The organism is Salinisphaera sp. T31B1 (genome assembly GCF_040361275.1).
Taxonomy (GTDB): Bacteria; Pseudomonadota; Gammaproteobacteria; order Nevskiales; family Salinisphaeraceae; genus Salinisphaera.
In genome coordinates this window covers 229,653-287,323 of sequence record NZ_APNH01000004.1, presented here as the reverse complement: position 1 = coordinate 287,323, position 57,671 = coordinate 229,653, and the positions used below count along the sequence as shown (strand labels likewise).

Annotated in this window: 53 protein-coding genes, 1 tRNA gene and 1 pseudogene (2 of these 55 cut by a window edge); 15 read left to right on the top strand and 40 right to left on the bottom strand. The window is 64.2% G+C overall.

The annotated features are described in order from the left end of the window. The 3 genes from T31B1_RS16045 to T31B1_RS16035 form a co-directional block, all read right to left on the bottom strand. A protein-coding gene (locus T31B1_RS16045) for a competence/damage-inducible protein A (protein ID WP_353250536.1) crosses the window boundary here: on the bottom strand, nucleotides 1-705 show its 5' portion. Its footprint begins 63 nt before the window's first position; 705 of the gene's 768 nt are visible here — the first part of the coding sequence; the start codon lies at nucleotides 703-705; the stop codon falls past the left edge of the window. 59 nt (nucleotides 706-764) lie between these two features. After that, a complete protein-coding gene (gene grxD / locus T31B1_RS16040) occupies nucleotides 765-1,091 on the bottom strand; it encodes a Grx4 family monothiol glutaredoxin (RefSeq protein WP_353250535.1) in 327 nt (108 codons plus the stop codon). 89 nt (nucleotides 1,092-1,180) lie between these two features. Continuing rightward, nucleotides 1,181-2,764: a hydantoinase B/oxoprolinase family protein gene (locus T31B1_RS16035; protein WP_353250534.1), complete on the bottom strand. Its 1,584-nt coding sequence runs from the start codon at nucleotides 2,762-2,764 to the stop codon at nucleotides 1,181-1,183. Between the two features lie 424 nt (nucleotides 2,765-3,188). Here T31B1_RS16035 and T31B1_RS16030 point away from each other — a divergent pair, with 424 nt between their 5' ends. From T31B1_RS16030 to argF, 3 genes are all read left to right on the top strand, one after another. Next, complete coding sequence (locus T31B1_RS16030) at nucleotides 3,189-3,794, top strand: superoxide dismutase (RefSeq protein WP_353250533.1); 606 nt, start codon at nucleotides 3,189-3,191, stop codon at nucleotides 3,792-3,794. A gap of 156 nt (nucleotides 3,795-3,950) precedes the next feature. Beyond that, nucleotides 3,951-5,147 carry an acetylornithine transaminase gene (locus tag T31B1_RS16025; protein ID WP_353250532.1) on the top strand — a complete coding sequence of 399 codons (1,197 nt, stop codon included), beginning with the start codon at nucleotides 3,951-3,953 and terminating at the stop codon, nucleotides 5,145-5,147. After that, nucleotides 5,144-6,043, top strand: coding sequence for an ornithine carbamoyltransferase (argF, locus tag T31B1_RS16020; protein WP_353250531.1), 900 nt, complete (start codon nucleotides 5,144-5,146; stop codon nucleotides 6,041-6,043). Before T31B1_RS16025 ends, argF begins: the two co-directional genes overlap by 4 nt. A gap of 22 nt (nucleotides 6,044-6,065) precedes the next feature. Here the strand turns inward: argF and egtD are convergent, their stop codons facing one another. Then, nucleotides 6,066-7,061 (bottom strand): L-histidine N(alpha)-methyltransferase, encoded by a 996-nt coding sequence (gene egtD, locus T31B1_RS16015; RefSeq protein WP_353250530.1) that lies wholly within the window; start codon nucleotides 7,059-7,061, stop codon nucleotides 6,066-6,068. A gap of 73 nt (nucleotides 7,062-7,134) precedes the next feature. On the opposite strand from egtD, the gene egtC reads away from it, so the two are divergent. The 3 genes from egtC (at nucleotide 7,135) to nadC (ending at nucleotide 9,954) form a co-directional block, all read left to right on the top strand. Further along, on the top strand, nucleotides 7,135-7,899 hold the full coding sequence (egtC, locus tag T31B1_RS16010; RefSeq protein WP_353250529.1) for an ergothioneine biosynthesis protein EgtC: 765 nt from the start codon (nucleotides 7,135-7,137) through the stop codon (nucleotides 7,897-7,899). Beyond that, on the top strand, nucleotides 7,896-9,032 hold the full coding sequence (locus T31B1_RS16005) for an SUMF1/EgtB/PvdO family nonheme iron enzyme (RefSeq protein ID WP_353250528.1): 1,137 nt from the start codon (nucleotides 7,896-7,898) through the stop codon (nucleotides 9,030-9,032). The genes egtC and T31B1_RS16005 overlap by 4 nt, the downstream gene beginning before the upstream one ends. Nucleotides 9,033-9,093: 61 nt before the next feature. Next, nucleotides 9,094-9,954 carry a carboxylating nicotinate-nucleotide diphosphorylase gene (gene nadC / locus T31B1_RS16000; protein WP_353250527.1) on the top strand — a complete coding sequence of 287 codons (861 nt, stop codon included), beginning with the start codon at nucleotides 9,094-9,096 and terminating at the stop codon, nucleotides 9,952-9,954. 197 nt (nucleotides 9,955-10,151) lie between these two features. Here the strand turns inward: nadC and metC are convergent, their stop codons facing one another. After that, on the bottom strand, nucleotides 10,152-11,315 hold the full coding sequence (gene metC, locus T31B1_RS15995) for a cystathionine beta-lyase (protein WP_353250526.1): 1,164 nt from the start codon (nucleotides 11,313-11,315) through the stop codon (nucleotides 10,152-10,154). Nucleotides 11,316-11,458: 143 nt separating this feature from the next. Here metC and T31B1_RS15990 point away from each other — a divergent pair, with 143 nt between their 5' ends. Continuing rightward, nucleotides 11,459-12,229: a glycerophosphodiester phosphodiesterase gene (locus T31B1_RS15990; RefSeq protein ID WP_353250525.1), complete on the top strand. Its 771-nt coding sequence runs from the start codon at nucleotides 11,459-11,461 to the stop codon at nucleotides 12,227-12,229. A gap of 32 nt (nucleotides 12,230-12,261) precedes the next feature. On the opposite strand, the gene T31B1_RS15985 is transcribed toward T31B1_RS15990, so the two are convergent. Both T31B1_RS15985 and sppA read right to left on the bottom strand, forming a co-directional pair. After that, entirely contained in the window at nucleotides 12,262-13,236 is a 975-nt protein-coding gene (locus T31B1_RS15985; protein ID WP_353250524.1) for a glutathione S-transferase family protein, read from the bottom strand. Between the two features lie 4 nt (nucleotides 13,237-13,240). Then, on the bottom strand, nucleotides 13,241-15,112 hold the full coding sequence (gene sppA, locus T31B1_RS15980; protein WP_353250523.1) for a signal peptide peptidase SppA: 1,872 nt from the start codon (nucleotides 15,110-15,112) through the stop codon (nucleotides 13,241-13,243). Nucleotides 15,113-15,411: 299 nt separating this feature from the next. Between sppA and trxB the strand changes: the two genes are divergently transcribed. Together trxB and T31B1_RS15970 are read left to right on the top strand one after the other, a co-directional pair. Continuing rightward, nucleotides 15,412-16,440, top strand: a complete 1,029-nt coding sequence (gene trxB / locus T31B1_RS15975) for a thioredoxin-disulfide reductase (protein ID WP_353250522.1) — start codon at nucleotides 15,412-15,414, stop codon at nucleotides 16,438-16,440. An 87-nt stretch (nucleotides 16,441-16,527) separates the two neighbouring features. Next, nucleotides 16,528-17,088, top strand: coding sequence for a C40 family peptidase (locus T31B1_RS15970; RefSeq protein WP_353250521.1), 561 nt, complete (start codon nucleotides 16,528-16,530; stop codon nucleotides 17,086-17,088). Nucleotides 17,089-17,223: 135 nt separating this feature from the next. Here T31B1_RS15970 and rplS read toward each other — a convergent pair whose 3' ends face one another. From rplS to ffh, 5 genes and pseudogenes are all read right to left on the bottom strand, one after another. Further along, entirely contained in the window at nucleotides 17,224-17,571 is a 348-nt protein-coding gene (rplS, locus tag T31B1_RS15965; protein ID WP_353250520.1) for a 50S ribosomal protein L19, read from the bottom strand. A 127-nt stretch (nucleotides 17,572-17,698) separates the two neighbouring features. Further along, entirely contained in the window at nucleotides 17,699-18,451 is a 753-nt protein-coding gene (gene trmD, locus T31B1_RS15960; RefSeq protein WP_353250698.1) for a tRNA (guanosine(37)-N1)-methyltransferase TrmD, read from the bottom strand. Between the two features lie 16 nt (nucleotides 18,452-18,467). Then, a complete protein-coding gene (rimM, locus tag T31B1_RS15955; protein ID WP_353250519.1) occupies nucleotides 18,468-18,992 on the bottom strand; it encodes a ribosome maturation factor RimM in 525 nt (174 codons plus the stop codon). A 171-nt stretch (nucleotides 18,993-19,163) separates the two neighbouring features. Further along, nucleotides 19,164-19,400: pseudogene (rpsP, locus tag T31B1_RS15950) on the bottom strand (30S ribosomal protein S16); the annotation flags it as partial. Between the two features lie 338 nt (nucleotides 19,401-19,738). Then, on the bottom strand, nucleotides 19,739-21,136 hold the full coding sequence (gene ffh / locus T31B1_RS15945; RefSeq protein ID WP_353250518.1) for a signal recognition particle protein: 1,398 nt from the start codon (nucleotides 21,134-21,136) through the stop codon (nucleotides 19,739-19,741). A gap of 180 nt (nucleotides 21,137-21,316) precedes the next feature. Here ffh and T31B1_RS15940 point away from each other — a divergent pair, with 180 nt between their 5' ends. Together T31B1_RS15940 and T31B1_RS15935 are read left to right on the top strand one after the other, a co-directional pair. Next, nucleotides 21,317-22,120 carry a cytochrome C assembly family protein gene (locus T31B1_RS15940; RefSeq protein WP_353250517.1) on the top strand — a complete coding sequence of 268 codons (804 nt, stop codon included), beginning with the start codon at nucleotides 21,317-21,319 and terminating at the stop codon, nucleotides 22,118-22,120. A gap of 66 nt (nucleotides 22,121-22,186) precedes the next feature. Further along, nucleotides 22,187-23,500: an HlyC/CorC family transporter gene (locus tag T31B1_RS15935; protein ID WP_353250516.1), complete on the top strand. Its 1,314-nt coding sequence runs from the start codon at nucleotides 22,187-22,189 to the stop codon at nucleotides 23,498-23,500. Between the two features lie 27 nt (nucleotides 23,501-23,527). Here T31B1_RS15935 and radA read toward each other — a convergent pair whose 3' ends face one another. Then, nucleotides 23,528-24,895, bottom strand: a complete 1,368-nt coding sequence (gene radA / locus T31B1_RS15930) for a DNA repair protein RadA (RefSeq protein WP_353250515.1) — start codon at nucleotides 24,893-24,895, stop codon at nucleotides 23,528-23,530. A 282-nt stretch (nucleotides 24,896-25,177) separates the two neighbouring features. Here radA and T31B1_RS15925 point away from each other — a divergent pair, with 282 nt between their 5' ends. Beyond that, nucleotides 25,178-26,161: an alpha/beta hydrolase gene (locus T31B1_RS15925; protein ID WP_353250514.1), complete on the top strand. Its 984-nt coding sequence runs from the start codon at nucleotides 25,178-25,180 to the stop codon at nucleotides 26,159-26,161. A 38-nt stretch (nucleotides 26,162-26,199) separates the two neighbouring features. On the opposite strand, the gene T31B1_RS15920 is transcribed toward T31B1_RS15925, so the two are convergent. The 12 genes from T31B1_RS15920 to rnr form a co-directional block, all read right to left on the bottom strand. After that, nucleotides 26,200-27,315, bottom strand: coding sequence for a response regulator (locus T31B1_RS15920; protein WP_353250513.1), 1,116 nt, complete (start codon nucleotides 27,313-27,315; stop codon nucleotides 26,200-26,202). Between the two features lie 15 nt (nucleotides 27,316-27,330). Then, nucleotides 27,331-28,506: an ATP-binding protein gene (locus tag T31B1_RS15915; protein WP_353250512.1), complete on the bottom strand. Its 1,176-nt coding sequence runs from the start codon at nucleotides 28,504-28,506 to the stop codon at nucleotides 27,331-27,333. Continuing rightward, a complete protein-coding gene (locus T31B1_RS15910; RefSeq protein ID WP_502951022.1) occupies nucleotides 28,503-31,025 on the bottom strand; it encodes an ATP-binding protein in 2,523 nt (840 codons plus the stop codon). Before T31B1_RS15910 ends, T31B1_RS15915 begins: the two co-directional genes overlap by 4 nt. 95 nt (nucleotides 31,026-31,120) lie before the next feature. Then, on the bottom strand, nucleotides 31,121-32,548 hold the full coding sequence (locus T31B1_RS15905) for a class I SAM-dependent methyltransferase (RefSeq protein ID WP_353250510.1): 1,428 nt from the start codon (nucleotides 32,546-32,548) through the stop codon (nucleotides 31,121-31,123). Between the two features lie 248 nt (nucleotides 32,549-32,796). Further along, nucleotides 32,797-33,864 carry an alanine racemase gene (alr, locus tag T31B1_RS15900; protein ID WP_353250509.1) on the bottom strand — a complete coding sequence of 356 codons (1,068 nt, stop codon included), beginning with the start codon at nucleotides 33,862-33,864 and terminating at the stop codon, nucleotides 32,797-32,799. Then, nucleotides 33,861-35,219: a replicative DNA helicase gene (gene dnaB / locus T31B1_RS15895; protein ID WP_353250508.1), complete on the bottom strand. Its 1,359-nt coding sequence runs from the start codon at nucleotides 35,217-35,219 to the stop codon at nucleotides 33,861-33,863. The genes alr and dnaB overlap by 4 nt, the downstream gene beginning before the upstream one ends. A 106-nt stretch (nucleotides 35,220-35,325) precedes the next feature. Further along, a complete protein-coding gene (gene rplI / locus T31B1_RS15890) occupies nucleotides 35,326-35,937 on the bottom strand; it encodes a 50S ribosomal protein L9 (RefSeq protein WP_353250507.1) in 612 nt (203 codons plus the stop codon). Nucleotides 35,938-35,946: 9 nt separating this feature from the next. Beyond that, entirely contained in the window at nucleotides 35,947-36,177 is a 231-nt protein-coding gene (rpsR, locus tag T31B1_RS15885; RefSeq protein ID WP_006914321.1) for a 30S ribosomal protein S18, read from the bottom strand. Between the two features lie 10 nt (nucleotides 36,178-36,187). After that, nucleotides 36,188-36,541, bottom strand: coding sequence for a 30S ribosomal protein S6 (gene rpsF / locus T31B1_RS15880; RefSeq protein ID WP_353250506.1), 354 nt, complete (start codon nucleotides 36,539-36,541; stop codon nucleotides 36,188-36,190). Between the two features lie 132 nt (nucleotides 36,542-36,673). Beyond that, nucleotides 36,674-37,435 (bottom strand): 23S rRNA (guanosine(2251)-2'-O)-methyltransferase RlmB, encoded by a 762-nt coding sequence (gene rlmB / locus T31B1_RS15875; RefSeq protein ID WP_353250505.1) that lies wholly within the window; start codon nucleotides 37,433-37,435, stop codon nucleotides 36,674-36,676. 90 nt (nucleotides 37,436-37,525) lie between these two features. Then, on the bottom strand, nucleotides 37,526-38,239 hold the full coding sequence (locus tag T31B1_RS15870; protein ID WP_353250504.1) for a YiaD family glycine zipper/OmpA-like lipoprotein: 714 nt from the start codon (nucleotides 38,237-38,239) through the stop codon (nucleotides 37,526-37,528). Then, on the bottom strand, nucleotides 38,236-40,539 hold the full coding sequence (rnr, locus tag T31B1_RS15865) for a ribonuclease R (RefSeq protein ID WP_353250503.1): 2,304 nt from the start codon (nucleotides 40,537-40,539) through the stop codon (nucleotides 38,236-38,238). The genes T31B1_RS15870 and rnr overlap by 4 nt, the downstream gene beginning before the upstream one ends. Before the next feature lie 97 nt (nucleotides 40,540-40,636). Here rnr and T31B1_RS15860 point away from each other — a divergent pair. Then, nucleotides 40,637-40,723 (top strand) — tRNA-Leu (locus T31B1_RS15860). A 98-nt stretch (nucleotides 40,724-40,821) separates the two neighbouring features. Here T31B1_RS15860 and T31B1_RS15855 read toward each other — a convergent pair. From T31B1_RS15855 to mutL, 10 genes are all read right to left on the bottom strand, one after another. Then, nucleotides 40,822-41,121, bottom strand: a complete 300-nt coding sequence (locus tag T31B1_RS15855) for a hypothetical protein (protein ID WP_353250502.1) — start codon at nucleotides 41,119-41,121, stop codon at nucleotides 40,822-40,824. 177 nt (nucleotides 41,122-41,298) lie between these two features. Continuing rightward, nucleotides 41,299-42,594, bottom strand: a complete 1,296-nt coding sequence (locus T31B1_RS15850; RefSeq protein WP_353250501.1) for an adenylosuccinate synthase — start codon at nucleotides 42,592-42,594, stop codon at nucleotides 41,299-41,301. Between the two features lie 74 nt (nucleotides 42,595-42,668). Beyond that, nucleotides 42,669-43,847 (bottom strand): ATP phosphoribosyltransferase regulatory subunit, encoded by a 1,179-nt coding sequence (locus tag T31B1_RS15845; RefSeq protein WP_353250500.1) that lies wholly within the window; start codon nucleotides 43,845-43,847, stop codon nucleotides 42,669-42,671. Nucleotides 43,848-43,868: 21 nt separating this feature from the next. Then, nucleotides 43,869-44,054: a DUF2065 domain-containing protein gene (locus tag T31B1_RS15840; protein ID WP_353250499.1), complete on the bottom strand. Its 186-nt coding sequence runs from the start codon at nucleotides 44,052-44,054 to the stop codon at nucleotides 43,869-43,871. 8 nt (nucleotides 44,055-44,062) lie between these two features. Continuing rightward, nucleotides 44,063-44,953: a protease modulator HflC gene (gene hflC, locus T31B1_RS15835; RefSeq protein WP_353250498.1), complete on the bottom strand. Its 891-nt coding sequence runs from the start codon at nucleotides 44,951-44,953 to the stop codon at nucleotides 44,063-44,065. Further along, nucleotides 44,950-46,305 carry a protease modulator HflK gene (hflK, locus tag T31B1_RS15830; RefSeq protein ID WP_353250497.1) on the bottom strand — a complete coding sequence of 452 codons (1,356 nt, stop codon included), beginning with the start codon at nucleotides 46,303-46,305 and terminating at the stop codon, nucleotides 44,950-44,952. The genes hflC and hflK overlap by 4 nt, the downstream gene beginning before the upstream one ends. 394 nt (nucleotides 46,306-46,699) lie before the next feature. Further along, nucleotides 46,700-48,025 (bottom strand): ribosome rescue GTPase HflX, encoded by a 1,326-nt coding sequence (gene hflX, locus T31B1_RS15825; RefSeq protein ID WP_353250496.1) that lies wholly within the window; start codon nucleotides 48,023-48,025, stop codon nucleotides 46,700-46,702. A gap of 20 nt (nucleotides 48,026-48,045) precedes the next feature. After that, nucleotides 48,046-48,303 carry an RNA chaperone Hfq gene (hfq, locus tag T31B1_RS15820; RefSeq protein ID WP_353250495.1) on the bottom strand — a complete coding sequence of 86 codons (258 nt, stop codon included), beginning with the start codon at nucleotides 48,301-48,303 and terminating at the stop codon, nucleotides 48,046-48,048. Nucleotides 48,304-48,358: 55 nt separating this feature from the next. Beyond that, nucleotides 48,359-49,336 (bottom strand): tRNA (adenosine(37)-N6)-dimethylallyltransferase MiaA, encoded by a 978-nt coding sequence (gene miaA / locus T31B1_RS15815; RefSeq protein WP_353250494.1) that lies wholly within the window; start codon nucleotides 49,334-49,336, stop codon nucleotides 48,359-48,361. Between the two features lie 4 nt (nucleotides 49,337-49,340). Further along, nucleotides 49,341-51,176, bottom strand: a complete 1,836-nt coding sequence (gene mutL / locus T31B1_RS15810) for a DNA mismatch repair endonuclease MutL (protein ID WP_353250493.1) — start codon at nucleotides 51,174-51,176, stop codon at nucleotides 49,341-49,343. A 166-nt stretch (nucleotides 51,177-51,342) separates the two neighbouring features. Here mutL and T31B1_RS15805 point away from each other — a divergent pair, with 166 nt between their 5' ends. Both T31B1_RS15805 and T31B1_RS15800 read left to right on the top strand, forming a co-directional pair. Continuing rightward, on the top strand, nucleotides 51,343-51,795 hold the full coding sequence (locus tag T31B1_RS15805) for a Fur family transcriptional regulator (RefSeq protein WP_353250492.1): 453 nt from the start codon (nucleotides 51,343-51,345) through the stop codon (nucleotides 51,793-51,795). Between the two features lie 60 nt (nucleotides 51,796-51,855). Continuing rightward, the gene (locus T31B1_RS15800) at nucleotides 51,856-53,322 is read left to right on the top strand and encodes a catalase (RefSeq protein ID WP_353250491.1); all 1,467 of its coding nucleotides are present in this window, start codon (nucleotides 51,856-51,858) and stop codon (nucleotides 53,320-53,322) included. A 198-nt stretch (nucleotides 53,323-53,520) separates the two neighbouring features. Here the strand turns inward: T31B1_RS15800 and T31B1_RS15795 are convergent, their stop codons facing one another. From T31B1_RS15795 to T31B1_RS15775, 5 genes are all read right to left on the bottom strand, one after another. After that, nucleotides 53,521-54,609 carry an FAD-dependent oxidoreductase gene (locus T31B1_RS15795; protein WP_353250490.1) on the bottom strand — a complete coding sequence of 363 codons (1,089 nt, stop codon included), beginning with the start codon at nucleotides 54,607-54,609 and terminating at the stop codon, nucleotides 53,521-53,523. After that, nucleotides 54,606-55,427: a TSUP family transporter gene (locus T31B1_RS15790; protein ID WP_353250489.1), complete on the bottom strand. Its 822-nt coding sequence runs from the start codon at nucleotides 55,425-55,427 to the stop codon at nucleotides 54,606-54,608. The genes T31B1_RS15795 and T31B1_RS15790 overlap by 4 nt, the downstream gene beginning before the upstream one ends. A gap of 132 nt (nucleotides 55,428-55,559) precedes the next feature. Beyond that, a complete protein-coding gene (locus T31B1_RS15785; RefSeq protein WP_353250488.1) occupies nucleotides 55,560-57,011 on the bottom strand; it encodes an N-acetylmuramoyl-L-alanine amidase in 1,452 nt (483 codons plus the stop codon). 140 nt (nucleotides 57,012-57,151) lie between these two features. Further along, nucleotides 57,152-57,616, bottom strand: a complete 465-nt coding sequence (gene tsaE, locus T31B1_RS15780) for a tRNA (adenosine(37)-N6)-threonylcarbamoyltransferase complex ATPase subunit type 1 TsaE (RefSeq protein WP_353250487.1) — start codon at nucleotides 57,614-57,616, stop codon at nucleotides 57,152-57,154. Further along, on the bottom strand, nucleotides 57,613-57,671 hold the final stretch of the coding sequence (locus T31B1_RS15775) for an NAD(P)H-hydrate dehydratase (RefSeq protein WP_353250486.1). Its footprint extends 1,447 nt past the window's final position; only the last 59 of its 1,506 coding nucleotides appear in the window; its start codon lies off the right edge, out of view — the gene reads right to left on this strand; the stop codon is at nucleotides 57,613-57,615. Before T31B1_RS15775 ends, tsaE begins: the two co-directional genes overlap by 4 nt.

Sequence of the window (57,671 nt, the reverse complement as noted above, 5' to 3'; positions counted from 1 at the left end):
GAACGCCGCGCGGACTGCGTCCGGTGTGCCACGGACCCCGAATTCGATCGCGCGCCGCCCGCCGGCGTTGGGCAGACAGGCGATACGCACCGACGGATGAGCGTCCATGACCGATTGCATCAGGTCGATCAGCGCGCTTTCGGGAGTATCCAATACCTCAAGCATGAGTTCGATATCACGCTCGGCACGCTGAAGATGCCGATAATATTCATCAAGCACCCAGGCGACCATCGGCCAGGCCATGCGGGGAAACCCGGGCACGAAATGATGATGATGCAATGAAAACCCCGGCACCTGATTGATCGGGTTGGGAATCACGCACGCACCGACCGGCCATTCCACCATGTGGATCCGCTTCGGGTAGGCCTCATCACCGAACTTCGATTCAAGGATCGCCCGACCTTCGGCGTTGAACTCGAGTTCCACGCCGGCCGCCGCGGCCGCGCATTGACGCGTGCGATCATCCGGCGTGGCGCCGATCCCGCCGAAACTGAACACCACATCAGGACCGGCGAGCGTCTCGACGAGCGTACGTTCGAGAAGAGCCGCGTCGTCACCGACCATGCGCGCCCATGACAGTTCCATACCGCGCTCGGACAGCAGATCGATGACGGCCGGCATGTGCTTGTCCACGCGCTTGCCGGACAACAGCTCATCGCCGATCAGCAAGATCCCGATTCGCCGGATAGCCTCGATTTGATCCATAGATTCCGTCATGGCGGTGCCGCGAAGCGTCGGGCATCCGCGCCCGGCCCCCAGCCAGGTCAGCCGTTGGCAGCGCTTTCGAGCATGGTCTTGAGCTCACCCGACTGGAACAGGTCGATGACGATATCCGAACCGCCGACCAGCTCGCCGTTGACGAACAGCTGCGGAATCGTCGGCCAGTTGGAATAGAGCTTGACGCCCTGGCGGTAGATTTCCTCATCGTCGAAGACGTTGACAGCCTTGAAGGGCACGCCACAGGCCTTGAGCGCTTCGGCGCTGCGCGCCGAAAAGCCGCACTGCGGGAAATCCGGTGTGCCTTTCATGTAGAGCACGATGGGATTGCCTTCGACTTCCTGTTTGATGACTTCCATTGCCTTGGCGCTCATGGCGGGTTCCTCGATTCGATGAATTCGGTTGACGGCGGATTATACCGCGCGCTGCAAGTCACCCGATGTTGGGACGATCGTTCAAAAACTCAATCGTCGGCGGGACAGCCATAACCGCCGCCGCCGGCCGATGCCACGGTCAGTCGCTGGCCAGCCGCCACATCCCCCTGGCACTTGGCGTCGAGCGGCACGTCATCCAACCGGTTTTCGCCAAGGCATCCGTTCGCCCCGTGGTCGAGCCCCCACGGCGGATTGTCGCGGCGCTCGGTGAGCAGTGTGTAGCGCGCATCGGCCAGAAACTCGATCTCCCGAATGAGACCGTCGCCGCCCGGATGTCGGCCCGCGCCACCGCTGCCGCGACGGATGGCATATCGACGCATGCGCAACGGAAAATGCCGCTCCAGCACCTCGACCGGCGTGTTCAGGGTATTGGTCATATGTGCCTGAACCGCACTCGCACCGGCACGCTCCGGGCCGCCACCCAGTCCGCCGCCCATCGTCTCGTAGTAATCCCAGGGGCTGGCGTCTGCATGCGAGCCCAGTGCGACGTTGTTCATGCTGCCGTGGCTGGCGGCCGGTATGCGTGTCGGCAGCGCCTGTGCGAGCGCCCCGAGTACTGCATCCACGACACGCTGGCTGGTTTCCACGTTACCCGCGGCCACGGCATGCGGATGTTCGGCGTTGAGCAGCGAGCCCTCCGGCGCGCTGACCCGGATATCCTCGAAGGCTCCGGCACAGGCGGGCATCTGCTCGGGCATCAGACAGCGAAAGACATAGAGCACGCCGGCAGCGGTCACCGATAACGGGCAGTTGACGTTGCCATCGACCTGATCGCTGCTGCCGGCAAAGTCGACCGCGACCTGACCGGAGCGTATGTCGATACGACAGGCAATGGCCAGCTGCCGATTTCCCTGGCCATCGTCGTCAAGATAATCGGTGTACTCGAAGCGGCCATCGGGCAGCTCGGACAGGGCGTGGGCGGCCAGTGCGCGCGCATAGTCGTTGTACTGGCCCAAACGCTGCTCGAACGCCGCAACGGCCGGGGTATCCGAATCGCCAGCGACGAGGGCTTCCAGTCGAGTCAGACCGACACGGTTGGCCGCGATCTGGGCGCTGAAATCCCCGCGTGCGATCGCCGGGTTGCGCAGACGTTCGAGCCATTCGCCAAGCACCTGTTCATCGACACGTCCGTCCACCACCAGCGCAATAGGCGCGATCACCAGGCCCTCTTCCGACAAATCGCTGGACAACGGCATGGAGCCCGGCGAATCGGAACCGATATCGGCATGGTGGGCTCGGTTGGCCACGAATGCGACCAGTGTGCGATCTACAAAAAGCGGCGCGATCAGCGTCACGTCCGGCAGATGGGTGCCGCCCAGATACGGGTCGTTGAGCGCGATCATCTCGCCCTCGTGCCACTCGCGCCCCGCCACGATATCGGCCATGGCATAGGCCATGCTGCCCAGATGTACCGGGATGTGTGCGGCCTGTGCGCACAGCCGTCCGCTGGCGTCGAATACCGCACAGGAGTAATCCAGACGGTCGCGGATATTCGGCGAAAACGCTGCCTGGGCCAGACGCGCGCCCATCTCTTCGCACACCGCGGTGATACGGCTGGCGAAAATGGCGAGCTCGATCGCATCGGCGCGTGGCAAATCCGGTCTATCGTTCATATCCGCAGTCTAGGGCCTGTCGTGACTGCGTGCGAGCCGGGCGCCGAACCGCGGCCGCTCAGGCCATTGCGCCGCGCACCGCAGTATCCTTATTCCCCGACGAGTGGATCTCACGTAACCGGGCGCCGGACAGCCGGCTCGCGCAGCCGCAGCCGCCTCGCGTGTCGTGGCTGCCCGCTGTCGTGGCGTTCGACCACGCCGCGCGGCGCGCATCGCCGTCGGCCAACCGTCGACGATGCGAGGCCGAACGCCGCCTATGAAGGCGTACGACAGGTAATGCCAGAGCCGTCCGATACCGGCGGCCGGTACTGCGCCCTCGCATCGACAAGGCCGCAAATCGGCGGCCGACCTTTGAAAAACGTTGAACAAACCTTATATAACTAGTCGGCGTTGACTCACTCATCTCATGAAAAAGGGATACGACATGGCATTTGAACTGCCCGATCTACCGTACGATTACGACGCACTCGAGCCGTATATCGACGGTCGCACGATGGAAATCCATCACGACAAGCATCACAACGCGTATCTAACCAAATTCAAGAAGGCCATCGAGGGCACCGAACTCGAGGACCAGGATCTGGAGACGATCCTCGCCAAGGCAGGCCAGCACGGTTCGGCCGTTCGCAACCAGGGCGGTGGCTATCTCAACCACATCATCTTCTGGGAAAGCATGTCGCCGTCCGGCGGCGGCAAGCCGACCGGCAAGCTCGGCGAGGCCATCGACGCGAGCTTCGGCTCGTTCGACGAGTTCAAGGAAAAATTCACCGGCGAGGCCACCGGCCTGTTCGGCTCGGGCTTTGTCTGGCTGGTACCGGATGCCGGCAAGCTCAAGATCGTACCCACGCCCAACCAGGACAACCCGGTCATGGACGTGGTGTCCGAGTCCGGCAAGCCCATCATGGGCCTGGACGTCTGGGAGCATGCGTTTTATCTGAAGTATCAGAATCGCAAGCCCGAGTACGTTGATGCCTGGTGGAACGTGGTCAACTGGGACGGCATTTCCAAGAAATTCGAAGCCGCCAGCTAAGCCAGGTCAGCTTGCGCTAGAATGCAGCCCCGTCGCTCTGCGGCGGGGCTGTTTTGTTTTTGGTATACGCGCGCCTCGTTCGTTGCCGAGCAGACCTGCGATCGCCGGCCTGCCGAACACGCAACGATCGCGACCGCGCCCGCCCGGGGTGCCGCCATGGCCAGTTCACACCTGATTCCGACCTACAAGCGCCAGCCGATCGCGTTCGCCCGCGGCGAAGGCGTGTGGCTGTTCGATACCGACGACAACCGTTATCTGGACGCGCTGTCGGGCATCGCGGTGAATGCGTTGGGCCATTGCCATCCGGCGCTGGTGGCCGCCATTACGGATCAGGCTTCACGTCTGCTGCATACGTCGAATCTCTACGAAATCGAAGTCCAGACGCGGCTGGCCGATCTGCTGTGCGAGCGCGCCGCCATGGAAGCGGTGTTCTTCGGCAACAGCGGCAGCGAGGCCAACGAAGCGGCGATCAAGCTCGCCCGCCTGCATGGCCATGCCCGCGGCAGTGACTGCCCGCGTGTCGTGGTCATGGAACACGCGTTCCACGGGCGGACCTTGGCCGCACTCGCGGCCACGGGTAACGTCAACGCGCAACGCGGCTTCGAACCGATGCCTGAGGGCTTCATCCGTGTGCCGTACGGCGATCTGGCGGCTATCGAAGCCCTCGACGATCACCGTATCGCGGCCGTGCTGGTCGAACCGATCCAGGGCGAAGGCGGAGTCCGTGTTCCGCCGGCATCCTTCCTGCCGGACCTGCGCGCGCTCTGCGACCGCCGCGAGTGGTTGCTCATGATCGACGAGGTCCAGACCGGCATAGGGCGTACGGGCCACTGGTTCGCCCATCAAGCCGCCGGCATCACCCCGGACGTGATGTGCCTGGCCAAGGGTCTGGGCGGCGGCCTGCCGATCGGCGCGACCGTGGTGGCCGGCCGCGCGCGCGAGCTGTTCGGGCCGGGCAGTCACGGTTCCACCTTTGGCGGCAATCCACTGGCCTGCCGGGCGGCGCTCGCGGTACTCGAAACCATCGATGACCAGGGCCTGCTCAGCCATGCCCAGGCCATGGGCGAATCCATCCGCAGCCAGATAGAAGCCCGCGTGGGCGAGCTCGGTTGCGTTGTCGACATCCGCGGCGCCGGGCTGATGATCGGTATCGAGCTCGACTCGCCCTGCCCCGAGCTCGTGGATGCCGCTCGCGAGCACGGGGTGCTGCTCAACGTCACGGCCGGCTCGGTAATCCGGCTGTTGCCGCCGCTGATCATCGGCCCGGCCGAGGTCGAACGCCTGGTGGACACGGTCTGCGATCTGATCGAGACCCGTGCCGCTGCCACTTCCACGACACAGAACACTGCATGACCATCCGACATTTCCTCAGTCTCGACGATCTGGGTGCCGAGGGCATCCGTCGCGTGATCGACCGCGCCATCGCGGCCAAGCGCCAGCCCGACGGGCGCACACCGCTGGCCGCCAGAACACTGGCCATGGTCTTCGAAAAGGCCTCCACACGGACGCGTGTCTCGTTCGAAGCCGGCATGACCCAGCTCGGCGGCCACGCGATCTTCCTGTCGCCGGCCGACACCCAGATCGGACGCGGCGAACCCGTCGAGGACACCGCGCGCGTGCTGTCGCGCATGGTCGATGCGGTAATGATTCGCAACCATTCGCACGACACGCTGGAACGCTTTGCCGCGCACGCCAGCGTTCCCGTGATCAACGGCTTGACCGACCGCCTGCACCCTTGCCAGTTGCTGGCCGACCTGCAGACCTATGTCGAACACCGCGGCGATATCGCCGGCAAGACGGTGGCCTGGATCGGTGACGGCAACAACATGTGCCATTCCTATCTGAATGCGGCCCGCCTGCTCGGGTTCACGCTGCGTATCGGGGCACCGGAAGGCTACCTGCCGGATGCGCAGATCCTGGCCGCGGCCGGCGAACATGCCATGGTCTGCGACGACGCGGCATCGGCCGCCGACGGCGCCGATCTCGTGGTCACCGACGTGTGGGCAAGCATGGGCGACGAAGGCGATCGTGAAACACGGCTGGCCGATTTCGCCAACTATCAGGTCAACCGCGCGCTGATGAGCTGGGCTGCCGACGACGCCCTGTTCATGCATTGCCTGCCCGCCCATCGCGGCGAGGAAGTCAGCGCTGAGGTGATCGACGGGCCGGCGAGCGTGGTCTGGGACGAAGCCGAGAATCGCCTGCACGCTCAGAAGGCGCTGCTTTTGGACCTGCTCGAGACCCGTTGAACCGGCGCCGCGCCGGCTGCACTCAGGCGGCGCGGCGAGCGATCAATAGCGAGTAGTCGCCGTCGCCGGCCTCGAAATGCGCATCCAGCTTGAGTCCCGCCCGGGCCAGCAGGCGTTGGATCGAAGCGGGCGTGAACTTGTGGCTGAACTCGGTCACGATCTCCTCGCCTGCGTCGATCGCGATGGTTTCGTCGAGCGCGCCCAGACTGACCCTGTGGCCCCGTTCGGCAACCAGCCGCATTTCGATCCGGGCATGCTCAGCGTCGAAAACCGCCCGATGGCGATAGTCGGCGACCGGGAAATCGGCATCGAGTTCACGATTGAGCACGCTCAGCACGTTGCGATTGAATTCGGCGGTGATCCCCTGGGCATCGTCGTATGCCGCTTCCAGCCGGCCGCGATCCTTGACCCGATCGAGCCCGAGCAACAGTGCATCGTCCCCACGCATCAGCGCGGCGATCTCTTCGAGCATTGCCTGAGCGTCGGCGGGTTCGAAATTACCCAGAGTCCCGCCCAGGAACACGATCAGCCGGCGCCCGGCCTCGGGCAGCGATACACCGGCCAGCCCGCCGGTGTAATCGCCGATCAAGGCATGGACATCGAGCCACGGATAATCGTCGGCGAGCGCGGTGCCCGCGTCGAGCATCATTTGCGCGCTCACATCGAACGGCCAGTAGGTACAGGCGGCGCCCAGCCGGTCGCAGGCATCGAACAGGTGCCGGGTCTTTCGGGAGCTGCCACTGCCCAGTTCGAGCAGATGCTCGGGCCGTGTGGCCTCGATGATGTCCACGCCGTGCTCGGCGAGTAGCGCGGCCTCGGCGCGCGAGGGGTAGTACTCGGGGGTTTCGCAGATCGCCTCGAAAAGACGCGAACCGTGATCGTCGTAGAAATACTTCGGCGGCAGACGCCGCGGCGGCGATAACAGTCCGGCGCGGACATCGTCGACCAGGCTCGGCACCGGCCGGGCCGGCATCACTCGTGTGCTCGCCAGGCGGGCAGCAGACTCGGGAAAGCGCATGGGAAACCGATTTGGCGTGATGCGGCTGGAGGTTATCATGCGGCCGAGACCCGCAAACCCCGGTTGACTACGGATGTGCCGAATCGCGGCCTATATGGGCCCGCCCTGTACCCTGGGCGACTTCATCGTCCGCCCCGACCATGGGCTGTCGCATCAATCGTGGGCCGCCCGCGAGATGGTCAGTGCCACCGTCAACGCCGACGGCTGGGGGGCGGCCTGGCTCGATGATGCCGGCCGCCCCTGTATCTATCGTCAGGTGCTGCCGATCTGGGCGGACGTCAACCTGGAGTCGCTGGCCCGCAGTCTTCGTTCGAACCTGTGGCTGGCCAACGTGCGCAGCGCCACGGCCGGACTGGGCACCGACTATGCCAATACCCAGCCGTTCGTCGGCGATGGCCTGCTGTTCACGCACAATGGCTTCATCGACCGGTTTGCGACCACACTGCGTGCTCGCATGCGCGCTGAAATCGGCACCGAGATCGAGACCACGATCAACGGCAATACGGACTCGGAATACCTGTTCGCGCTCATCCGCCAGCAAACGGGGACGCTGGCTGAACGTGTTCGCCGCGGCCTTTCGTTGATTGGCGGCTGGCTGGCCGACACGCCCGACGTACGTGCGCTGCTCAATATCATCGTTAGCGACGGGCATGGCCTGGTCGCGGTACGCACCGCCTGTCACGGCGATGCGCCGTCGCTGTATATCAACCACGACTGGTTCGGTGCGATCGTCATCGCCTCCGAGCCGCTAGACAACCAATCCGGCTGGGAGGTCGTACACTCGGGGGAGATGATCATTGCCACGCCCGGCGAGAGCCCGGTTCGAGAACGCCTATGACCGCCAACGCCCCCAGTCGTCTGTCGCAGCTGCGCCAGGCCAGCCGGTCGATGCTGGACGATCTGTCGCCGGTCGAACAACGCGCCCAGCCGCACCCCGATCTGAGCCCCATGCTATGGCACGTCGGCCATGTGTTCTTTGTCGAGACCTACTGGTTGGCCGAGCGTGTATTCGGCGATACCCGGATTACCGACCCATGGCGTGACCTGTACTTTCCGGAGATCTGTGCCAAGGAGCAACGCGCCGAGCGGCTACCCGACGCCGATGCACTCAAGGCCTGGACGATCGAGGTCAGTCGCGTCAACGACGACTACTGGCAGCGCAGCCTCGGCCACGATCATCCGCTGATCGCACGCGGCTATCTCGCCGCGTTCGTTCGCCAGCACTACGCCCAGCATCTGGAGACCATGCGGCTGGCTCACGCCGAGCTGCAGCGCGCCCGCCAGACCCGGCCAACGGCGATACCGTTACCCCCGCGTGCGCCCGTTTCGCCCGACCGCCGGGTGCCCGCGACGACGGTCACGCTGGGCACGTCCGGAATCGAAGCCTACGACAACGAACAGCCCCCCTGCACCGTCGATCTACCGGCATTCACAATCGGCCAGCGCTGTGTCACAAATGCCGAGTGGTTGGGATTCATGGCCGCCGGCGGTTATCGCGACGCGTCCTATTGGGACGACGCGGGCCGCAGCTGGCTGGCGAACACCGACACACGCTCGCCACAGCACTGGCAGGCTTGTGGCGGGGATTCCTGGCATATACCCGACGACGAGCCGGGCACATCGATCGACGAACAGCCGGTCCACGGCATCGGGTGGTTCGAGGCGTGTGCATTCGCCCGTTATGCCGACGCCCGCCTGCCACGCGAAGCCGAGTGGGAGGCTGCACGGCGGCTCGGGATGCTGTCGGACCTGCATCGCGTATGGGAATGGACGGCCGATGCGTTCTATCCGTATCCCGGTTTTCGCGCATTTCCCTACGACGGCTATTCACTGGCGTGGTTCGACGGGGCACATTTCGTAGCTCGCGGTGCCAGCCGTCATACCGAGCCGGATATCAAGCGCGCCGGCTTCCGCAACTTCTATCCGCCCACGCACCGACATATATGCGCCGGCCTTCGGCTGGCCGGCTGAGCCGGGCACGCCCCTGCTCTATAATCGAGCGCCCTGATCCGACCGCCGAGCACTCTCGCCGATGAACGAATCCGAACTGCCTGCCGATCTGAACGCGGTCGTCGACCGTGCGCTGGATGAAGACATCGCCGACGGCGATCGCAACGCGGCGCTGGTCACGGACAACCGTATCGCCCGCGCCCGGGTGATCGCCCGGGAAAACGCGGTTCTGGCCGGCGCCCCCTGGTTCGATCGTGTGTTCGCCGCCCTGGACGAGCGGGTGACGGTGAACTGGCATGTTGCCGACGGGCAGCGGCTGATCGCCGAACGCGTGGTGTGCGATATCGAAGGCCCGGTGCATGCGTTGCTCAGCGGCGAACGCACCGCGCTGAACTTCCTTCAGCTCATGTCCGGTGTGGCCAGCGCAACCCACGAGTATGTCGAGCGGGTCAAAGGCACCCGCACCGATATCATCGATACCCGGAAAACGCTGCCTGGCCTGCGCAGCGCGCAGAAATACGCGGTTCGCTGCGGTGGCGGCCTGAATCACCGCTTCGGCCTGTTCGACGCCATCCTGATCAAGGAAAACCACATCATGGCGGCCGGCTCGATTGCCGGCGCCGTGGCCCGTGGCCGCGAACAATCGCCCGAATTGTTCCTTCAGGTCGAGATCGAGACGCTCGCCGAACTCGAACAGGCGCTCGAGGCGGGCGTGGATGGCGTGCTACTGGACAACCTGCCAAGCCACGTGCTGGCGCGCGCGGTGAACATGGCCGATGCGCACCGTCGGCGTTTCCGTCAGCAGATCGTCATCGAAGCCTCGGGCGACATCAGTCTGACCAATGTGCGCGAAATCGCCGATACCGGCGTGGATCGAATCTCCATCGGCGGGCTGACCAAGCACGTACGTGCCACCGACTTCTCCATGCGCATGCAGTCATAGCGCGTCAGGGCGCGCCGCCGGGTCCGGATCGCTCAAGCGCGGCGCGTCGAAGACACCGGCGGGTCGCATAGACCCGGCGCGCATCCTGGTCGAATGGCCACTGGAACGAGGTTGCGCGGAATGCGACACCCGCGGCCCGGCTTGACGCTGCTCATGCCGCCACAGAGCGAGCCGCATTCGCGACCCGACCTGCCTGCTCAGAGCCCCAGTCGATCCAGCCCGGCGCCGAGATCGGCGATCAGGTCGTTGATATCCTCGAGCCCGGCATGAATACGCAGCGTCGGGCCGGTCGCGGACCAGGTCGTGGCCGTGCGACTGCGCCCCGGGTCGACTGGCAGGATCAGGCTCTCGAAGCCGCCCCAGGAAAACCCCATGCCATACAACTCCAAGTCGTCCAGCATTGCCGCCAGCTGAGCCCGCGAACACGGCTGAAGCACGGCGGCAAACAGCCCCGATGAACCGGTAAAATCGCGCCGCCAAAGTGCATGCTGCGGATGATCGGCGCGGGCCGGATGGATCACACGAGCGACCTCGGGCCGCTCGGCCAGCCAGTCGGCTAGCGCCAGGGCACTGGCCTGATGCACCGGCAGGCGCTGGCCCAGCGTGCGCACGCCGCGCAGCCCGAGATACACATCATCCGGGCCGGCACAATAGCCCATCGAAGCCGCGGTCTTGCGCACCGCCAGATAATGCGATTCCGAGCAGTTGATCACCCCGAGCATGGCGTCGGCATGGCCAACGAGATACTTGGTGGCTGCATGGATCGAGATATCGGCACCGTGACCCAGCGCATCGTAGTACAGCGGTGTCGCCCAGGTGTTGTCGGCGATCACGGTCAGATCATGCGCGTGGGCCACTCGAGCAAGTGCCGGCACATCACTGATCTCGAACGTCAACGAACCCGGGGCTTCGACGAATACCGCCCGGGTATCCGGGGTGATCAACGCCTCGAGCGCCTGCGCATCGAGCGTGGGATCGAAATAGGTCGTCCGTACGCCCAGGCGCTTGAGCAGGCCTTCACACAACCCGCGTGTCGGTCCGTAGACATTGTCGGTCACCAGCAGGTGCGTGCCGGATTCGGCCACGCTCATGACGGCGGCGACAATTGCTGCCAGCCCGGAGCAGGTCGTGACCGCGCCGTGGGCGCCCTCCAGTTCAGCCACCGCCGCTTCGAAGGCGAATTGCACCGGGGTGCCGTTGCGCCCGTAGTACACCCCCTTGAACGGATTCTGCTGGGCAGACTCGAGCGCATCCAACGACTCGAAAATGACCGTCGAGGCATGATAGACAGGGGGATTGACGATGCCTTGCTGGGCGGCCGGATCACGACCGGCATGAACGAGACGGGTGGCGGTCTTCATTGGGGCATTGGCTCCTGTTCTGTCGGGTTTCGCATCCGGGCACTGCGCCGGCCAGCTTCTATCGCGAGCCCGCGGCCGTGTCGTCTATAGTGGGGTTGCCACATCCTGCGAAACCGCTCGTGAATCCTCGTCTGGAAAGCTTATTGTCCCATACCGCCGAGACGGTGCTCGCCCGCATGCCTCGGCGTGCGCCCAGCCCCGGGCAGCTCGCCAGCGCCAAGATCGTGGCCCATCGCGGCCAACGCGACGGTGTGCACGTACGGGAAAACACCTTTGCCGCCTTCGATCCGGTCGTCACGGCCGGGGTGGCGGCCATCGAATTCGATGTCCGCTATACCCGCGACGACGAGCCCGTCGTCGTGCACGATGCCGACTTGAACCGCGTGTTCGGCCTGGCCGATGTCATCGCCGACACCTCCTGGAAACAGCTTTCGCGTCGGGCCCCGACCTTGCCTCACCTGGGCGACCTGCGCGATCGCTATGCCGGGCGTGCGCACCTGATGATCGAGCTCAAGACACGCGGCAGCACACGCGGCGAACGCCGATTGCTCGACCATCTGCAAGGCCTGACGCCCGCGCAGGATTTTCATGTCCTGTCTCTGGATACCACGCTGTTCGCCGGCGCCGCCGGTCTCGATCCGCGCTGTTATCTACCGGTCGCCAAGCTCAATCTCGCGCGTTTGCAGCGGTGGGCACTGAGCCACGAGTGTGCAGGCCTGGCCGGGCCGTACGCGTTGCTGCGTCCTGGCCATATTCGTGCGTTACAGCGCGCGCGGGGGTTCGTCGGCAGCGGCTTCGTGACCACTGCCGCCGTGTTGTTGCGCGAGATTGCCCGCGGTGTGGAATGGGTATTCACCAACCATCCGCTGCGGCTGCAGTCAGCCCTGGCCGCGGCCCGCGCCGAGACCGGCTGAGGGTTGCCGCGCTCGGGCGGCTCCGCACCCCATCAGCCGACCGCGGCCACCGCATCGCGTCCGTGCGCGCTGTACAGATCCAGTGCCGGGCCAAGCGGCACGATGCCGGTCGGGTTGATCGTGCCGTGACTGCGGTAGTAATGCTGCTTGATATGGTCGAAGTTCGTGGTATCGGCGACGCCGGGCACCTGGTATAGCTCTCGCAGATAACCCGACAGATTGGGGTAGTCGGCGATACGGCGCAGATTGCATTTGAAATGTCCGACATAGACGGCATCAAAGCGCACCAGGGTCACGAACAGACGCCAGTCCGCTTCGGTGATGCGATCGCCGGCCAGATACCGCTTTTCGGCCAGCCGCGCATCCAGCCAGTCGAGCGCGGCGAACACGGCTTCAAAGGCCTCTTCATAGGCGTCCTGGGTGGTGGCGAACCCGGCCTTGTACACGCCGTTGTTTACATCGTGGTAGACCCGTTCGTTTACCGCATCGATCTCGTCGCGCAGCGCGACCGGATAATAGTCGCGCTCGGGATGCTCGGCCAACGCATCGAAAGCGTTGTTGAACATGCGCACGATATCGGCCGATTCGTTGGACACGATGGTTTCGTGGTGACGATCCCATAGGGTGGGGGTGGTCACCCGGCCAGTATATCCACGGGCGGCCTTTTGATAGAGCTCGAACAGATGATCCAGCCCGTACAGCGGATCGGGGATCGCGCCCGGCGCATCGGAGAACGACCAGCCCCACTCGCCCATGTACGGGTCGACCACGGACACGTCGACGATCTTCTCCAGGCCCTTGAGCTTGCGCAGGATCAGCGTGCGATGCGCCCACGGGCAGGCCAGCGAGACATACAGATGATAACGGCCGGCCTCGGCCGCAAAGCGCGCCTCCGGGTCGGGGCTGACCCAGTCTCGGAAACCGGCCGACTCGCGCACGAACTTGCCACCGTGCGACTCGGTGTCATACCACTGATCGGTCCATCGACCGTCGATGAGCAAACCCATACTGCTACTCCACGTCGGGCGCGGCGTCGATACGCCGCAGGCTCTGCCCGCCGTCCAGCGAGCAGAAACAATGTGCATAAAGATGCCGGGGGTCGTTCAAACCATGTTGTAGCCAGCCCAGGCTCTGGTCGTCGGCCACGCGGGCGAGCCAGGCCGGCATGATTGCCGAGCTGACGTGCGACGACATGAACTCGCGCAACGCAGTCTGCCAGTTGGCGGGCGGCTGCATCGGCTGCAGCCCGTAGTCGCCGTCCTTCAGACCCGCCAGCTCGGCGGCGGCCTGTTCGGCGCCGACGAAATCGCCGAGCTGGTCGACCAGGCCGATCCGTGCTGCATCCGCGCCACTCCAGACCCGGCCCTGAGCGATCCGTTCCACCGCATCCGGCTCGAGATTGCGCGCCTCGGCAACCCGGCCGACAAACTGCTCATAGCCATGATCGACGCCAGCCTGCAGCATCGTCTTGACCGGCTCCGACAGCGGTTGATCCAGCCGCAGCGCTCCGGATAGCGGCGTGGTGCCGACGCCGTCGGTATGTATGCCGAGTTTGTCGAGCGGTTGCTCGAACGTGGGAATCACCGCGAATATGCCGATCGACCCCGTCACTGTCGACGGTTCGGCCCATATCTGATCGGCGTTCATCGAAATCCAGTATCCGCCCGACGCAGCCACCCCGGCCATGGACACCACGACCGGCTTGCCCGCCTGACGGGTGAGCTCGATTTCGCGGCGAATGCGTTCGGAGGCAGTCACCGAGCCGCCCGGCGAGTTCACCCGCATCAACAGGGCCGCGACATGGTCGTCGCGCCGCGCATCGGCGATCATCCGGGCGATCGTATCGCCTCCGGCCGAATCGGGCACGCTCTCGCCATCAACGATCGCGCCTTCGACGACGACCACGGCGATACGGCTGTCGGTACGCGGCGCGGCGCGATCGGCATCGGTTGCGCCCAGATAGTCGACCTGGTTGATCTGGCGGAAACTGCCATGGGCTTCGTCAGTTCCGACCTGATCGCGCATGGCCTGGCGTACCTGCTCAAGCGAGGCGACCTTGTCCACCAGGCCCGCCTGCGCAGCCATGCGCGCGGCATCGCCACCCAGCGAGACGAGGGTGTCCGAAAACCCGTCGATATAGGCATCGATATCGGCCGGGCCGGCATCACGTGCGGCGGTGACCTCGTCGCGATAAATCGTCCACAGTGAGTTCAGCCACAGCTGGTTGTCGGCCCGTGCCTCCGGCGACATATCGTTGCGTGTATAAGGTTCTACGTAGGATTTGTACTTGCCCACGCGGAAGACGTTGATGGTCACACCCAGCTTGTCGAGCGCGTCCTTGTAGTAGTTGCGATAGGCGCCGTATCCGGGAATGAATACATATCCCAGCGGATCCAGATAGATCGTGTCGGCATGACTGGCCAGTTCATACTGGGCCTGATCATACGACGGCGCCCAGGCAACGACCGGCTTGCCGGAGCGTTTGAAGCGGTCGATGGCCGCCACCAGATCCTGCAGCTGACCCGGCTGAGCGGCACCCAACTCGTCGAGCTTGAGAAAAGCGATCTTGATCCGCGGGTCGTCAGCCGCGCGATCCAGCGATTCGACCAGGCTACGCACCACCGATTGCTGGGTCGGCTCGGAAACCAGCGAACCGAGGATGCTGGTGACGCTGCTGTCGCGTTGTTCGACCAGATCGCCGGTCGGCGTCCATACGAGCGCCCCGCCCTGGGGCACGTTGACCGGTGCACTGCTGAAAAAAGCCAGATACACACCGACCGGCACGACCAGCAGCACGACGATGAGCAATAGCGCATACACCAGAGCGATGGTGCGCCAGATGCCGGAAAACAGGCGCCGCAAGAGCGAACGATTTTTGGCCACGGAAACTCCACTAGGTTCGCCGGCCCACAGAGCACCGGCGATCGCTGATTGATCGTGCAACGGGCCGGCCGGGCCACGCGCAGCCCGGGTGTCGGTACCACCACCCGCACCGGCACGCACACGCAAAGGCAAGACGATATGACCACCCGCCCTACGCGGATGCAAACGCCGCCGACGCGTGGCAGTGTAGCGACTCGCGGTCGGTGCCGCGACTTGAATTGCGGCATGATCCGCCGCATCTAAGCCAGCCTGAAACCATTCCACGCAGGCGCGGCCTGCCACGGCGCATGGAAGCGACAATGAGCCTAGAGACGTCCGATAAACCCGTTGTACATCATCGTCTGATCATTCTCGGCTCCGGCCCGGCCGGCTATACCGCGGCGGTGTACGCGGCGCGCGCGAACCTGTCGCCGGTGCTGATCACCGGTATGGAACAAGGCGGCCAGCTCATGACCACCACCGATGTGGACAATTGGCCCGGCGATGTCGAGGGGCTGCAGGGCCCCGGGCTGATGCAGCGCATGGAGGCGCACGCCAAGCGCTTCGACACCGAGATCCTGTTCGATCATATCCACACGACGGAGCTGGCAAGCCCGCCCTATCGCCTCGAAGGCGATCGCGGTGTGTACACCTGCGACGCGCTGATCATCGCCACCGGAGCCACTGCACGATATCTGGGGCTGGAATCGGAAACCGCTTTCATGGGCAAGGGTATTTCTGCCTGCGCCACCTGCGACGGTTTTTTCTATAAGGGCAAGAACGTCGCCGTGATCGGCGGCGGCAATACCGCGCTCGAAGAAGCGCTGTATCTGTCCAATCTCGCCGCCCATGTCACCGTCGTGCATCGTCGCGACAAGTTCCGAGGCGAAAAGATTCTCGCCGACAAGCTGTTCGATAAGGCCGCCCACGGCAACGTCACCATCGTGTGGGATCACGAGCTCGACGAAGTGCTGGGCGACGAAATGGGCGTGACCGGCGGACGTATTCGCCACAAGACCAGCGGTCAGACACAGGAGCTGGCAGTCGATGGCATCTTCATCGCGATCGGCCACAAACCCAACACCGATATCTTTGCCGGCCAGCTCGACATGGAAGGCGGATACATCAAGGTGGCCAGTGGCACCCAGGGCAATGCGACCGCCACGAGCCAACCCGGCGTGTTCGCCGCCGGAGACGTCATGGATCATGTCTATCGCCAGGCGATCACCTCGGCGGGCACAGGTTGCATGGCCGCGCTCGACGCCGAGAAGTATCTCGATGCGCTGATTGCCGACGAAGGGCCGCGCGATGCTCATGTGGAAAGCCAGGTCGCCCACCGCGCGATCTGATCGGGACGGGCGGCGGCGATCGATCTGCGCCCGAACGAGCCGGTCTAGCCCTAGGCGTACCCAGCGCGCTTGAGGCATCATGCGAGCATGAATGCCAATCAAGCGATCCTCAGACCCGGGGCGTATATCGCCCTGGGTATCTCTGCCTTGCTCGTGCTGTCAGGCTGCAGCGGTGCGCCCCCGCACGCGACGGCGGCCGAGTCCGCCGCCACGCCCACTGGGACGGCCCCTCACGGCGAGATCGCGCTGCCGGCAGACACCCGGGCTGCCATCACGGCCTACGCGCTCGAACAGCTCGACGCACCGTACCAGGCCAACGCCGTCGGCCCCGACGCCTTCGACGACAGCGGTCTGACCTACTACGCCTATCGCGGCGCCGGGGCGAGCCTGCCACGCGAAACCCAGGCCCAGCTCGAGGCCGGCAAACCGATCGACCTCTCGGAAGCCGCGCCCGGCGATCTGGTGTTCTTTCGCGTCGACACACCGGCTACGGGCGACCGTCTTCTGGTGGGCCTGTATCGCGATACCGGCGAGGCGATCCTGGCCTCGCCGGCCGTCAACGGCGAACAGGGCGTGAGCCTCATCGATCTGGACGACGATTTCTGGCAGCAGCGTATGGTCGGCGTCATCCGAGTACTGGGGCCCTGACAGACAGACCGCCGCGCTGGGCCGGCGCTTGAATTGACAGATGCCGGTCACGAAAAAGGCGCCTCGAAGGCGCCTTTTTTCGGCTTCGGCCATGCCGAAGCGGCTGAAGATCGCGGCGCGTACGCCGCGTGATCGTTACAGCTTTTCCTTGATACGCGCGGACTTGCCGCTGCGCTCACGCAGGTAATACAGTTTGGCGCGACGCACGTCGCCGCGGCGCAGGACCTTGACCTCGGCCAGATTGGGCGAGAATGTCTGGAATACGCGCTCGACGCCTTCGCCGTGGGAGATCTTGCGCACCGTGAACGCCGAGTTCAGGCCGCGGTTGCGCTTGGCGATGACCACGCCCTCGAAGGCCTGCAGGCGCTCACGCTCGCCTTCCTTGACCCGGACCTGCACGGTCACGGTATCGCCCGCCGAGAATTCGGGAATGTTCTTGCCGCTCTGCTGTTCGGCTTCCAGTTCGTCGATGATATTGCTCATGGCCTGTCTCTGTTGAGTTCTCGTGTGCCGTCGGTGGCCGCCGGTGGCTCCGAAAGACGCGGCAGTATACCGGAACTGACCGCGTATTTCGCCCTCTGCGGGCAAAATCTTTCAACGACAAAGTGCTTCATTTCGGTGGCGCGGTCTGCTCGGCAACAAACTCGGCCAGCAGACGCGACTGATCGGCGCTCAGATCCAGTTCGGCGAGCAGGTCGGGCCGGTAAAGCCAGGTGCTACCGAGCGCCTGCTTGAGACGCCAGCGTTCGATCCTGGCGTGATCGCCGGACATCAACACCGTCGGCACGTCTTCTCCCAGCGCCTGCGCCGGCCGCGTGTAATGCGGATGGTCGAGCCGACCCTCGACGAACGAATCCTGTTGCGCCGAGCGTGCATCACCCAATACTCCGTCGACCAGGCGGGCGACCGCATCGACGATCATCATCGCCGGCAATTCGCCGCCGGACAGCACCACGTCGCCAACCGACAGCGCGATATCGACATGACGATCGACGAAGCGCTGATCGACGCCTTCGTAGCGCCCGCACACCAGCACGAAGCCGGGCCCTGCAGCCAGGCGCTCGGCCCAGCGCTGGTCGAAGCGTTCGCCCTGCGGCGAGAGCATGATTACCGGCGCATGCGTATCGGCGCGTGCAGCGCGAACACGTTCGATGGTCCGGGCCAGCGGCTCGGCCTGCATGACCATGCCCGGCCCGCCGCCGTAAGGACGATCGTCGACGCGCCGGTTCGCATTGTCGGCACAATCGCGCGGGTTCCAGCTGGCCAGTTCCAGCGTCGAGGCTCGCAGACCGCGACCGACCACGCCGAACTGCTCCAGCTGCCCGATCCACTCGGGGAACAGGCTGACCACGTCGATACGCAGCGTCACGACTGGGCCTTCAGTAGTCCGGTTCCCAGTCGGCCACGATCCGGCCGCCGGCGATATCCACCTCGTCGATGATCTCGCCAACCACGAACGGCACCAGACGCTCACGATCGCCGGTCAACACCAGCACATCGTTCGCACCGGTCTCCATCATGCCGGTCACTCGCCCGAGCGGCTCGCCGGCACGGCTGTACACGTCCAGGCCGACCAGATCGAACCAGTAGTATTCCCCCTCGCCAAGCGCCGGCATGGCCGTACGGGGCACCGCGATATCGAGGTCGATGAGTTCGGCGGCCGCATCACGGTCGTCCACCGCACCGGATTCGGCCTCGGCGAGGCGGGCGACCAGCGTCTTGCCCTGGGTACGCGCTTCCAGAACGCGAAAAGGCCGCCAGGCATCCTGGCGGCCCAATAGCCACTGGTCGAAGTCGAGCAGATTATCGGCCGGCCGGGTATAGGAATAGACTTTCACCCAGCCGCGGACACCGAACAATCCGTTGACCCGGCCGAGCACGATAGGCGGGTGCGCCTCACTCATGCCCGGCGACGTCGCCTATTCGGCGGCGTTGTTGGTCTGTTCGGCGCTCGTTTCGGCCGCGGCGTCAGAGACGTCCCCGGTCTCGCCGGCCGGCACTTCCTGCTTCTTGGCTTCCTTGGCCTTGGACACGGGCGGCGCCGCACGCTTGGCCGCTTCGCCCTCGCCGTGGCGATTGAAGAACTTGACCAGATTGGTCACGCGCTCGGAAAGCTGGGCGCCCTGGCCCTTCCAGTACTCGACGCGTTCGACGTCCAGGCGCAGGGGTACTTCGCCGCCGATCGCCACCGGGTTGAAGAAACCCAGACGCTCGATATAGCGCCCGTCGCGCGCGTAGCGCTGGTCGGTGACGACGATGTGATAGAAAGGACGCTTCTTGGCGCCGCCACGCTGCAGCCGGATTTTGACCATAGCCAGTTATGCCGTTTGGAATTGAATCAGCCAGTACCGGAACATAATGCCGGCACCCGTAAAGATCGCGCATTGTACGCCAATACGCGGGAAATGGAAGTATCGGAAAAGCCTCGAGCGATGATCGCCCGGGAGCCCGACCAACGCTCGTCCGGTCACCCGTCGCCAGGGGGAACTGCGCGGTGTGATCCCGGCCATTTCGGACCGGGCTTGCGGCCTGAACGACGAAACCCCGCCACCGGTCTTCGACCGGCATGCGCCGGTGTCCGGATACTGTCTCGTGCCCGAACGACCGATATGTGCTCCACGACAGAGCCCGGCGTTGTCTCGACGCGTGTCTATCGGCCCATGCCGGGCGGCAGGCCGCCGCCCCCCATGCCGGGCATACCGCCCCCGCCGCCCATGCCCTGCATGGCGCGCATCATCTTTTTCATGCCGCCGCCCTTGAGTTTTTTCATCATCTTGCGCATCTGCAGATGCTGCTTGAGCAGTCGGTTGACATCCTGAACCTGTGTGCCGGAGCCACCGGCGATACGTCGTTTGCGGGACGACTTGATCACATCGGGAAACGCGCGCTCCTGGGCCGTCATCGAATCGACAATGGCCAGCATGCGCTTGACCTGGGTATCGTCGGCTGCCGCTGCCATGCCCTTGGGCATCTGGCCACCGCCGGGCATCTTGTCCATGAGCGCGCCCAGCCCGCCCATCTCCTGCATCTGCCGCAGCTGGTCAGCCAGATCGTTCAGGTCGAAGCCCTTACCCTTCTTGAGTTTCTTGGCCAGCTTCTCGGCCTTGGCGCGGTCGACCTTCTGCTCGGCCTCTTCGACCAGTGAGAGCACATCGCCCATCCCCAGGATGCGCGACGCCACGCGGTCCGGATGGAACGGCTCGAGTGCTTCGAGCTTTTCGCCCACGCCAAGGAACTTGATCGGCTTGCCAGTGATCTGGCGCACCGACAGCGCAGCGCCGCCGCGGGCATCGCCATCGACCTTGGTCAGCACCACGCCGGTCAGCGGCAGCGCATCACCGAAGGCCTTGGCGGTGTTGGCCGCGTCCTGGCCGGTCATGGCATCGACCACGAACAGCGTTTCGGCCGGGTTCAGTGCATCATTGAGGCCGCGGATCTCGGCCATCATCTTGTCGTCGATACCCAGACGCCCCGCCGTATCGACGATGAGCACGTCGTAGAAACCGCGACGGGCCGCGTCCATGGCCGACTTGGCGATCGCCAGCGGCTTGTCCGTCGCCGCACTCGGGTGGAAGTCGACTTCGACGTCGGCGGCCACACGCCGCAACTGATCGATGGCCGCCGGCCGATACACGTCGGTCGAGACCACCAGCACGGATTTCTTCTCGCGCTGCTTGAGATAACGCGCAAGTTTGCCCGTGGATGTGGTCTTGCCTGCGCCCTGCAGCCCGGCCATCAGCACGACGGCCGGCGGCTTGACCCGCAGATCCAGGCCTTCGTTTGCCTCGCCCAACAGCGCGGTGAGCTCGTCCTTGACGATCTTGATCAGCGCCTGACCGGGCGTGAGGCTGGTCATGACCTCGTTGCCGACCGCCCGGGCCCGGATATCCTCGACAAACTGCTTGACCACCGGCAGCGCGACGTCGGCCTCGAGCAGCGCCATGCGCACTTCGCGCAGCGTGGCCTTGATATTGTCTTCGGTCAGCCGGCCACGACCGCGAATCGTCTGGAAACTGCGATTGAGCCGATCACTGAGACTGTCGAACATGGGTGCGCTTCATCGATGCAGGTCTGTATCGGATCAGTATACCGGCCCGCCGGCCGCTCACGAAAAATCGGCCCGCCACACGCGAGAGCCCGAAGCGTGCGCCTGAACGAACACAAGCCCTTCAAAGCCCGTTCAAATACGGCACAATAGCCGCATGTCTGCCCTGCCCGATCGAGCGCCATGGCGCTAGTCATACTGGAAGTGATCGTAGCCGCGCTGGCCTATGCCGGCGCGGCCGGCGCCGTATGGCGGCATTTGGCCGACGGGCGTGCTTACTGGCACGTCACGGCTTTGGCTGCACTGGGCCTGACCGCACAGCTGATCGCGCTGATCCATATCAGCCTGCATGCCGGCATGCTGGTCATTGGCTTGGGCACGGCGCTATCGCTGTTCGCCTGGCAGGCCGCGCTGCTGCTGTGGCTCTTCTCACTGCGGGAATCGGTCGGCGCTCTTGGACTGGTGATCTATCCGGTAGCCGCCGTCTGTGCGATCGCCGGACTGCTGGTGCCCGACACCCACAGTGCGACCGAGTCGCTGGCCTGGCCCTTGCAGGTTCATATCCTGCTGTCCGTGCTGGCCTACGGGCTGCTTACGCTGGGCGCGGTCCAGGCTGGTGTGCTTGCCCTCCAGCATCGCCAGCTGCGCCGTCGCCCGCCCTCGGGCATGTTTGTATCGCTGCCGCCACTGCAGACCATGGAGACCCTGCTGTTCCGCTTGATCGGCAGCGGATTCTTCATGCTCAGCCTGGCCATTGCCACCGGCACGCTGTTCATCGATCACCTGTTCGCCCAGCATCTGGCCCACAAGACGATCCTGTCGCTGGTGGCGTGGCTGTTCTTTGCGGTGCTGCTCTACGGACGCTGGCGCTACGGCTGGCGCGGTCGCGTGGCGGTCCGCGGTGCACTGGCCGGCTATGGTTTGCTGGTGCTGGCCTACTTCGGCAGCAAGTTGGTGCTCGAGCTCATTCTGGGCGAACATTGGTAGCCAGCGCCCCGGCGACATTCATCGCCGCCGTCCTGCGCCACTCCATTTGAATACGGGCTCGAGTTCTTGGACGCCATTTCGCTGCCGATCCTGTTCGGCATTCTGATCCTCATGCTGATGCTGTCGGCCTTCTTCTCGGGCTCCGAGACCGGGCTGATGACGCTCAATCGCTACCGGATGAAGCATCTGGCCAAAAGCGGCCACGGCGGCGCCACGCGCGCAGCCACCCTGCTCGAACGGCCCGATCGTCTCATTGGCTTGATTCTGCTCGGCAACAATCTGGTCAACATCGCTGCCTCGGCGGTGGCCACGGTCATCGGGATCCGTTTGTACGGAGACTTCGGCGTGCTGGTAGCGACTGTCGCGCTCACGGTCGTCGTCCTGATCTTTTCCGAAGTCACGCCCAAGACACTGGCTGCGCTGCACCCGGAGCGGTTCGCCTACCCGGCGTCGTATGTCTACAAGCCCCTGCTGCGCATCGCCTGGCCACTGGTCTGGGTGGTCAACATGGCCGGCAACAGCATCCTGCGCCTGTTCCGTGTGTCGGCCGAGGACGCCGCCGCGCATTCGCTGTCGTCGGAGGAACTGCGCACCGTGGTCACCGAAGCCGGGGCGATGATACCCAGACGCCATCAGCAGATGCTGCTGTCGATCCTGGATATGGAGAAAGCCACGGTCGAAGACATCATGATTCCACGCAACGAGATCGTGGGCATCGATATCAGCAAGTCCTGGCCCGAGATCCTAGACCAGCTGGTCCACAACCAGCACACGCGCCTGCCTTTGTTCGACGGCTCGATCGACGAGCTCGCCGGCATCGTGCATATGCGGCGGGTACTGGCGCTGGTTTCCAACGACGACCTGGACAAGAACGCCCTGCTCGGCCTGGCACGGGAGCCGTATTTCGTGCCCGAGGGCACGCCGTTGAACCAGCAGTTGCTCAACTTCCAGAACCAGAAACGGCGGATCGGGTTCGTGGTCGACGAGTATGGCGATATCCAGGGTCTGGTCACGCTGGAGGATATCCTCGAGGAGATCGTCGGCGAATTCACCACCGATCCGGCCACGCGGGTGAAGAACGTCTATATGGATGCCGACGACAGCTATCTCGTCGACGGCACGGTCACCCTGCGGGCGCTTAATCGCGCGATGAACTGGAAGCTGCCGGTGGACGGGCCCAAGACCATGAACGGGCTGATCACCGAACACCTGGAGACCATCCCGCAGCCCGGCACCAAGCTCAAGGTCGGCAAATACGTGCTTGAGATCGCCCAGACGCGCGCGAACCTGGTCACGACCGTGCGCGTACGCCCACCCAAGCGGCGTCTGCGCAAGCGCCCCGCCGGAGAGACCGCGCTACGCGACGACGAATCCGCCTGACCGAACGGCGCAACGGCTCGGCCGGGCTCAGCGCACCGCGTCGATCGCCTCATCGAGGCGCCCGACGCCCACGATCTGCAACTCGCCGATCCGTGCGCTGCGCGGCGTATTGGACCGGGGCACGATTGCCCGAGTGAACCCGTGCTTTGCGGCCTCGGCCAGGCGCTCCTCACCCCCGGGTACCGGCCGGATCTCGCCGGCCAGACCGACCTCGCCGAACACCACGAGCTTCTCGCCCAACGGCCGGTCGCGAAAACTCGACAGCGCAGCGAGCAGCACTGCCAGATCGGCGGCCGTCTCGGAGACACGCATGCCGCCGACTACATTGACGAACACGTCCTGATCGCCCAGGGCGATCCCGCCATGGCGATGCAATACCGCAAGCAGCATCGCCAGACGCTGTGAGTCCGGACCGAGGGCGACCCGACGTGGATTGTGAAGCTGCGAGCCGTCTACCAGTGCCTGTACTTCAACCAGCATTGGCCGCGAGCCTTCGCGGGTCACCATGACGGCGCTGCCGGGCACAGCGGTCTCGTGCCGTGACAGAAAGATCGCACTCGGATTGGTGACCTGCTTGAGCCCGGCGCCGGACATGGCGAACACGCCGAGCTCGTTGACCGCGCCGAAACGGTTCTTCACGGCCCGGATCACCCGGAACCGGCTGGAGGCTTCGGCTTCGAAATACAACACCGTATCCACCATATGCTCGAGCACGCGCGGACCGGCAATCGTGCCTTCCTTGGTGACGTGCCCGACCAGAATCAGCGCCGTGCCGGTGGCCTTGGCAAAACGCACGAGCATCGAGGCCGATTCGCGCACCTGCGATACGCTGCCCGGCGCCGAGGTCAGCGCCTGCGAAAACACGGTCTGAATGGAGTCGATCACCATCAGCCGCGGCGCCTGCGGCTTGGCCAGCGCGAGTACGCGTTCGACACAGGTTTCGGCCAGCACCGCCAGCTCGGCCTGGCCGACGCCCAGCCGCTGCGCGCGCAGATGGACCTGTTCGAGCGACTCCTCGCCGGTGACATAGAGCGCCGGAATGGCCGCCGACAGCTGGGCGAGCACCTGCAACAGAAGCGTCGACTTGCCGATACCCGGGTCGCCACCGATCAGAATGACCGAACCGGCGACCAGACCGCCGCCCAGCACACGATCGAGCTCCGACAGCCCAGTCGGCGTGCGAGCGGTCTCGCGCGGCTGGATCGCATTCAGGCGTTCGACCCGCGGCGCATGATCAGCGAACGAGGCCGGCGCGCTGGCCCCCGGTTTGGCCGGCGCCGCGGCCACGCTCTCGACCAGCGTATTCCAGGCACCACAATCGCTGCACTGGCCGGCCCATTTCGGGTGGGTCGCCCCGCAGCTCTCACATACGAATATCGATTTCTGTCGCGCCATGATCAACCTCGTGGTGCGTCCGGGCGAACGCGCACCGTGCCCGGCCGCCGGTTGGCTCGACGCACATCGCGATACGGGCACCGCGCAGCGGCGTCAGGCAAGGCACGCGTCGGGCGGCAGGCCTCGGCCCCCCCGCGCCCGCCGGCGCCCCGACTTCGCCGGGCCGGAACAAACCGGCATACTAGGCGCTGTTCTTCATTGATGCACGCCCCGAGTCCGGGACGCGTTCCGGCCAGGCCGCAACGTTCGCCGATCGGGCCTGCACACTACTTTCCGGGGACTATGCACGAGCGTCTGGATATCGATTTCGTAAGCCAGGGCACGACCTGCCGGGCGTGGTTCTATCGGCCTCGCAGCGATGCATTTCGTCATTCCGACGGCGTGCCTTGTGTGGTCATGGCCCATGGGTTGGGCGGTACGCGCGACGCTGGCCTGACACCCTATGCCGAGCGCTTCGCCGACGCCGGTCTGGCCGTGTTCCTGTTCGACTATCGGCATTTTGGCGCCAGCGATGGCGAACCGCGCCAACTGATGTCGGTACGGCGGCAGCTACACGACTGGAAGGTCGCGATCAGCGTCGCCCGGCGCCAGCTCGACGTTGACGCCGAGCGTATCGCCCTCTGGGGCAGTTCGTTCTCGGGCGGCCACGTGATCGCCGCCGCCGTAGCCGACAAGCGCATCGCCGCCGTGACCGCCCAGGGCCCCCTCATGGACGGGCTGGCCGCTGTGCTCAACCTGCGGGCCTATGCCGGCACCTGGCATCTGCTTCGGCTGGCCTGGGCGGGTACCCGCGATGCCATCGCCAACCTCGCCGGCGCCGACCCTTACTATATTCCGATCGTCGGACGCCCGGGCACACTCGCGGCCATGAGTAGCGCTGATGCCTACGACGGATACCTGGCAATCGTGCCCGACGACTGGCGCAACGAGATCGCGGCCCGTTTTGCCCTGACCCTGGCGTTCTATCGTCCGGGCAGGCGCGCCAACCGGCTCGCCTGCCCTGTGCTGATCCAGATATGCGACGAGGATTCGGTGGCCCCGACCTATGCCGCAGAAGCCGCCGCCTTGCATGCGGGTGATCGTGCCACCGAACGCCACTACCGGATCGGCCATTTCGATATCTACCGCGGCGCGGGGTTCCGTCAGTCCAGCGCCGATCAACTGGCATTCTTCGCCCAGCACCTGTCGACGGATGCACGCGACGAACGCAAGCGCCGTCGTACGCCGCGCGCCGGTGACGCGCCCAGCCCCATCCGTCTGTCCTGAACGCCGCGCGTCGACGCCGGTCGGGCTTTGGCCAGGGGTCAGTCCCAGCCCTCGAGACGCACGAGCAACGAACTCAGCCACCCGTCCGGCGGTGCCGATTCGACACACGCGGCGCGTTCGGTCGGCAGACGAACACTATAGCCACGTTCGGTGTCGGCGCCGGTCACCGAGACCTCCCCGCCGAGATGATAGGCCAATAGATAAACGCTCAGCAGCGCCGCCTGACGCGTCCGATCGTCGTCCGGCGTATTCCGCCAGGACAAAAGCCAACCAGCGTGATCGTGAGAGATCGTGACGACCAGCGCATCGGGACCGGTGTTTGCGTTCGCGAGTGCGCGACACAGCCGCGCGACGCTGGCGTCATCGGTAACCCAGGTCCGTGCCCGGTCGGCGTCTTCGGCGTTTACGATCAAGCCGGCGGCTCGCGCCAGATCGACCAGCGCCTGACCGGTCGATGGCCGGGGTGGATTCGTTGGGGAGATCGTTTCCTCGTCGATGGCATCACGGACGTGCTCAACGATCGCGATCGACCGCTCGATCTCGAATTCGGTGACCTCCCACAGATCGAGTTGCTCGGCGGACGCCAGCGGCGCATCGCCGCCCGCCAGATGCGCCTCGAGAAAGGCCATTACTGCGCGGTCGCTGCGGGTCAGCCCACCCAGGCTATGGGCCATGATCACCAGATCGCGCAGCCGCCCCAGCTGAACCAGACGCTGCCATACGCTCATCTTCTCGCGCATCAGCGCTGCGCGCTCCTGGCGTAGCGTGAACATTTCCATGGCCTGGCGCAGTTCGGTGCGCAGCGTCTGGGTTTCCCATGGCTTGGTCAGGTACCGGAATATCTCGCCACGGTTGACCGCTTCGATGGCGTCTTCGAGATCGGCATAGGCTGTGGTCAGCATGCGCACGATATGGGGCCACCGGGCGCGCACCTTTTTCAGCAGATCGACGCCGGACTGGCCGGGCATGCGTTGATCGGTGATCAACACGCCGATCGATGCCCCCTCACGATCGAGGATGGCCAGCGCCTCGTCCACGCTGGTAGCCGTATGCACCGTGAACTCGCGGTCCACGAAACGACGAAAATACTTGAGTGCCATCTGCTCGTCGTCGACGTAGAGAATGGCATAGTCCGAGATCAGGGAATCGGTCATGGAGTGCGTGCCTTTCTAGAAAGCGGTCTGCTGGACCTGGCAGACGGGCAGCCACAGATCGAACTGGGTATAGCGTCGATGTTCGCTGTGGCAGTCGATATGGCCGCCGAAACTGGTAATCACCTTACGACAGAAGCCCAATCCAACGCCTGCACTATGTCGCGCGCCTGCAAAACTGGTGAAATCGTCGAAGATTCTGGGCAGGTGTTCTCGCTCGATGCCGATGCCGGTATCGCGCATATGCAGCCCGTTGTAACCCGCCCCACACCGCGTCCAGATCACGATCTCGCCCTGGCCGGCGGCCGCTATCGCCTGTAGCGCATTGCGCAACAGATTCTGCAGCACGAACACCATCAAACTGAACGAGCCCACGAATTCGAATCCCGGCCCCGGCGACCAGTGAACCAGTTCGCGTTCCCGTTCGCCGAAGGGAAAGTCTCGCAGTACGACATCGACACACTCGACCATGTCGCAGCGCTCGAACGCCTCGGCATCGATACGGTAGGCGCCGGCGTTGGCCAGCAACAGATCAATCAGCCCGTTGGCCCGGTCCGCCACCCGCTGCATGCCCAGCGCCGCCTGGGCGAGGACATCCCGGTGGCGCTGAGTCATCGGCTCGATCTCGGCGCCCGCCTGAATGGCCCAATCGTAGCCGGCCAGCAGACGGGGCAGATAACGCTCGATGCCGGTTGCCGCGGAATGGATGCTGCGCAGCGGGGTACGCATCTCGTGGGCGATATGGCTGGCCACCATCATCATGCCGCGCCGCCGCTCGGCCAACAGCGTCGCCTCGTACGCGCGGGCATGATAGACCTCGAGCGCCGAATGCAACAGCGTGCGCAGTTCGTCGAAGTCCCAGGGTTTGGTGACATAGCGCCAGATCTCGCCGGAATTGACCGCAGCGATCGCGTCTTCTATCTCGCTGTAGGCGGTGGTGAGTATTCGCACGATCTGAGGCCATTCATCCTTGACATGGCCCAGCAGCGTGACGCCGTCCTCGACGGGCATGCGCTGATCGGTCATCACCACGGCGATCTGGCTGTCCGGATCCGCCAGAATGAGCCGCGCTTCCTCGCCGCTGGCCGCGCAGCAGACATTCATGTCGCGCCCGAAGGCGCGCTCGAAGTATTTGCGGATCAGTGGCTCGTCGTCGATGAACAGCACCATGGGTGCGCCGTGAACCGAGCTCATCGGCTGGCCGCCGCCGTTTGCCGATCCGGTTCGGCTGAACCATCCGTGTCGACCGCGGCCGGCGTCAGGTCGAAGACGAACTCGGTCCAAGCGCCGGGCTGGCTATCGACCCGAAGTCGGCCACCATGATTGTTGACGATCGTCTGACATACGCTCAGGCCCATACCCATGCCCTGACCGACGTCGGCCGTGGTATAGAACGGATCGAAAATGCGCTCTCTGGCCGGCTCCTCGATCCCCGGGCCGTTGTCTCTCACGGCGACCAGAACGCGGCCGGCATGGCGACACGCGACGATCTTGACCTGACCGGGGCGTTGTTCGGACATCGACCTCAGAGCCTTGAAGGCGTTGGACAGCAGATTCACGATAACTTGGGTCACGTGGTTCTGCGAGCCCATGACCGACAGGCCGTCCTCTGTTTCGATGTTTACGCTGATATCCCCACGGTCATGGCTGAGGATCTGGTGCGCCGCACGGATCGAGCTCTCGAGATCGAACACGACGTTCTCGTTCTTGGACGGGTAAGCAAAGGCTCGAAGCTCCTTGACGATGCCGCGAATTCGTTGCATGCCATCGTCGACGTCGGCCAGCGTTTCAGACAGATCCGGCTCGTTCGCCACCGCCGGGTCGTTGCGTGCGAACTCCAATGCGGTGAGCGTGTAGTTCAACGGATTGTTGATCTCATGCAGCAGCCCGGCCGAAAGCCGTCCGAGTGCGTTGAGCTTTTCACTATGGATCAGCTGATGCTGGGTTTCACGCAGTTCGCCCACGGTGGCTTGCAGTTCCGCGTGGCGGCGGCGCAGATCCGCTTCCAGGTCCACCGAGCGGGCAAGATTCCGCAACCGCGTCTGCACCTCGATGCTGCTGAACGGCTTGGTCAGGAAATCATCGGCCCCGTTACGCAGCGCCATGAGCTTGGTGGGCTCTTCTGCGCGCGCGGTCAACAGCACGATGCGCGTCGACCAAAGGTCGGGATCGTGCTTGATCTGGCGACATACTTCTAGGCCGTCGATCTCGGGAAGCATGAGATCCAGGACCAGCATGTCCGGACGGTGCCGACGCGTCATCTCGAGCCCTTCGACGCCATTCGTCGCCACCAGGACCCGATATTCTTCGGCTAGCAGATCGACAAGATATCGACGCATATCAGGTTCATCGTCGATCACGAGTACGGTCTTGCCTGACCCGTGGCCAGCGACATCACCATGGATCGCGGATGTTTTCGCAGACAAGGCGTATTGAGATGTCGCGGCGTCGAACCAGTCGCTGGAGTTCAACGATGGCGGCGGGTCACGGTCTGGCTCGACCTGCCCGATCTCGGGCTCGGTCAAAGTCGGCAAACTGATTCGTACACAGGTACCGCGACCCAGCTCGGATGTCACCGATACCGAGCCGCCGTGACGTTCTGCAAATTCCTTGACCAGGGCGAGCCCGAGTCCCGTACCGGCATACTTGCGCGTTGCGGAGCTGTCTCCCTGACGAAAGCGCGCGAACATGTAGGGCAGATGCGCGGAACTGATTCCGATGCCGGTGTCTTCGACAGCGACCATGGCCGTACCGTCGCCGACGTCTACCGATACGTGGACCGTCCCCCCTTCGTTCGTGAATTTCAGGGAGTTGCCGATCACGTTAAACAGAATTTTCTCAAGCGCGCTGCGGTCCCCCGAGATATAAATGGGTGACCTTGCCGGCCGGTTTTCGAGCGCGATCCCGCGAGTCTGCGCCAACTGTTTCATGGCATGGACGGCGCCATCGATCAGCGTGTCAAGACGCAGCGGCCGCCGGTCCAATTCCACCTTTGCTTCTTCGAGGCGGATCACGTCCAGCAGGTCATTGACCAGGCGCAACAAACGAAGTCCATTCTGCCGTATCAGATCGAGCGATTCGGCAACTCCAGCCGGAAGACGCCGCTCGGCCTCCAGCAGGCGTTCGAGCGGTGCCAGGATCAGGGTCAACGGCGTCCGGAACTCGTGGCTGATGTTGGCGAAGAACTCGGACTTGACCCGGTCTAGCTCGGCCAGATCCCGATTGCGCAGATTCAATTCATAGTTGAGCCTGAACTCGGTGTAACGCCGTCGCCGGTTGAAATACACCGCAATCGCACTGATTACGGCCGTGATGATCATGAAATAGACGTTGTTGTAGACGAGGCCGGGATCTGCGCTCGGGCCGGTATGAACCAAGCCGGCGGTGAGATACAGGCACAACGTCAATACTGCGAGAATGATGGACTCGACGACCGTAAAGGGCATGACGAAACCCATGGCAAGAATCGCCAGATTCAAGCCGGCATAATAGGTAGAGCCGAATCCGCCGGCAGCATAGATCATGTAAGCGATAGCCAGCTGCGGAACCAACAGCCATGCCAGCGGCAGGACCTTTATATGCCGTATACCCCACGAGGTAAAGTGGAGCGCGAATATCGCCGCAATTGCAAAATCGCTGGCGATGCGCATGAGCATGAACTCGGACAGAAAGTTCGGATACACGAACAGATCCAGCGTGCCGCCCAGCGGCATCAACACCAACGCCCAAAGACAGCCAATCTTGGAAAATCTGATTCGCTCCGCTCGATCGGCGGTTTCCCAAGCGCTGGCAATGTCGGTCTTGAGACTCACCTCGCCGGCTCGTTCGCCTTGTCGATGGTCAGAAACACGTTCACACCGGTTTCGTCGGCAAACACGTCGTAGTCCTTGAACACGCGACCGAGTTTGCGCATGCCCGCTTCGTCACGGTAGACGAGATACCACTCCAACAGGTGTTCCATGCCATGACGCGATGGATTGCTCGGATGCACGTTCGTGACCAGCACCTGGCCGCCCGGAACGCACAGTTCGTGGAAGAGTCCGAGCAGTCTTGCACAGACCCGATCGGACAGGTAATCGAACAGGCCGGCGCAGTAGATGAGATCGAATCCCGGCTCCAAAGCCGTATCGGATGCGGATCGGCGTTGCGATGACGCCTGCTTGAGCAGTCCGTGTACGGACTGGTGCAGATAGCGTATGGCCGGTGTCGTACCGCTTTCCTGACTCGCGGTCTCGAGACACTCTCGCGTGTAGTCGAGCGTTTCCTGGCTGAAATCCACCAACGTGATATCGCAATGCTCGATAGCGCGGTAGCGTCGTATCAGGCGCTGCATTTCGATCGCCGGGCCACAACCCACATTCAGAATACGCAGCTGTTGCTCTGCCTCAACGTTACGCTGGCCTTCGATTCGACGCTTGAGCCAGTCCACGAGAATATCGATCCGGTTGCGATGGGCTTGTGCGGGTCCGGTCTTCAGATACAGCGTGTTGATGAGCTGAGCGTACACCGTAGGCCCCTCACGGGCATCGCGCAGCATCATGTTGACCATTTCGTAGTCTCCGGCGTAGCCCAATGGCTTGTGATACGCCCGGTGCACGAACGGCGCGCGCATGATCAACGGGTGAAGATCATCCTGCGCGTAGCGAATATGTGTGGTGCGAGACTCTTCATCGACAATCGATGCCTGGTACTCGAACTCTTGCAGCAGGTTCAGCAGAGGCGGTACGAGTTCTCTGACCAGGTCGGGGAACAATTCGTCGTTCAGCCCGGTCGCCACCTCGGCACGGTCCGCGCCGTAGAAATCCAGATGTTCGAGCCAGCGATTCGTGGCGCTGAGAAACGAGCGCAATCGCGAGACGCTGAGCTGATAGTCCGGCTGCAGCTGTTGATGCGACTGCCAGTCCGCGACGAAATCGGCAATCTTGCCCCGAATGGTCTGGCTGTCACCGGCCAGCCCGGCGAGCTCGGACCACGCGTCCAGCGGATTGGCTGAAACAATCAGCATCAATCCCGTGTTGACCAGCCCGCTGACGACCGCGCGACCCCGATAGATCACCCGATCGTCGCTGCGAATCTCGACGTGGTGAAGGACTTCGCTGAGCTGGACGATCGAATACGGGTTGTAGACTTCGAAGATCAGAGTGGATCTTGAAACCTTCACCAGATTGCCGCGCGCTCTCACGCCCTGACTGTTCTCGAAGACGATCAGGTCACTGAGGCTGTGCACCATGGCCACGAAACTGTACTCCCGCTACTGAATCCGAGCCCGGTTTGCGTATTCGCGATCGGGCCTCACATATCAGCTGGCATGTCCATCGGCGCCCGCGCTGCATCGGCCCTGTCTGCAATGTCAACGCCATTCCGGTTATGCCGCTGGCCGGCCGGCCCCCACCGCACCGTCTGGCCGCTGAAAACCGCCCATAGAATAGCGTGGTAGTTGCACGATCTCCACGACCCCAGCCACACAGGCAACAGCGGCCCGTCTCAGGCGAGGCTGAAACGCACGCGGGGCGTCAGTCGGCAGAACAGTTCGTAGGCAATCGTGCCGGCGGCCGCCGCGATCTCGTCCGCCGGTAGTCCGGGCCCCCAGAGGGTGGCACGTTCACCGATACGGACATCGGCCGCGCCGCGCAGATCCACAGTGATCATGTCCATCGACACCCGCCCGATCAGGGGCACCCGTCGGCCGCCGATCAGCACCGGTGTGCCACTGGGGGCATGGCGGGGATAGCCGTCGCCATAGCCGATGCCGATCACGCCCACGGGCATGGTCTCGGGGGTGCGCCAGGTTGCCCCGTAACCGATTGGCTCACCGGCGGCAATCGTCTGGCGGGCGATCAGCGGCGCGCTGAGATGCATTACGGGCCGGAGGTCGAGGACGTGTGCACTTCGGTCGTGTATCGGCGAGCTGCCATACAGCATGATTCCGGGTCGCACGACATCACCATGCGCATCGGGCCATGCCAGAACGGCAGCGGAATTCGCCATCGACCGGTCCCCGGCTCGGCCACGAGTGGCGTCTTTGAACGCCCTCAGCTGACGGTCGGTCAGTCCATCGTCGGGATCGTCCGCACAGGCGAAATGCGTCAGCCAGCCCATGATCTGGACACCGGGCAGAGCCTGCAGCCGCTGCGCGATTTCATCGGCGCGTTCGCAGGCGAAACCCAACCGATGCATGCCGCTGTCCAGCTTGACCCAGATGCGTATGGGCCGTCCGGCAGAGGCGGCAAGCGCCTCGACCTGCGCGTCGTGGAAGATCACGATCTCGAGCGCATGCTCGGCAGCGGTCGCACAGCTCTCGGCGTCGAGCATCTGTGAAAGTATTGCGATCGGCTGTTCGATGCCGGCCCAGCGCAGTTGCAGCGCCTCGTCGAGACTCGAAACCGCAAAGCCATCGGCCTGATGCAGAGCGTGGGCGACCGTAGTGGCTCCATGGCCGTAGCCGTCCGCCTTGACCGCGGCATACACCCTGCAGCCCGGCGCGTGGTCCCTCACCCGCTGGAGATTGTGGGCCAATGCGGCGCGATCGATAACAGCCTGGGCTCGGATCATTCGAGGAAGTCGTCGTCGTAGCGGTGATCCTGGAGATTCTCGAAGCGCGTGAAGTGCGACAGGAACGCGGTTCGGGCGGTCCCCAGGGGCCCGTTGCGCTGCTTGCCGATGATGATCTCGGCCACGCCCTTGTCGTCGCTGTCTTCGTTGTACACCTCGTCACGGTAGACGAAGATGATCACGTCGGCGTCCTGTTCGATACCGCCGGATTCGCGCAGATCCGACATGCGCGGGCGCTTGTTGTCGCGCTGCTCGAGCTGGCGGTTGAGCTGCGACAGCGCGATCACCGGCACATCGAGTTCCTTGGCCAGCGCCTTGAGCGATCGCGAGATCTCGGAGATCTCGTTGGTACGGTTTTCCTTGGTACCGGGCACCTGCATCAGCTGCAGATAATCGACGACCACCAGTCCGATGTCATGCTCACGCTTGAGCCGGCGTGCGCGAGCGCGCAGCTCACTGGGCGACAGCGCCGGGGTGTCGTCGATGAACAGCTTGGCGTTCTCGTTCATGATCCCGATCGCCGAGGTCACTTTCGGCCAGTCATCCTCGGTGAGCCGCCCCGAGCGCAGACGTGTCTGGTCGATCCGCCCCCACGACGAGATCATGCGAATGACCAGCTGCTCGGCGGACATTTCCAGAGAAAAGACCGCGGCCGGCACCTTCTCCTTGATGGCCACATTCTCGACGATGTTCATCGCGAAACTGGTCTTGCCCATCGAGGGGCGCCCGGCCAGGATCAGCAGGTCCGAAGGCTGTAGGCCGTTGGTCATCTTGTCGAACTCGGCCAGGCCGGTCGGTACGCCCGAGAACGAGCCTTCCTGGGCGACGAGCTTCTCGATACGATTGACCGCCTTGGTGAGCAGCGCATTCAGCCCCATCGGGCCTTCGCCGCCCCGCCGGCCCCGCTCGGCAATCGCGAAGATTTCCTTTTCAGCGGCTTCGAGAAGATCCGCCGCGGTCTGGCCCTGGGTATCGAACCCCATGGTGGTGATGAAATCGCCCGCACGAATCAGCTGCCGCATGATCGAGCGCTCGCGCACGATATCGGCATAGGCAGCGATATTGGCGGCACCGGGAATATCCGCTGCCAAACTGCCCAGGTACGGACCGCCGCCAGCTTTTTCGAGCAGGCCACGGCTGCGCAGCCATTCGGTGAGCGTGACCAGATCGCGCGGCTGGCCGGTATCGGCGAGATCCGCCAGTCCGCGGAACAACAGACGATGGTCCTCGCGGTAGAAATCGTCCTCGTTGATACGTCCGGCGACTTCGTCCCAGGCCCGTTCGGAAAGCAGCAGCCCACCGATCACGGACTGTTCGGCTTCAATCGAATGCGGGGGAAGCTTGGCTTCTGCCATGGACGCAAGACTCGCAGGACGAGGGGCTCACAAGTCTACGCAAGCCCCGACACAAAAAAAACGCCGCCCGGAGGCGGCGTCTTCAAGGATCGGACACCGGGCTCGATCAGCTGTCCTGTTCGCGCTCGTCGATCGGCGGATCGGCTTCGGTGCCGCTCTCGTCGGCCGGCTCGCCGGCCTCTGCGAGCAGTTCGTCTTCGACGTCCTCGGCGGTCACGTCGTCGTTGTCGACGTCGACGCCGCCCCGCGGCGGCATGTTGACGCCCATATCGGTCTGCTGGGCGACGACGATGGTCACCTCGGCCTCGACCTCGGCATGCAGCATCAGTTGGGCCGTGTAGTAACCCACGATACGGATGGTGCCTTCGGTGAGCGAGACCTCGCGCGGATCGACTTCGACGCCCTCTTCGGTGATCTTGTCCGCAATCTCCTGCGGACCGACCGAGCCGAACAGCTTGCCTTCGTCGGAGGCACGCATGGCGATGACATATTCTTTGTCGCGCAGCTTGTCTGCACGCGCACGGGCCCGATCCTCGCGCTCCTGGGAGGCGGCCTGCAGCTCGGAGCGGCGCTCTTCGAACACCGACAGGTTGGCCTTGGTGGCCGGCAGAGCGATGCCGCGGGGCATCAGGTAGTTACGGCCATACCCGGCACGTACGCTGACCGTATCGCCCAGATCGCCGAGGTTGCGGACTTTCTGTAACAGAATGACTTCCACGAGGGCCTCCTAGGACGAGTGACGGTCGGTGTAGGGCAGCAGCGCGAGGAAACGCGCGCGCTTGACGGCGGTCGACAGCTGACGCTGATAGCGAGCAGCCGTACCGGTGATGCGACTGGGAACGATCTTGCCGGTTTCGGTCACGTACTGCTTGAGGGTTTCGATATCCTTGTAATCGATTTCCTCAACGCCTTCGGCGGTGAACTTGCAGAAACGACGGCGACGGAAAAAACGGGCCATGGCGGACTCCTTAGCTGGCGGCCGACGACTTGCGGTCGCGGTCTTCGGCGTTCTTGGCGAGCGGGGACGGATCGGTATCGGCCTTGTGGCGAACGATCACCAGATGACGCAGGACCGCGTCGTTGAAGCGGAACGCATCTTCGAGTTCCTCGCGCGCGTTCTGCGAGCACTCGACGTTCATCAGCACGTAGTGCGCCTTGTGGATCTTGTGGATCGGATAGGCCAGCTGACGACGGCCCCAGTCTTCGTGGCGGTGGATCTGGCCACCGTCGCCCTCGATGATGCCGCGGTATTTTTCGACCATCGCAGGCACCTGTTCGCTCTGGTCCGGGTGGACCAGAAACACGATTTCATAGTGTCGCATTGTGTTTCCTTTCGGGTTGAAGCGCCCGGATCGGTTCATCCGCAACCGTGGCGCAAGGAATGACGACGCCGTGGCGTCGCAAGGCGCGGTATTCTAGAGACTCGCTCGAAACAAAGCAATGAACCCGCGCGCTCAGCTCGTGCCGTCGACCACCAGTCGCTGCCGCCTGGCCTCGAACAGCGCCACCCCGGTGGCAACCGATACGTTCAGGCTCTCGATCCCGCTGCTCATGGGAATAGCGACGGTCAGGTCGCAAAAATGGGCGGTGCGCTCACGCATCCCCCGCGCCTCGCCTCCGGCGACCAGCACGAGCTTGTCCGGCAGCGTCGTATCGTAAAGCGATGCAGGGGCCTCGCCGTCCAGACCGACGACCCAATAGCCCTCCGCCTGGAGCCGTTCCAGCGCGCGGGCAATATTGGTGACGACGACGAACGGCACCCGCTCGGCGGCGCCAGCCGCGACTTTCCGTACCGCCGGTGTCAGCCCGGCCGCACGTTTGCGCGGCGCGACCACCGCGCTGACCCCGGCCGCGGCCGCACTGCGCAGGCAGGCGCCCAGGTTGTGGGGATCCTGCACCTGATCCAGCACGAGCACCCACGGGCGTTCAGCACGGGCCAGAATGCCCGGCAGATCGGATTCCCGCAGTTCCCCGGCCAGCTCATAGACCGCGATACAGCCCTGATGACGGACGTCCGGCAGCATCGCATCGAGCGCCGACATGTCGGTACTCGACACCGGCACGGCGTGTTCGGCGGCCAGCTCACGCAGCGTCTCGGCGCGACCGTCGCGACGACCGTTGGCCAGCCAGATGCTCAGCGGCCTGGGCGAGCGTTCCAGTGCCGCCATGACGGCGTGGAAGCCGCCGATGAATGTCTTGTCCTGTGAAGCAGTCATAGCAGAATGCCGTCAGACGGCAGAAAGCCCGGCCGAGCCGGGCTTTCGCCAAAGGTGGAGGCCAACGAAAGCCAGCCTTCAAGTCCAGATTCAGCGGCCGAGATAGGGCGGCTCGGAGAACGCCTGCTGCTCCTGACCTTCGACGATCGGCTTGATCACGATATCGACCCGGCGATTCTCCGCCCGACCTTCAGCGGTATCGTTGCTCGCGATCGGCTGCGATTCACCTCGGCCCCAGGTCAGCAGCCGCTGCGAGTTGACGCCGCGGCTGCTCAAGAACTGCGCCACCGACTGCGCGCGTTGCTGCGACAGCTCCAGGTTGTGCTGTTCGCTGCCCGTGCTGTCGGTATGTCCCACCACGTGAATGGCGGTCTTGTCGTAGTCCTTGAGCACCGTCGCGATCTTGTTGAACGTGTTCTGCGCGTCCACCGACAGGGTCGAGCTGTCCACGGCAAACGATGCATCGCTGGCCACGCCGATCTTCAGTGCATCGTTGTCCAACCGCGTGATATCCAGCACGTCGCGCGCCTGCTCGGCCTGCAGACGGGTGTTGAGTTCTTTCTGCTGGTTATCCATGTAGCGGCCGGTACCGCCACCGGCAAGCGCGCCCAGCGCGGCCCCGATCGCGGCGTTGGTGCCCGATTTGTCGCCCAGCTGCGAGCCGGCCAGCCCACCGAGCACCGCGCCGACGCCGGCACCGATCTTGGTGCGGCGGTTCGGATCGCCCGCACAGGCGGTCAGAAACAGGGCCGTACAGAGCACGGCGACAACGGCGGTGACTGTAAGGGGACGGTGTCGCGTCATTTGCGCTTTCCTCTTTTTCCTTGACGACTTGATTTGCCGGCCTTGCCCGGCTTGCTGCGATCCGCACCTCGAGCCGGGCCGGGTTTGGAACGCTTGCCGGCCGCCCGGTCGGGTTCGACCAGTTCGAAATCGATCTTGCGCTCCTCGAGGTCTACCCGAGCAACCTTGACCTTCATCTTGTCGGCCAGCCGGTGTACCACGCCTGAACGCTCGCCACGCAGACAGCGCGACTGGGCATCGTAATGATAGAAGTCGTTCGACAGGCTGGAGACATGCACCAGCCCTGTGGCATGAATGCCATCGAGTTCCACGAACAGCCCGAACGATGTCACGCCGGTGACCGTGCCTTCGAACGTTTCGCCCAGCGAGTCGCTCATGTACTCGCACTTGAGGAAGTCGTCCACGTCGCGCGTGGCATCGTCGGCACGCTGCTCGGCAGCCGAACAGGTCGTACCCAACCCCTCCATCGCACCGACGTCGTAGTCGAACGTGCTCGGCTTGCGCTTGGCCTCGGCGTGCTTGATCGCGCGATGCGCCAACAGATCGGGATAGCGCCGGATGGGCGAGGTGAAATGGGCGTAGTTCTCCAATGCCAGCCCGAAGTGTCCGTCGTTGTGCGGGGAGTAGACCGCGCGCGACAGACTGCGCAGCATCACCGTCTGGATCAGATGGGCATCGCTGCGCTGGGCGACGGTAGACAGCACGCTGGCATAGTCGGCTGCCTGCGGATCGTTGCCCCCCGGCAGCGACAGGCCGCGTTCGGCCAGAAACGCGCGCAGGTCGACCAGCGCGTCGGCGGCCGGGCCGCTGTGTACGCGATACAGCAGCGGCATGCGCTTTTTGCCCAGGTACGTGGCGGTGGCCACATTCGCCGCGATCATGCACTCTTCGATGATCTTGTGCGCGACATTGCGCTCGGCTGGCACGATACGCTCGATCTTGCGATCTTCGTTGAACAGGATCTTGGATTCGCTCGTCTCGAATTCGATCGCGCCACGCTCGCGCCGCTGGGCCAGCAGCACGTCGTACAGGCCTTTCAGATCGTCGAGCGGTTTTTTCAGCGACGCATGTTTTTCAGGCAGGTTGTCCGGGTTCTCGAGCCAATCCGCCACTTGTTCGTACAGCAACCGCGCATGTGAGCGGATGACCGCCGAGTAGAAACGGGCCGAGCGCTGATTGCCCCGCTTGTCCAGCCGGATCTCGCAGACCATCGCGAGCCGGTCGACCTCGGGATTGAGCGAACACAGGCCGTTGGACAGCGCCTCCGGCAGCATCGGGATGACGTTGTTGGGGAAATAAACCGATGTCGCGCGCCGCTGCGCCTCGTCATCGAGCGCGGTGCCCGGCTTGACGTACGACGAGACATCGGCGATGGCCACCCACAGACGCCAGCCGCGCGGCGTCTTCTTGGCATGAACGGCGTCGTCGAAATCCCGTGCGTCGGCCCCGTCGATGGTCACCAGCGGTAGTTCGCGCAGGTCGACGCGACCGGCCTTGTCCGCCTCGGCCACGTGATCGCCAAAGCGCGCGGCCTCGTCGAGCACTTCGTCGGGCCATTCGTAGGGAATGCCGTGTGAGCGTACGGCGATATCGATCTCCATACCCGGCGCCATGCGATCACCCATGACCTCCACGACTTCGCCGATCGGCTGAGCGCGCTTGGAGGGCGGCTCGACGATCCGGACCGAAACCATCTGGTCATGGACGGCGCCGTTGCGCGCAGCCTCCGGCACACGGATATCGTGGGCGATGCGTGCATTGTCCGGCACGACATGACATACGCCGCGTTCCTCGACAAAACGGCCGACCACCGTCTCGTTGACGCGTTCGAGCACTTCAGCGACGCGCCCTTCCCGCCGACCGCGCTGATCGCGACCGACGATGCGCACCACGGCACGGTCGCCGTGCATCAGAAGGCGCATCTGGCGCGGATTCAGGAACACGTCGTCCTGTTCGCCGTCATCGGGCACGAGGAAGCCGAACCCGTCGCGATGCCCCTGGACGCGTCCGCGCACCAGATCCATCTTGTCGAGCGGGCCCAGCGCGCCGCGCCGGTTTTCCAGTAACTGCCCGTCGCGCAGCATCGCGCGCAGGCGATGGTCGAAGGCTTCAAGGGCCTTTTCGTCCGCCAGCCCGTAGAGCTCGATGAGCTCACCGCGGGTCATTGGACGGGATTGTTCGGCCAGGTCGTCGAGTACCAGCTGTCGGCTGGGCACGGGCTCCGCGTAGGCGCCTTTTTCCTGACTGTAGTGGGGATCACGGTCGCGCCAGTCGCCCGGCGCACGCTTGTTCTTACTCAAAATATTGCTCCATAGGCGCTCACGATACCGCAAAGGCGAAAACGCACAAGTAATGTTTGACAAACCCCGGACGCGCCAGTAGATTACGCGCTCCGCAGCCCAGGTGGCGGAATTGGTAGACGCGCTAGCTTCAGGTGCTAGTGAGCTAACGCTCGTGGAGGTTCAAGTCCTCTCCTGGGCACCAGAATGCAGAAAAACCCGCCTCGTCGCGGGTTTTTTTGTGCGCGACGTTCGCAGCGGCGAGGTGTCGTCGACGACGCCGGCTGAGACGGACGGCCGCCATCAACAGGGCAGGATATCCAGCTCGGCCAGCAGTTCGGTAAAGGATTCGGACTGACCGACGACATGACCATCTACATCGACGGCCCGATACTCACCTCGGCGGTCGCGGCTGAGTGTCAGCGGCTCCCAGTCGTTCGGGTCGACGATATCGATGACCCGATAGTCACCACGCTCGCTGGCCTGGGCATGCCATCCGCACCATCCGCCGGGGTAACGGAATGCCGCCAACGCATGCGTGAGCGTTGCAATATCGCCGGCTTCGAAGCCGGCCGAAGCTACAAACTCCGAAACAACCGCCACCGAGCATACCCTGTAAGTAGATCGACCACCCCTCTATCGGCCGAGCGCGTGGTAACTGAAACCAAGCCATCGCTCGGGTTCGTCTTAACCCACGTGTCGAGACAACCGAGCCACACTTGGACCATACCGCTCACCGAAGGTGCCCGTGAACGATGCCGATCGTCCGTGAACGCGTGCTCAGCCGGCAAACGGATCGCGCAGTACAATCGTATCGGCACGGTCCGGCCCGGTGGACACGATATCGATCGGCGTGCCGGTAATCTCGGCCAATCGATCCAGATAGTTGCGTGCGGCCTCCGGTAGCTTGTCGTATTCACGTACGCCTACGGTCGACCCGCTCCAGCCCGGCATCTCTTCGTATACCGGCTCGCAGCGCGACAACGCCTCGGCGCCCAGCGGCGGGACGGTAATGGTCTGGTTGTCGCATCGATAACCCGTACACAACTGGATCGCATCGAGGCCGTCGAGCACGTCGAGCTTGGTGATGCACAGCCCTGACAGGCTGTTGTTGAATGCCGCCCGGCGTAGACCCACCGCATCGAACCAGCCACAACGCCTTGCCCGACCCGTCGTCGCGCCGAACTCGGCTCCCTTGGAAGCCAGGTGCTTGCCGTAATGATCATCGACTTCGGTCGGAAACGGTCCCGAACCCACCCGCGTGGTGTAGGCCTTGACCACGCCCAGCACGTAATCGAAATAAGTCGGGCCGACGCCGGTGCCTGTGGCCGCACCGCCCGCCGTGGTGTTCGAGGACGTTACGAACGGGTAAGTGCCATGATCGACGTCGAGCAGCGCACCCTGCGCCCCTTCGAACAGAATGGAGTCGTCCGCGACATACGCCTGCCGCAGCAGGTCGGCCACATCGGCGACCATGGGGGTGATCTCTTCGGCCTGAGCCAGCAGCGAATCCAGTGTGGCCTGGAAATCGACGGTTGCGGTACCGAAGTAGTTCTTGAGCACGAAATTGTGGAAATCCAGCGCTTCACCCAGCTTGGCGGCCAGCAGTTCACGACGGAACAGATCGCCCACTCTCAGTGCGCGACGGGCGACCTTGTCTTCATAGGCCGGCCCGATGCCACGCCCGGTCGTGCCGATCGGGTTGTTGCCGCGCGCAGCTTCCCGAGCCTTGTCGAGCGCGATATGACTGGGCAGGATCAGCGGGCACGCCGGGCTGATCCGCAGCCGGCTGCGCACGGGCACGCCCCGGGCTTCCAGTGTGGCCATTTCCTCGAGCAGCGCATCCGGCGCCAGCACCACGCCGTTACCGATATGACAGGTCACGCCGTCGTGAAGGATACCGGACGGAATCAGGTGAAGAACCGTCTTCTCGCCGTCGATGACGAGCGTGTGTCCGGCATTGTGTCCGCCCTGAAAGCGCACCACATGCTGGGTGCGATCGGTGAGCAGATCCACGATCTTGCCTTTGCCTTCGTCGCCCCACTGGCTGCCGATGACGATGACGCGTTTGCCCATGATTGTGTCCTAGAAGAGCGTGGGCCGCTTCATGCTGGGCCCTGGAATATGACGCAAGAAATGAAAGCCGCTGCTCAGAGCGATTCGACGAGCCATTGCCCGCTTCTTTCGACGAGGGCGGCATCGCAGCCCTGGCTGCCGTGATTCTCCGTACCGGGCGTGGCCACGATCACGCGACGACCCTCGCCACGCAACTGCCGGATGGCGTTGAGCAACGCAGGCTCGCTGCCGGCCGGCGCGAGAACCCCGCCTTGACGGGCATCGCCTTCGAATCCGCCCAACGCAGCCAGCAGGTTCAGATCGGCCGAAAAACCGGTGGCCGGCCGCGGCCGTCCGAACGAGGCGCCCACGTTATCGTAGCGGCCGCCACGCGCGAGTTCGCGCCCGAGACCGGGCGCGAAGGCTGCATACAGCAGTCCCGTCTTGTAACGGTAGCCGCGCAGTTCGGCCAGATCGACGAACACCGGCACAGCCGGATAATGCGCCGCCAGCAGGTCGGCCATGGCTTCGACGCGCTCTATCGCTGCGTCGATGTCCTCGTCGATGCCCCCCAGCACGGCCTTGGCGTCGTCGATGACCGCCGACGGGCCGTTGAGTTCGATCAGCTGGGCGAACCAGGCGTGGCTGCGCTCGTCAATACGGCCGGCGGTGGCGAGCGCGTCCAGATCAGGCCGCGACTTGCGCTGGACCACATCGAACAACACGGGCTCGAACTCGGCGCCCACGCCGGCACGCTGGACGAGCCGCCGGTAGATCGCGACGTGCCCCAGATCCAGACAGGCGTCCTCTATCCCCATCAGACCCAGCGTTTCCAGCATCAACGACACGATCTCGAGATCGCTGTCGATATGCGCATCGCCGAATTTCTCGGCGCCCAGCTGCAAAGGCGAGCGCGAACCGCCGGGCTCTTCGGGGCGCGTGCGCAGAATGCTGCCGATATAGCAGTAGCGCGCCGGCCCGACGGCCGCCAGGCGATGGGCATCAATCCGAGTGGCTTGCGTGGTCATATCCGAACGCACGCCCATCATCCGCCCGTTGAGCTGATCGGTGAGCTTGAACGTCTGCAGATCCAGCTCGTGGCCCGCGCCGGTCAGCAAAGAGTCCAGATATTCGATCAGCGGCGGCCGGATCAGGTCGTAACCCCAGCGCCAATAGAGATCTAGCAGCTGGCGTCGTGCCGCTTCGAGACGCCAGGACTCCGGCGGCACCATTTCCTGGACGCCTTCAGGCAAAAGCCAGCGTTTGGATTGCATATCAGCCTGGAAAGATTTTTTTCAGTGAAGAAACTGGAGCAGGACCACGCCCACGGCGATCAAGCCGCCACCGAACAGACGCAGGCTGCGCGCGTCCGCCGTGGACGCGCGCTGCATCATCTCGCGCCAGCGTTCGGGCGCCAGGAACGGCAACAGGCCTTCGATGACCAAAACCAACGCCAGCGCCCGCAGAAGATCCGGCCACATCGCGGGTATCAGGGCGAGCTGGCGCTGCCCGATCCCGACCCGGGTTTCGGATTGAAGTACTTGAACAGCTCACCGTCGGGCTGCAGCACCAGCAGGTCGTCGTTGCCCAACGCCTCCCGATACAGCTGCATGCTTCGATAGAAACTGTAGAACGTGGGATTACGTGTATAGGCCTGAGCGTACAACTCGGCCGCACGAGCGTCCCCCTGGCCTCGCAGCGTCTGTGCCTGGCTATAAGCATCGGCCAGAATGATCGTGCGCTCGCGCTCGGCGTCGGAGCGAATCTCCTGCGCCGCGGCATCACCCTGGGCACGCAGCGTGCGGATGACTTCCTGGCGCTCGGAGCGCATCCGCTCGTAGACCGACTCACTCACTTCCTCGGGCAGGTCGAGCCGCATGATGCGCACGTCGGTGACCTGAACGCCGAGCTCCTTGGCGTCTTGATTGGCCTGTACCTGAACCGCGGCCACGATCTCGTTCCGCTCATCGCCCACGGCCTGGCGAATGGTGCGCTTGGAGAATTCGGCGAGCAGATCGTTCTCGACGATCTCGGTCAACAGGCTGCGGGTGCGCGACTCGTCTCCCTGGGTCGACAGGTAGTAGTCGACCGTGTCGTCGATACGCCATTTGACATAGAAGTCGACGGCCAGGTTCTTGTTCTCCGAGGTCAGCACGCGCTGGATTTCCTCGGTGAAGGTCATCACACGGCGATCGAAAAACCGTACGTGCTGTATGAACGGCACCTTGAAGTGCAGCCCGGGCGCGTAGTCCTGGCCCACGATCTCGCCCAGCTGGACCACCACGACGCGCTGACGCTCGTTGACGGTGAACATCGAGTCGTAGGCCGTGTAGGCCACGACCAGCAACAGAAGAATGATGATGATGTGCTTGGGACTCATGAGTTCCGATCCCGGCTGCGAAGACGGTCGGCCGCGCTCGAGGATGAAGAGGACGAACCACTGGTGTCGCCACTATCCGACGACATGGGAATACTGACGTCGCCGGCATCGTTACCCGCGCCGTTGTTCGCCGCATTCTCGGCGTTCTTGTTGCGTCGTGCCTGGTCCAGCATCTTCTCCAGCGGCATGTACATCAGCGGCCCGCCACCACCCTGTTCGGCAAGAATCAGGTTGGCATTGGACAGCACATCGCTCATGCCCTCGAGATACAGACGCTCGCGCGTGACCTCGGGCGCTTTCTCGTACTGAGTCAGCAGCTCGGAGAAGCGTGAGGCATCACCCTTGGCACGCGCGATCTTCTGTTCGCGATAACCCCGCGCATCGAGCATGATCCGGGCCTTTTCACCCTGGGCACGGGCAACGATATCGCGGGCGTAGGCACGCGCGATGTTCTTCTTGCGTTCCTCTTCCTCACGCGCCTTGATCGCTTCCTCGAACGCGCTTTGCACCTGTTCCGGGGGCTGCGAATACTGGACGTTGACCGCCACGATGTTCACCCCGGCGTTGTAGCCGGACAGCGTGGTCTGCACGATCTTGCGAACGTTTTCGGGCAACAGCGCCCGCGAGCGGTCGGTAATCTCCGGATAATTCGCCTGCTGCTGCTTGATCTTGGATACGAGACTGTCGTCCACGTCCTGCAGCGCGTTCTGTTCCTTCGGCTGGCCGGAGTTCTCTTTGAGATCGACGTTCTGCAACGCACGGTCCTCGAGCTCATCGACCTGCACGCCTTCCTGAATGACCTGATTCATGCGGCTCGTGCCCACGACTTCGCGTACCGCGGAGCGCAGCACCTGCTCGACGGTCTGATCGGGCTCACGCAGCTGAAACAGGTATTTGTTGGCGTCGGAAATACGGTACTGAACCGCAACCTCTACCTCGACGATGTTTTCGTCCTTCGTGAGCATCACCGCACGATTGCCGACTCGACGCACCTGCTGCGTATCGACCTTGTAGACGCGATCGATCGGATACGGCAGATGCCAGTGCCAGCCCGGGCCCTGCGTCGCCGAATACTGGCCGAATCGCAGCACCACACCCTTCTCGCCGGGCTGCACCACATACATGCCCGTCGCCAGCCATACGACCAGCGCGATCGGCACGACCACCAGAAACAGCGCCGGGCTGGGTCCGCCGGCGCCACCGCTGTTGCCGCCGCCTCCATTGCCGCGCTGGTTGCCGGAAAAACGCGCACGCAGTTTGCGCCAGATCTGGTCCAGGTCCGGGGGGCCGCCGTTGTTCTTGTTACCGCCGCCCCACGGGTCCTGACCCTTGCCAGGCTCGTTCCAGGCCATATCAGAAAACCCTCGTATCGATGATCCGCGGAGCGCACGTCGCGCCGGCGAACGGACGTGTCGGCTTCATGCCGGCACGCAGAATGCTGCACGCAAATCGTGCCGGGCCGGCCGGCCGAACGCTCGGCCGCCGTGTCGTCGGTCGTTCATTTGCCATGAGCAAATCGCTGTTCCTCGTTGCTTGTCAGCCGCGCGCAGCGTTCGTCGTGCGGCCGGGCTCAGCCACTACGTACGACGACTGCCGTATTGTGTTCAGGCGAAGCCGCGATTCTATCGGTCGCCCCTACCCCTGTCGAACCTTGTGTGGCCGCTGTACAAGCCATGCAAGCGTCCCGGCGCGGACATCACAACGCCGTCGGCGGTTTCCGGTTGCCTGCGACTGTCCGGGCCGGAATCAGTGCTGCGCGGGCGCCGTCGATATGCGCGCAGCACGGCGCTCGACGAGCACCTGCTCGAAGCCCAGCCCCGCCTGTCGAATCAGGCGTTCCAGATCGGCCTGCGAGGCCGTGACCGTCAACCGGGTCGCGCCGTCGTCATCGAAGCGTTCGTCGTCGACCACGCCGAGCTCGAACAGCTGCGAGCGCAGTCGGCCCGCGTCGGGCGGCACGCGCAGCACGCCCTCGATCATGTCGGGGTTGCAGAAGTCGGCAAGCACCTCGCGTAGCGTGTCGACGCCCTCACCGGTCATCGCCGACAGCCATACGCGCTCGGCTCCGCCATGGGCGTTGCGCTCGACGCGCGGGGCTTCGTCGGCGAGTTGGTCTACCTTGTTGAAGACCTCGATCTGGGGCACCTCGGCCGCCCCGATCTCATCCAGTACTGCCTGCACTTCGCGCGCGTGCGATCGTCGTTCGGGGTCGGCGGCATCGATCACGTGCAGCAACACGTCCGCGTCGCGGGTCTCTTCGAGGGTGGCCTTGAACGCCGCGACCAGCTCGTGCGGCAGATCGCGAATGAAACCGACCGTATCGGCGAGAATCAACGGTTCGCCGACGGGTACATCCATACGGCGCAGTGTAGGATCCAGCGTCGCGAACAACTGATCGGCGGCATAAATGTCTTCGCCGGTCAGCCGGTTGAACAGCGTGGATTTGCCGGCGTTGGTATAGCCGACCAGCGACACGATCGGCGTACGAGCGCGACGGCGGGCCGAGCGGCCCTGCTCACGGCGCGCACTGACCTTGTCCAGCCGCTGACGCAGTGTCTTGATACGTTCATTGAGCAAACGCCGGTCGGTCTCGAGCTGAGTCTCGCCCGGCCCACGCAGCCCGATGCCGCCTTTCTGGCGCTCCAGATGGGACCAACCACGCACCAGGCGTGTCGCCAGATGCTGCAACTGGGCGAGCTCGACCTGCAGCTTGCCTTCGTGGGAGCGGGCCCGCCGCGCGAAGATATCCAGGATCAGGCCAGCCCGATCCAGAACGCGCGCGTTGAGTCGTTTTTCCAGATTGCGTTCCTGGCTGGGCGACAGGTCGTGGTTGAACACCACGAGTTCCGCGCCGTGCTCGGCGACGGATTCGGCGACCTCGTCGACCTTGCCGCCGCCGACGAAATAGCGCGGGTCCGGCACCCGCCGGGAACCGCCGATGTGCGCAAGCACATCGGCCCCGGCGGATTCCACCAGCTCGCGGAACTCGCGATCGGCCTCGTCGTATTCGTCGACGCCGAACGCGAGATGGACGATGACGGCCGCCTGTCCGCTGGGCGGCCGCTCAAACATCGATCAATCCGGTGAGGGCATTATTCGGAATGGGTATCCGCTCCGCCGTGCATCTCTTCCTGAACCTCGGAACGCACGTTGCGCGAGGGAACAATGGTCGAGATCGCGTGCTTGTAGACCATCTGGTTGACCGCGTTGCGCAGCAGGACCACGAACTGGTCGAAGGATTCGATCTGCCCCTGCAACTTGATGCCGTTGACCAGATAGATCGAGACCGGCACGCGCTCCTTGCGCAAGGCGTTCAGAAAGGGTTCTTGTAGTGTTTGGCCTTTAGCCATGGCAGAAACTCCAAAAAAGCAGCAGAGAAATTCGTATCTATGCGGTCGACGCGGATCAGGGCCAGGCCACGCGCTGCTGCAGATGCGCAACTGCCCGCTCGGTCAGCGCACCTTCGTCGCTGTCGAACCAGCACGCGTCATCGAGCGAGCGCAGCCACGTCAGTTGACGCTTGGCCAGTTGCCGAGAGGCATGAATGCTTCGCTCCACGCCTTGCGCAATCGACAATTCGCCGCTCATCACCTGCCACAGCTGTCTATAGCCCACCGCCCTGACCGCCGGTAGTTCTGGCGTTAGATCGGGACGCGCGTACAGCTTTTCAACCTCGTTGAGCAAACCCTGTTCCATCATGCGCCGAAAGCGCCTTTCGATGCGCTCGTGGAGCACGGCGCGTTCGCGCGGTGCCACCACCAGCTTGCAGATGGACCACGGCAGGCGCGATTCGTTCTCACGCCTGTTCTCGGCCTGATACAACGCGGTTGGCGTATGGCCGGTCAGCGCGTGAATCTCCAGCGCGCGCTGTATGCGTTGTGCATCGTTGGGATGGATCCGCTGCGCGCTGGCCGGGTCGAGCTCGGCGAGCCGCGCATGCAGCCCGGCCCAGCCGATCGTCTGTGCCTCGTTGGTGAGCCGGGCCCGGATCGCGTCATCGCGAGCGGGCAGTGCGCTGAGCCCGTGTTCGAGCGCCCGGAAATACAGCGAGGTGCCACCGGTGAGCAGCGGCACGCGGCCGGCCGCCCGGATACGGCGGATTTCATCCAGTGCGTCGTCACGAAATGCGGCAGCCGAATACGGCTCTCCAGGGTCGCGTATATCGATCAATGCATGCGGCGCCCGCGCCAGCGTCGGCGCGTCGGGTTTGGCGGTGCCGATATCCATGCCGCGATAGACCATGGCCGAATCCACGGAGACGATCTCGGCGTTCAAGCGTTCGACCAGGTCGACCGCCAGCCCCGTTTTCCCGGAAGCGGTCGGACCAAGCACGAAGATGATCTCCGCACGCGGGGTTTCGTGGTTGGAAAGACGCGGGCTCACGGGATCACTGGCCGCGCAGGAACAACCGGTCCAGACCTGCCATGTCGACCTGGATCCAGCTGGGGCGGCCGTGATTGCAGTGACCCGCCCGATCGGTGTGTTCCATATCGCGCAGCAAAGCGTTCATCTCGGCGATCGTCAGACGACGCCCGGCCTTGACCGCAGCCTTGCAGCCCATGTCAGCCAGTACGTCGTCGATCGAATCGCGCACACCGTCGGCCCCACGCAGTCCGTCGCCGAGTGCGGCGACCACGTCGTAGGCCAGCGCGACATAGTCGCTGCGAGCCAGTAGCGCCGGAACGCTGCGCAGAACGGCCGACGCCGGCCCGCTACGGGTGATCTCCAGACCCACGAGCGCCAGCGCCTCGGCCCCCGCCTCGACCGCCGCGGCCTCGGCTTCGGACAACGACAGTGTCTCGGGCACGAGCAGGCGCTTGGTCTGAATCGGCCCAGACGAGAACTCGGCCTTGAGCTGCTCGTAGAGCACCCGCTCGTGGGCGGCGTGCATATCCACGAGAATCAGGCCGTGAGCGTTCTGCGCAAGAATATAGATATCGTGCAGCTGGCCGATCGCATACCCCATCGGCGGCACGGTTTCGGTTTCGGCCGCAGTCTCTTCGCGCGCTGGCGCGTCCGCGGTCGATCGACTGTCGGCCGGCGGCGACTGGAACGCATAGGCCGCGCGCCGCTGGGCCACCCCGGGGGCAGAGGACCAGTCGAAACTCCGCGACGGACCGGGCATGGGCCCGCCGGGCGTCGTCGGGGCAGCGGTGCCAGACCCTGCCCCCGGCCCGCTGCAGTCGATATCGGTGACAGGCAAAGCGACCTCGCGCGCCGGATGCGGCGTGGCCTCGACCGCGGCCAGCGCACGCGCTGCACTCCGGAAGACGAAATCGTGCACCAGTCGCGACTGCCGAAAGCGTACTTCGGCCTTGGCCGGATGAGCATTCACGTCGACCTGGCGAGCGTCGAGGCTCAGGTAGAGCACATAGGCCGGATGGCGTTGATTGTGCAGCCGGTCGCGATACGCCAGGCGTACGCCGTGGTTGAATATCCGGTCACGGATCGGGCGTGCGTTGACGAAGCTGTACTGCCGGTCCGCCTGCCCACGTGAAAAACCGGGCGTGGCCACCCATCCCGTCAACCGCATGCCGGCAGCCTGTTCGTCCACGGCTACCACATGTTCGTCAAACCCGGCCCCCAGAATCGTGGCGACACGCTGGCGCATGCTCGTGTCATCACGTGCCGGTGCCAGGCGTGCGATTTCATTGCCGTCGTGGCGCAGCACGAAGCCGACATCGAATCGCGACAGGGCGAGCTGGTTGAAGGCCTTGCGAATATGAGTGAATTCGGTGACCGGCGTGCGCAGGAACTTCCGCCTGGCCGGAATACGCGCAAACAACTCGCGTACATCGATCCGCGTACCCGTATCGCCGGCGGCCGGCCGTGCCCGGTCGGGCGCCGCGGCATCCACACACCAGGCGTGTTCGGCCGCGCTGGTTCGCGACGTCAGCCTCAGATCCGCAACCGATGCGATACTGGCCAGCGCCTCGCCGCGAAAGCCAAGACTTGCCACTGCCTCGAGCGCATCCAGGCTGTCGATCTTGCTGGTCGCATGACGGGCCAGAGCCAGTTCGAGTTCACCGGCGCCGATCCCGCAGCCGTCGTCGACCACGACGATCCGCCGCAGACCGCCATGCTCGATATCGACCTGTATCCAGCAGGCGCCCGCGTCGAGGCTGTTCTCGACCAACTCCTTGACGATCGAGGCCGGGCGTTCGACCACCTCGCCGGCGGCGATCTGGCTGATCAGTCGGTCGTCGAGGAGACGAATGGGCATGAGGCGATCGCGGTCCGGGATAGAGGCAGGCTTTCGAAGGCTGCATAGTCTCCAGCAAGCCCGGCTCGATCGCAAAGGGGCGGTAGTGCGTCGATGCGGTAGTACAGGCGACCGGCCCGGTGGTTTTCTTGACTCATTCCAGAATATGGCCAATGATGCCGGGGCAATGAGTCGATCCGGCACCACAATCGTCGAAGAGCTTCGCGCCAGCGGACTGCGGGTGACCGCCCCGCGACGTGCAGTGCTCGAATGGTTGATCGACCACCCGCACGCCACGGTCGAGCAAGTGCATCTCGGCGTGGCGGCGAGGATGGGCACGATCTCGAAACAGGCGGTCTACGACGTGCTTTCGGCCTGTGTAGAGGCGAACCTGGTTCGGCAGATCAAGCCCGCCGGTCATCCGGCGCGCTTCGAAAGGCGTACCGGCGACAACCACCATCATCTGGTCTGTCGTGGCTGTGGGCGTATCGCCGATACCGACTGTCGCCGCGGCACCATGCCCTGTCTGAGCCCCGAGCACGACCACGGTTTCGATATCGACGAAGCCGAGGTTGTTTTCTGGGGCCTGTGCACCGAGTGTCGTAGCGATAGGCACGATACCAACGACGAGGCCAGCTGATCGACCCGGCAACTGACGGCGGTGAAAGCCCCGCCGCGCATCCATCTGGAGGATAGACACGTGACAGACGATATTCGCAACGTACATACCACCACTGGCGGTGAACCGTACCCGAGCGACGAGCACTCGCTCTCGGTCGGCTCCGACGGCCCGATCGTGCTCCATGACCATTTCCTCATGGAGCAGATGGCCGCCTTTAACCGCGAGATGATTCCGGACCGTCAGCCGCACGCCAAGGGCGGCGGCGCATTCGGTCATTTCGAAGTGACCGAAGACGTCAGCGCCTACACCAAGGCCAAGTTCCTGCAGAAAGGCGCCAAGACCGACATGGTCGCGCGTTTTTCCACCGTCGCCGGCGAATCCGGCAGCCCGGACACCTGGCGTGATCCGCGCGGCTTCGCGCTGAAGTTCTATACCGAAGAAGGCAACTTCGACATGGTGGGCAACAACACGCCCGTCTTCTTCGTTCGCGATCCGATGAAGTTCCAGCACTTCATTCACTCGCAGAAGCGCCGGGCCGACAATGGTCTGCGCGACCACGACATGCAGTGGGACTTCTGGACGCAGTCGCCGCAGTCGGCGCATCAGGTCACCTGGCTGATGGGCGATCGCGGGGTGCCGGCCACTTGGCGTCACATGAACGGCTACTCCAGCCATACCTACATGTGGGTCAACGACTCCGGTGAGCGCTTCTGGGTCAAGTACCACTTCAAGACCGATCAGGGCATCAAGTGCATGACCCAGGAACAGGCCGACCAGATGGCCGGTTCCGACGCCGATTACCATCGACGCGATCTGTTCGAGGCGATCAAGCGCGGCGAATATCCGACCTGGACGCTGTATGTCCAGATCATGCCGTACGAGGATGCCAAGACCTATCGGATCAACCCGTTCGATTTGACCAAGGTCTGGCCGCACGGCGATTACCCGCTGCACAAGGTCGGCAAGATGACGCTGGACGAAAATCCGGTGGACTTCCATACGCAGATCGAGCAGGCCGCGTTCGAGCCCAACAACATGGTGCCCGGCACCGGTGTCTCGCCGGACAAGATGCTGCTCGCGCGTACGATCTCCTACGCCGATGCGCATCGCGCCCGCCTGGGTGTGAACTACAAGCAGATTCCGGTCAACGAGCCGAAATCGCCGGTGAACAGCTACACCAAGGGCGGCGCCATGCGGATGCATAACGTCTCCGACCCGGTATACGCGCCCAACACCAAGGGCGGCGCACACGCCAACCCGACAGCCTACCCGGCGAACAATGTCTGGGAAGCTGATGGCGAGATGGTCCGTGCGGCGTACAAACTGCGGGCCGACGACGGCGACTTCAATCAGGCCAACGACCTCGTCAACAAGGTCATGGACGATGCCGAGCGCGATCGTCTGGTCAACAACGTGGTCGGCCATCTGTCGGACGGCGTGACCGAGCCGGTTCTCAAGGCGGCCTTCCAGTACTGGAAGAATGTCGACGAGACGATCGGTTCGCGGATCGAAGACGGCGTACGAGCGAACCAGAAAGCGGCCTGATATCGCATTCGCCTGGGTTCGATTCGCGGCGGCACGCATCGCGTGCCGCCGCTTTTTTATGCCCGCTCCGAACGGCGCCAGGATCGGCACGAGCGCAGGCTCGACGCCGTAGGATTCAGGTCGTCGGCCAATCGCGGCCGAACGATCCGACCGCCGAGAGGCCTACCAACCGTACATGGCGGGCGCGTGTCGCCGAGCTCAGTCGATGGCCAGCGTCGCGACCAGACGCCGGATACGACGCCGCTCTGCCCTGGCCGCCCACCGGTTGTGCCACCACAGTGAGCCATGCCAACCGAGCGCGCGCCCATCCCCCAGGTCGATGACCGATGCAGGAGCACGCGGCCCCACGCTGCGTAACGGCCGACGCCTTACGACCGCGACTGTGTTGTGTGCCAGCACCTTGGCCTGACCTGCCACATCGTGCCGGGCCAGTGATTGACCATCGGGCCATTGCGCGCAGGCACCGGCCGCGAACACACGGGAATCGGCCGGTGACTGCAGCCGGCGGGTCACATACATGCCGTGATCGCCTACTGGCAGGCGCGCGGCATGCACCACCCGCGCCGGGCGGTAGCGCTCGGCCAGCAACAAATGGTCGACACCGAACCGACGGTCGTCTTCGCCGACCAGCTGCCCGTCGGCCAGCCCCACGATCGGCGTCGCCAGCACGATCTCGACGCCTCGATGGCTGAGCGTGCGGGCCAGCCGCCGCGCGGCGCCGCTCGGCGCCCAGGGCGCAAACCGGTCGCCCGGCAAATACCAGGCAACGCGATGACGACCGGACTCGCAGGCATGGCTCAGCGCCGCGGCCAGTCGCGCCGCGTCCGGCGAGTCGCCCACCACGGCCACGCGCGAGCCATCGCGGGATGCCCGCAGCTCGCTACAGAACTGGGTCAATTCCTGTACGGAACTCGCACGCCACAACCGTACGCGGCTGGCCGCTGCGTTCAACCCGGTGGCGTCGACTTCGACGCCGACATTGAACGACACCAGGTCATAGTCCAGCCGTGCACCGCTGGCCAGCCATACACGTCGTAGCCGGGTATCCACGCCGACCACACGATCGGTCCGGTGGGCCACCGCGTGTCGGCGACACAACGTTTTCAACGGCCAGCGCAGCGTCGAGGCGTCGGCCCGCCCGGCCATCAGGTCGCCCCGGCGCGCACCGAACCAGAAGCTGCCGATATCGACCAGCGTCACCTGGATTCCGGCCTCCGCGAGCGTGCGTGCATGGCCAAGCAGCGCCGTATGCACGTGACCGGCGCCAATCAGGACCAACTCGGTCACCGGGACCCGACCCAGTCGGCGACAACCGCCAGCCACAACACGAGCGCGCCGGCCATCACCAGGCCACCGATCAGTTCATTGCTGTAACGCACCCAGGCTCGGGGTTCGATCCGCCGGGCCAGGCCCATGCCGGCGACCGAGCCGAGCACGAACAGCCCGGCGGTGTAGCCCGGGGCCGCCGGGGCGAGGAGAAACTGGACCGCCGAACCGACGATACACAGCACCGAGACCGCGAACACCAGAGTGCCCGCTGCATTAAACGGCTGACCCGGCAATTCGCGATCCAGCGCCCGCCCGCCGAGCCATGACCCCGGTGCCGCACAGAACGCGCACAGCACACCGCAGCCCGCAGCGGCGATCGTGATCCGCCGCTTGGCTTGACGGTTGTAATTCGCGTTGCCGACGGTACTCCAATCACGGCGCGGCGCGTGTAGCAGCGATGCCGGCGAGGGCAGCAGTCGAAAACGAAAACGCTGAACCGTACGGACCAGCAGTGGCCCGAACGCGATCGCACAGATCAGAAAAACGGTGGCTAGAAGCTTGTCCGACAGCGCCTGCACGATGAATGCGCCGGCCACGGTCGCCGGCAAGGCACCGACCAGATAACACGTCGCCAGCACGACGTCGCACTGGCGTGCCCGCACGGCATCGCCGGCGGCAACCGCGGCACAGATGCCCAGAGCCAGCAGCGCCACCGGCAGGCTCGCATGAAACTCGATCCCGGCGCCGACCACCAGCAGAGGGATCACCATGAACGCCCCCGCGAACGCCGACAGACCGAAACTCAGCCCTGCGATGATTCCGAGTATGAGGCTCAATGACTGCTCCGATCGACCGGTACGGCCGGGCATGGGCAGCACGGCCGGCAGCCGACCGCGCGTCCGTGTCCAACGAACGTCATGATAACGCTGAAAGGATCGGCGGCGCTTGCCACGGCGCCGCCACGCGCATCAGCGCAGATCGGCGACCTGCTGGCTGCCGGGTGCCGGAATCTGAAGTTCGGCGCCCACGCGAATCGTGTTGCCGCTCAAACCGTTGGCCGAGCGCAGGCGCGCGACGCTGACACCATATTGCTGGGCAATCTCGGACAACGTTTCGCCGCTGCGGACCTTGTGCACCTGGTTTTCGGCAATCAGTGTCGACGGCCGATAGCTGGCGAAGTAACCCTTGATCCCGCGCAGCATGGCGCTGGCCAGCTGGCGCTGATAACTGGCACTGGCCAACTGGCGCTCTTCGCTGGGCGTGGAGATGAACGCGGTCTCGACCAGAAAGGACGGGATGTCCGGCGACTTGAGCACCATGAAACCCGCCTGCTGAACTTTCGCCTTGTGCAGCGGACCCAGGCCATCGAGTTCGTCGAGAACACGCCCGCCCGCATCCAGGCTGGCCTCGATGCTCGCACTCTGCGACAGATCGAGCATGAACGAGGCCAGGCTGTCGTCCTTATCCTTGAGACTTACGCCACCGACCAGATCGGAGGCGTTTTCACGGCGTGCCAACCAGCGCGCATGTTCGCTCGTCGCACCGTGATGCGACAGCGCGTACACCGACGCGCCGGTGGCATGGGCGCCGCCGGGGGCCGCATCGGCATGGATCGAAATGAACAGATCGGCCTTGGCCTTTCGGGCCTCTACCATGCGCTGACGCAGGCCGACATAATAATCGCCGTCGCGGGTGAGCACGCCGCGCATGTTCGGCTGTTCGTCGACCATGGCTTTCAGCCGGCGGGCAATCTGGAGCACGACATCCTTTTCCCGGGTACCGTTCTTGCCGTGCGCGCCCGGATCCTTGCCGCCATGGCCCGGGTCGATGACGATCACGATATCCCGGGACGGCCGCTCCGGCGTACGAGCCACCGGTTCCGCGCGCGCAGCCGCAGTCCGTCGCGCAGGAGGCTCGGACACCGAGGCCAACGCGTTTGCCGCCTGATCGGCCGTGTTCTGACTGTCGCTGGACGGGCTGTCGTCTGGCGAAGCGGCAATCACCGATGGCGGCGTGCCCCCGCCGACCGGCCGCAGATCGACCACCAACCGATAGCCATGCGTGCCATCCGGGTCGAGCATGAAGCTCTTGGGCTCGACACGCCCGCCGAGATCAAGCACCACACGCAGATCCGTGCCGTGGCGAATGCCCGAACGCATGCGCTTGATCAGCCCACTGCCGCTGAGATCACCGCTGACCGCGTCGACCGCCTGGACATTCGGCAAATCCACAACCAGGCGAAGCGGATTGTCGATCATGAACAGATCGGGCTCGGTCGAACCAGCCAGGTCGAAAACCACACGCGTCTTTTCGCTCGACGTCCAGAGCCGAACATCCTTCAGTGTGGCCTGTTTCGCGGCGGCCAGCGTGCTCAGGCCGATGAGCAGCCCGAACACAAGCCATTGCAAGCTTGCACGCATTGTGGTTCGCCTTTGCCCTGCGGAGTGAAAAATTGCCCCACACGAAGATTAGCGCCAGCCTCCCTGAAGTGGCAACTATTTTTTTCAATCAAAACAGCCCCTAGCCGTTCTTTGCTTTCTATCTACTTGAAAGCCGGGAGCTATGTTGCGTATTGAAGTGCGTCGGCGAACTGCTGACCCCGCGCGGTCAGCCCCTGAATATGCGCTCGACGGGCATGGCCGGCATATTCCAGCTGCACGCTCAGGTCGATCGGCGGAAGAAAGCCACGGCCATGGTCGGCCCATTCGACGAACAGCCAGTCCACAGCGGCATCGATCTCGCGGATGCCCAGGAATTCCAGTTCTTCCGGATCGGCCAGACGGTACAGATCCAGGTGATAGATCTGGCGCTGCGCCACCCGATAGGGCTCGACCAGCGTATAACTGGGCGAAACCACGTGGCCCGTATGGCCGAGTGCGACCAGCGCCGCGCGGGTAAGCGCGGTCTTGCCCGCGCCGACCTCCCCGACCAGCGAGATGACCAGCCCTTCCGGCCACTGCGCAAGCGTGGCCGCCAGCCGACGGCCGAGCGTATCGGTGGCCGCCGGGTCGGCGAGCTCGATCAAAGCCGGCCCGGATTGACGAAATGCCGGATCGCAGGCAACAGATCGCTCGGCAGCA

Coding starts and splice junctions, on each gene's coding strand:
- grxD (WP_353250535.1), bottom strand. CDS start 1,091: ATGAGCGCCAAGGCAATGGAAGTCATCAAACAGGAAGTCGAAGGCAAT.
- T31B1_RS16035 (WP_353250534.1), bottom strand. CDS start 2,764: ATGAACGATAGACCGGATTTGCCACGCGCCGATGCGATCGAGCTCGCC.
- T31B1_RS16030 (WP_353250533.1), top strand. CDS start 3,189: ATGGCATTTGAACTGCCCGATCTACCGTACGATTACGACGCACTCGAG.
- T31B1_RS16025 (WP_353250532.1), top strand. CDS start 3,951: ATGGCCAGTTCACACCTGATTCCGACCTACAAGCGCCAGCCGATCGCG.
- argF (WP_353250531.1), top strand. CDS start 5,144: ATGACCATCCGACATTTCCTCAGTCTCGACGATCTGGGTGCCGAGGGC.
- egtD (WP_353250530.1), bottom strand. CDS start 7,061: ATGCGCTTTCCCGAGTCTGCTGCCCGCCTGGCGAGCACACGAGTGATG.
- egtC (WP_353250529.1), top strand. CDS start 7,135: ATGTGCCGAATCGCGGCCTATATGGGCCCGCCCTGTACCCTGGGCGAC.
- T31B1_RS16005 (WP_353250528.1), top strand. CDS start 7,896: ATGACCGCCAACGCCCCCAGTCGTCTGTCGCAGCTGCGCCAGGCCAGC.
- nadC (WP_353250527.1), top strand. CDS start 9,094: ATGAACGAATCCGAACTGCCTGCCGATCTGAACGCGGTCGTCGACCGT.
- metC (WP_353250526.1), bottom strand. CDS start 11,315: ATGAAGACCGCCACCCGTCTCGTTCATGCCGGTCGTGATCCGGCCGCC.
- T31B1_RS15985 (WP_353250524.1), bottom strand. CDS start 13,236: ATGGGTTTGCTCATCGACGGTCGATGGACCGATCAGTGGTATGACACC.
- trxB (WP_353250522.1), top strand. CDS start 15,412: ATGAGCCTAGAGACGTCCGATAAACCCGTTGTACATCATCGTCTGATC.
- T31B1_RS15970 (WP_353250521.1), top strand. CDS start 16,528: ATGAATGCCAATCAAGCGATCCTCAGACCCGGGGCGTATATCGCCCTG.
- rplS (WP_353250520.1), bottom strand. CDS start 17,571: ATGAGCAATATCATCGACGAACTGGAAGCCGAACAGCAGAGCGGCAAG.
- rimM (WP_353250519.1), bottom strand. CDS start 18,992: ATGAGTGAGGCGCACCCGCCTATCGTGCTCGGCCGGGTCAACGGATTG.
- ffh (WP_353250518.1), bottom strand. CDS start 21,136: ATGTTCGACAGTCTCAGTGATCGGCTCAATCGCAGTTTCCAGACGATT.
- T31B1_RS15940 (WP_353250517.1), top strand. CDS start 21,317: ATGGCGCTAGTCATACTGGAAGTGATCGTAGCCGCGCTGGCCTATGCC.
- radA (WP_353250515.1), bottom strand. CDS start 24,895: ATGGCGCGACAGAAATCGATATTCGTATGTGAGAGCTGCGGGGCGACC.
- T31B1_RS15925 (WP_353250514.1), top strand. CDS start 25,178: ATGCACGAGCGTCTGGATATCGATTTCGTAAGCCAGGGCACGACCTGC.
- T31B1_RS15920 (WP_353250513.1), bottom strand. CDS start 27,315: ATGACCGATTCCCTGATCTCGGACTATGCCATTCTCTACGTCGACGAC.
- T31B1_RS15915 (WP_353250512.1), bottom strand. CDS start 28,506: ATGAGCTCGGTTCACGGCGCACCCATGGTGCTGTTCATCGACGACGAG.
- T31B1_RS15910 (WP_502951022.1), bottom strand. CDS start 31,025: ATGCCGCTGGGCGGCACGCTGGATCTGTTCGTGTATCCGAACTTTCTG.
- alr (WP_353250509.1), bottom strand. CDS start 33,864: ATGATCCGAGCCCAGGCTGTTATCGATCGCGCCGCATTGGCCCACAAT.
- dnaB (WP_353250508.1), bottom strand. CDS start 35,219: ATGGCAGAAGCCAAGCTTCCCCCGCATTCGATTGAAGCCGAACAGTCC.
- rpsR (WP_006914321.1), bottom strand. CDS start 36,177: ATGGCCCGTTTTTTCCGTCGCCGTCGTTTCTGCAAGTTCACCGCCGAA.
- rpsF (WP_353250506.1), bottom strand. CDS start 36,541: ATGCGACACTATGAAATCGTGTTTCTGGTCCACCCGGACCAGAGCGAA.
- rlmB (WP_353250505.1), bottom strand. CDS start 37,435: ATGACTGCTTCACAGGACAAGACATTCATCGGCGGCTTCCACGCCGTC.
- T31B1_RS15870 (WP_353250504.1), bottom strand. CDS start 38,239: ATGACGCGACACCGTCCCCTTACAGTCACCGCCGTTGTCGCCGTGCTC.
- T31B1_RS15850 (WP_353250501.1), bottom strand. CDS start 42,594: ATGGGCAAACGCGTCATCGTCATCGGCAGCCAGTGGGGCGACGAAGGC.
- T31B1_RS15845 (WP_353250500.1), bottom strand. CDS start 43,847: ATGCAATCCAAACGCTGGCTTTTGCCTGAAGGCGTCCAGGAAATGGTG.
- T31B1_RS15840 (WP_353250499.1), bottom strand. CDS start 44,054: ATGTGGCCGGATCTTCTGCGGGCGCTGGCGTTGGTTTTGGTCATCGAA.
- hflC (WP_353250498.1), bottom strand. CDS start 44,953: ATGAGTCCCAAGCACATCATCATCATTCTTCTGTTGCTGGTCGTGGCC.
- hflK (WP_353250497.1), bottom strand. CDS start 46,305: ATGGCCTGGAACGAGCCTGGCAAGGGTCAGGACCCGTGGGGCGGCGGT.
- hflX (WP_353250496.1), bottom strand. CDS start 48,025: ATGTTTGAGCGGCCGCCCAGCGGACAGGCGGCCGTCATCGTCCATCTC.
- hfq (WP_353250495.1), bottom strand. CDS start 48,303: ATGGCTAAAGGCCAAACACTACAAGAACCCTTTCTGAACGCCTTGCGC.
- mutL (WP_353250493.1), bottom strand. CDS start 51,176: ATGCCCATTCGTCTCCTCGACGACCGACTGATCAGCCAGATCGCCGCC.
- T31B1_RS15805 (WP_353250492.1), top strand. CDS start 51,343: ATGAGTCGATCCGGCACCACAATCGTCGAAGAGCTTCGCGCCAGCGGA.
- T31B1_RS15785 (WP_353250488.1), bottom strand. CDS start 57,011: ATGCGTGCAAGCTTGCAATGGCTTGTGTTCGGGCTGCTCATCGGCCTG.